General features: G+C 68.9%; 50 protein-coding genes (1 of these 50 running past the window's edge). 31 read left to right on the top strand and 19 right to left on the bottom strand.

Annotation, left to right across the window (positions count from 1 at the left end; genetic code table 11):
- Positions 1–123 precede the first annotated feature (123 nt).
- The 6 genes from D8S75_RS12130 to D8S75_RS12105 all read left to right on the top strand — a co-directional run bounded on the left by D8S75_RS12130 (position 124) and on the right by D8S75_RS12105 (position 5,048).
- On the top strand, positions 124–1,119 hold the full coding sequence (locus D8S75_RS12130) for a tripartite tricarboxylate transporter substrate binding protein (protein WP_119966592.1): 996 nt from the start codon (positions 124–126) through the stop codon (positions 1,117–1,119).
- Positions 1,120–1,340: 221 nt separating this feature from the next.
- Positions 1,341–1,892, top strand: coding sequence for a hemerythrin domain-containing protein (locus D8S75_RS12125; RefSeq protein WP_119966591.1), 552 nt, complete (start codon positions 1,341–1,343; stop codon positions 1,890–1,892).
- A 93-nt stretch (positions 1,893–1,985) separates the two neighbouring features.
- Positions 1,986–2,624: a LysE family transporter gene (locus D8S75_RS12120; protein ID WP_119966616.1), complete on the top strand. Its 639-nt coding sequence runs from the start codon at positions 1,986–1,988 to the stop codon at positions 2,622–2,624.
- Positions 2,625–2,739: 115 nt separating this feature from the next.
- Complete coding sequence (locus tag D8S75_RS12115) at positions 2,740–3,357, top strand: nucleotide-binding protein (RefSeq protein WP_119966590.1); 618 nt, start codon at positions 2,740–2,742, stop codon at positions 3,355–3,357.
- A gap of 60 nt (positions 3,358–3,417) precedes the next feature.
- Positions 3,418–3,882, top strand: a complete 465-nt coding sequence (locus D8S75_RS12110; protein ID WP_119966589.1) for a MaoC family dehydratase — start codon at positions 3,418–3,420, stop codon at positions 3,880–3,882.
- Between the two features lie 227 nt (positions 3,883–4,109).
- A complete protein-coding gene (locus D8S75_RS12105) occupies positions 4,110–5,048 on the top strand; it encodes a LysR family transcriptional regulator (RefSeq protein WP_119966588.1) in 939 nt (312 codons plus the stop codon).
- Between the two features lies 1 nt (position 5,049).
- Here the strand turns inward: D8S75_RS12105 and D8S75_RS12100 are convergent, their stop codons facing one another.
- Both D8S75_RS12100 and D8S75_RS12095 read right to left on the bottom strand, forming a co-directional pair.
- On the bottom strand, positions 5,050–5,544 hold the full coding sequence (locus D8S75_RS12100; protein WP_119966615.1) for a tRNA (cytidine(34)-2'-O)-methyltransferase: 495 nt from the start codon (positions 5,542–5,544) through the stop codon (positions 5,050–5,052).
- A 58-nt stretch (positions 5,545–5,602) separates the two neighbouring features.
- A complete protein-coding gene (locus tag D8S75_RS12095; RefSeq protein ID WP_119966614.1) occupies positions 5,603–6,328 on the bottom strand; it encodes a phosphoribosyltransferase family protein in 726 nt (241 codons plus the stop codon).
- A 49-nt stretch (positions 6,329–6,377) separates the two neighbouring features.
- Here D8S75_RS12095 and D8S75_RS12090 point away from each other — a divergent pair, with 49 nt between their 5' ends.
- The 7 genes from D8S75_RS12090 (at position 6,378) to D8S75_RS12065 (ending at position 12,408) form a co-directional block, all read left to right on the top strand.
- Positions 6,378–7,286, top strand: a complete 909-nt coding sequence (locus D8S75_RS12090; protein WP_119966587.1) for a methyltransferase domain-containing protein — start codon at positions 6,378–6,380, stop codon at positions 7,284–7,286.
- 379 nt (positions 7,287–7,665) lie between these two features.
- Positions 7,666–8,835, top strand: coding sequence for a cytochrome c oxidase subunit II (gene coxB, locus D8S75_RS12085; RefSeq protein WP_119966586.1), 1,170 nt, complete (start codon positions 7,666–7,668; stop codon positions 8,833–8,835).
- Between the two features lie 30 nt (positions 8,836–8,865).
- A complete protein-coding gene (ctaD, locus tag D8S75_RS12080) occupies positions 8,866–10,500 on the top strand; it encodes a cytochrome c oxidase subunit I (RefSeq protein ID WP_119966585.1) in 1,635 nt (544 codons plus the stop codon).
- Positions 10,501–10,512: 12 nt separating this feature from the next.
- Positions 10,513–10,623 carry a cytochrome oxidase small assembly protein gene (locus tag D8S75_RS17750; RefSeq protein ID WP_232829031.1) on the top strand — a complete coding sequence of 37 codons (111 nt, stop codon included), beginning with the start codon at positions 10,513–10,515 and terminating at the stop codon, positions 10,621–10,623.
- 13 nt (positions 10,624–10,636) lie between these two features.
- Positions 10,637–11,254 carry a cytochrome c oxidase assembly protein gene (locus tag D8S75_RS12075; RefSeq protein ID WP_119966584.1) on the top strand — a complete coding sequence of 206 codons (618 nt, stop codon included), beginning with the start codon at positions 10,637–10,639 and terminating at the stop codon, positions 11,252–11,254.
- The gene (locus D8S75_RS12070; protein WP_119966583.1) at positions 11,251–11,472 is read left to right on the top strand and encodes a DUF2970 domain-containing protein; all 222 of its coding nucleotides are present in this window, start codon (positions 11,251–11,253) and stop codon (positions 11,470–11,472) included. Before D8S75_RS12075 ends, D8S75_RS12070 begins: the two co-directional genes overlap by 4 nt.
- A 54-nt stretch (positions 11,473–11,526) precedes the next feature.
- Positions 11,527–12,408, top strand: coding sequence for a cytochrome c oxidase subunit 3 (locus D8S75_RS12065; RefSeq protein WP_119966582.1), 882 nt, complete (start codon positions 11,527–11,529; stop codon positions 12,406–12,408).
- A 71-nt stretch (positions 12,409–12,479) separates the two neighbouring features.
- Here D8S75_RS12065 and D8S75_RS12060 read toward each other — a convergent pair whose 3' ends face one another.
- Complete coding sequence (locus D8S75_RS12060) at positions 12,480–12,704, bottom strand: twin transmembrane helix small protein (RefSeq protein ID WP_370807636.1); 225 nt, start codon at positions 12,702–12,704, stop codon at positions 12,480–12,482.
- A 15-nt stretch (positions 12,705–12,719) separates the two neighbouring features.
- Here D8S75_RS12060 and D8S75_RS12055 point away from each other — a divergent pair, with 15 nt between their 5' ends.
- From D8S75_RS12055 to D8S75_RS12035, 5 genes are read left to right on the top strand one after another with little or no spacing between them, the layout of a single operon-like run.
- Positions 12,720–13,481: an SURF1 family protein gene (locus tag D8S75_RS12055; protein ID WP_119966580.1), complete on the top strand. Its 762-nt coding sequence runs from the start codon at positions 12,720–12,722 to the stop codon at positions 13,479–13,481.
- Positions 13,423–14,130: a redox-active disulfide-containing membrane protein gene (locus tag D8S75_RS12050; protein WP_119966579.1), complete on the top strand. Its 708-nt coding sequence runs from the start codon at positions 13,423–13,425 to the stop codon at positions 14,128–14,130. Before D8S75_RS12055 ends, D8S75_RS12050 begins: the two co-directional genes overlap by 59 nt.
- Positions 14,127–15,353, top strand: coding sequence for a COX15/CtaA family protein (locus D8S75_RS12045; protein ID WP_119966578.1), 1,227 nt, complete (start codon positions 14,127–14,129; stop codon positions 15,351–15,353). Before D8S75_RS12050 ends, D8S75_RS12045 begins: the two co-directional genes overlap by 4 nt.
- Positions 15,350–16,249 (top strand): heme o synthase, encoded by a 900-nt coding sequence (gene cyoE / locus D8S75_RS12040; RefSeq protein ID WP_119966577.1) that lies wholly within the window; start codon positions 15,350–15,352, stop codon positions 16,247–16,249. The genes D8S75_RS12045 and cyoE overlap by 4 nt, the downstream gene beginning before the upstream one ends.
- 48 nt (positions 16,250–16,297) lie before the next feature.
- Positions 16,298–16,867, top strand: coding sequence for an SCO family protein (locus D8S75_RS12035; RefSeq protein WP_119966576.1), 570 nt, complete (start codon positions 16,298–16,300; stop codon positions 16,865–16,867).
- Positions 16,868–16,905: 38 nt separating this feature from the next.
- Here D8S75_RS12035 and D8S75_RS12030 read toward each other — a convergent pair whose 3' ends face one another.
- Both D8S75_RS12030 and rpoH read right to left on the bottom strand, forming a co-directional pair.
- On the bottom strand, positions 16,906–17,895 hold the full coding sequence (locus tag D8S75_RS12030; RefSeq protein WP_119966575.1) for a Bug family tripartite tricarboxylate transporter substrate binding protein: 990 nt from the start codon (positions 17,893–17,895) through the stop codon (positions 16,906–16,908).
- Positions 17,896–17,977: 82 nt separating this feature from the next.
- The gene (rpoH, locus tag D8S75_RS12025) at positions 17,978–18,913 is read right to left on the bottom strand and encodes an RNA polymerase sigma factor RpoH (RefSeq protein ID WP_119966574.1); all 936 of its coding nucleotides are present in this window, start codon (positions 18,911–18,913) and stop codon (positions 17,978–17,980) included.
- A gap of 230 nt (positions 18,914–19,143) precedes the next feature.
- Here rpoH and cutA point away from each other — a divergent pair, with 230 nt between their 5' ends.
- Positions 19,144–19,476, top strand: coding sequence for a divalent-cation tolerance protein CutA (gene cutA, locus D8S75_RS12020; RefSeq protein ID WP_119966573.1), 333 nt, complete (start codon positions 19,144–19,146; stop codon positions 19,474–19,476).
- Between the two features lie 9 nt (positions 19,477–19,485).
- Here the strand turns inward: cutA and D8S75_RS12015 are convergent, their stop codons facing one another.
- The 3 genes from D8S75_RS12015 to ftsY all read right to left on the bottom strand — a co-directional run bounded on the left by D8S75_RS12015 (position 19,486) and on the right by ftsY (position 24,718).
- Positions 19,486–20,556, bottom strand: a complete 1,071-nt coding sequence (locus tag D8S75_RS12015) for an SPM autocatalytic domain-containing protein (RefSeq protein WP_119966572.1) — start codon at positions 20,554–20,556, stop codon at positions 19,486–19,488.
- Between the two features lie 62 nt (positions 20,557–20,618).
- The gene (locus tag D8S75_RS12010; protein ID WP_119966571.1) at positions 20,619–23,279 is read right to left on the bottom strand and encodes an EAL domain-containing protein; all 2,661 of its coding nucleotides are present in this window, start codon (positions 23,277–23,279) and stop codon (positions 20,619–20,621) included.
- Positions 23,280–23,353: 74 nt separating this feature from the next.
- Positions 23,354–24,718, bottom strand: a complete 1,365-nt coding sequence (gene ftsY, locus D8S75_RS12005; RefSeq protein ID WP_370807640.1) for a signal recognition particle-docking protein FtsY — start codon at positions 24,716–24,718, stop codon at positions 23,354–23,356.
- A 160-nt stretch (positions 24,719–24,878) separates the two neighbouring features.
- Here ftsY and D8S75_RS12000 point away from each other — a divergent pair, with 160 nt between their 5' ends.
- From D8S75_RS12000 to coaD, 4 genes are all read left to right on the top strand, one after another.
- On the top strand, positions 24,879–26,336 hold the full coding sequence (locus D8S75_RS12000; protein WP_119966570.1) for a M16 family metallopeptidase: 1,458 nt from the start codon (positions 24,879–24,881) through the stop codon (positions 26,334–26,336).
- 11 nt (positions 26,337–26,347) lie between these two features.
- Positions 26,348–27,697, top strand: coding sequence for a M16 family metallopeptidase (locus D8S75_RS11995; protein WP_119966569.1), 1,350 nt, complete (start codon positions 26,348–26,350; stop codon positions 27,695–27,697).
- A complete protein-coding gene (gene rsmD, locus D8S75_RS11990; protein WP_119966568.1) occupies positions 27,694–28,356 on the top strand; it encodes a 16S rRNA (guanine(966)-N(2))-methyltransferase RsmD in 663 nt (220 codons plus the stop codon). Before D8S75_RS11995 ends, rsmD begins: the two co-directional genes overlap by 4 nt.
- A gap of 74 nt (positions 28,357–28,430) precedes the next feature.
- Positions 28,431–28,919, top strand: a complete 489-nt coding sequence (gene coaD, locus D8S75_RS11985) for a pantetheine-phosphate adenylyltransferase (RefSeq protein WP_119966567.1) — start codon at positions 28,431–28,433, stop codon at positions 28,917–28,919.
- A 109-nt stretch (positions 28,920–29,028) separates the two neighbouring features.
- Here the strand turns inward: coaD and D8S75_RS11980 are convergent, their stop codons facing one another.
- The 3 genes from D8S75_RS11980 to D8S75_RS11970 form a co-directional block, all read right to left on the bottom strand.
- Positions 29,029–30,099 carry a zinc-binding metallopeptidase family protein gene (locus D8S75_RS11980; RefSeq protein WP_119966612.1) on the bottom strand — a complete coding sequence of 357 codons (1,071 nt, stop codon included), beginning with the start codon at positions 30,097–30,099 and terminating at the stop codon, positions 29,029–29,031.
- A gap of 70 nt (positions 30,100–30,169) precedes the next feature.
- Positions 30,170–30,484 carry a BON domain-containing protein gene (locus D8S75_RS11975; RefSeq protein WP_119966566.1) on the bottom strand — a complete coding sequence of 105 codons (315 nt, stop codon included), beginning with the start codon at positions 30,482–30,484 and terminating at the stop codon, positions 30,170–30,172.
- 98 nt (positions 30,485–30,582) lie between these two features.
- Positions 30,583–31,941 (bottom strand): sensor histidine kinase, encoded by a 1,359-nt coding sequence (locus D8S75_RS11970; protein ID WP_119966565.1) that lies wholly within the window; start codon positions 31,939–31,941, stop codon positions 30,583–30,585.
- A gap of 141 nt (positions 31,942–32,082) precedes the next feature.
- On the opposite strand from D8S75_RS11970, the gene D8S75_RS11965 reads away from it, so the two are divergent.
- The gene (locus tag D8S75_RS11965; RefSeq protein WP_119966564.1) at positions 32,083–32,715 is read left to right on the top strand and encodes a response regulator; all 633 of its coding nucleotides are present in this window, start codon (positions 32,083–32,085) and stop codon (positions 32,713–32,715) included.
- 22 nt (positions 32,716–32,737) lie between these two features.
- On the opposite strand, the gene D8S75_RS11960 is transcribed toward D8S75_RS11965, so the two are convergent.
- The 4 genes from D8S75_RS11960 to gpmA form a co-directional block, all read right to left on the bottom strand.
- Positions 32,738–33,130: a response regulator gene (locus D8S75_RS11960; protein ID WP_119966563.1), complete on the bottom strand. Its 393-nt coding sequence runs from the start codon at positions 33,128–33,130 to the stop codon at positions 32,738–32,740.
- A 109-nt stretch (positions 33,131–33,239) separates the two neighbouring features.
- Positions 33,240–34,007: a HesA/MoeB/ThiF family protein gene (locus D8S75_RS11955; protein WP_119966611.1), complete on the bottom strand. Its 768-nt coding sequence runs from the start codon at positions 34,005–34,007 to the stop codon at positions 33,240–33,242.
- 72 nt (positions 34,008–34,079) lie between these two features.
- Complete coding sequence (locus D8S75_RS11950; RefSeq protein WP_119966562.1) at positions 34,080–35,516, bottom strand: S41 family peptidase; 1,437 nt, start codon at positions 35,514–35,516, stop codon at positions 34,080–34,082.
- Between the two features lie 117 nt (positions 35,517–35,633).
- Positions 35,634–36,377 (bottom strand): 2,3-diphosphoglycerate-dependent phosphoglycerate mutase, encoded by a 744-nt coding sequence (gene gpmA / locus D8S75_RS11945; RefSeq protein ID WP_119966561.1) that lies wholly within the window; start codon positions 36,375–36,377, stop codon positions 35,634–35,636.
- Positions 36,378–36,447: 70 nt separating this feature from the next.
- Here gpmA and D8S75_RS11940 point away from each other — a divergent pair, with 70 nt between their 5' ends.
- From D8S75_RS11940 to D8S75_RS11925, 4 genes are all read left to right on the top strand, one after another.
- Complete coding sequence (locus tag D8S75_RS11940) at positions 36,448–36,855, top strand: rhodanese-like domain-containing protein (RefSeq protein ID WP_119966560.1); 408 nt, start codon at positions 36,448–36,450, stop codon at positions 36,853–36,855.
- A 27-nt stretch (positions 36,856–36,882) separates the two neighbouring features.
- Positions 36,883–37,143, top strand: coding sequence for a glutaredoxin 3 (grxC, locus tag D8S75_RS11935; RefSeq protein ID WP_119966559.1), 261 nt, complete (start codon positions 36,883–36,885; stop codon positions 37,141–37,143).
- A 99-nt stretch (positions 37,144–37,242) separates the two neighbouring features.
- A complete protein-coding gene (gene secB / locus D8S75_RS11930; protein ID WP_119966558.1) occupies positions 37,243–37,704 on the top strand; it encodes a protein-export chaperone SecB in 462 nt (153 codons plus the stop codon).
- 48 nt (positions 37,705–37,752) lie between these two features.
- Complete coding sequence (locus tag D8S75_RS11925; protein ID WP_119966557.1) at positions 37,753–38,760, top strand: NAD(P)H-dependent glycerol-3-phosphate dehydrogenase; 1,008 nt, start codon at positions 37,753–37,755, stop codon at positions 38,758–38,760.
- A 5-nt stretch (positions 38,761–38,765) separates the two neighbouring features.
- On the opposite strand, the gene D8S75_RS11920 is transcribed toward D8S75_RS11925, so the two are convergent.
- The 4 genes from D8S75_RS11920 to panB are packed head-to-tail and all read right to left on the bottom strand — an operon-like array spanning position 38,766 to position 41,818.
- On the bottom strand, positions 38,766–39,389 hold the full coding sequence (locus D8S75_RS11920; protein ID WP_119966556.1) for a pseudouridine synthase: 624 nt from the start codon (positions 39,387–39,389) through the stop codon (positions 38,766–38,768).
- Positions 39,390–39,403: 14 nt separating this feature from the next.
- Positions 39,404–40,009 carry a hypothetical protein gene (locus D8S75_RS11915; protein ID WP_119966555.1) on the bottom strand — a complete coding sequence of 202 codons (606 nt, stop codon included), beginning with the start codon at positions 40,007–40,009 and terminating at the stop codon, positions 39,404–39,406.
- 38 nt (positions 40,010–40,047) lie between these two features.
- Positions 40,048–40,896: a pantoate--beta-alanine ligase gene (panC, locus tag D8S75_RS11910; protein WP_119966554.1), complete on the bottom strand. Its 849-nt coding sequence runs from the start codon at positions 40,894–40,896 to the stop codon at positions 40,048–40,050.
- A 31-nt stretch (positions 40,897–40,927) separates the two neighbouring features.
- Positions 40,928–41,818: a 3-methyl-2-oxobutanoate hydroxymethyltransferase gene (panB, locus tag D8S75_RS11905; protein WP_119966553.1), complete on the bottom strand. Its 891-nt coding sequence runs from the start codon at positions 41,816–41,818 to the stop codon at positions 40,928–40,930.
- Positions 41,819–41,882: 64 nt separating this feature from the next.
- Between panB and nadC the strand changes: the two genes are divergently transcribed.
- The 3 genes from nadC to D8S75_RS11890 form a co-directional block, all read left to right on the top strand.
- Entirely contained in the window at positions 41,883–42,749 is an 867-nt protein-coding gene (gene nadC / locus D8S75_RS11900) for a carboxylating nicotinate-nucleotide diphosphorylase (RefSeq protein WP_119966552.1), read from the top strand.
- Entirely contained in the window at positions 42,746–43,864 is a 1,119-nt protein-coding gene (gene nadA, locus D8S75_RS11895) for a quinolinate synthase NadA (RefSeq protein ID WP_119966551.1), read from the top strand. The genes nadC and nadA overlap by 4 nt, the downstream gene beginning before the upstream one ends.
- Positions 43,865–43,940: 76 nt before the next feature.
- A protein-coding gene (locus tag D8S75_RS11890) for a chorismate-binding protein (protein ID WP_119966550.1) crosses the window boundary here: on the top strand, positions 43,941–44,031 show its start. The gene runs 1,685 nt beyond the window's last position; the window shows 91 of its 1,776 coding nt (coding positions 1–91); it begins with the start codon at positions 43,941–43,943; its stop codon lies beyond the right edge, outside the window.

The following is a 44,031-nucleotide window of genomic DNA, read 5'->3' as shown; positions in this document are numbered from 1 at the left end:
CGCTACGCGCTGTGCACGATGTGCATTGGCGTGGGGCAGGGCATCGCCGTCATCCTGGAGCGCGTGTGAGCGCTGCCGGTCTGAATACACCACCGACTTCCACCCTTGAACCCAGGAAACACCATGTCTGATTTCACCCGTACCACCCGCCGTTCTGTTTTGAGCACCATCGCCCTGGCGGCGGCTGCCGCCGCACTGCCTTTGGCCGCCAGCGCACAGAACTACCCCACCAAGCCCATCACCATCGTCGTCCCGTTCGCCGCAGGCGGCACCACCGACATCCTGGCGCGCCTGGTGGGGCAGTATCTGTCGACGGAGCTGGGCCAGCCCGTGGTGGTGGAGAACAAGGCCGGCGCGGGGGGCAACATCGGCGCCGCATTCGCGGCCAAGGCACCGGCCGACGGCCACACCCTGTTCATGGGCACGGTGGGCACGCATGCCATCAATGCCTCGCTCTACAAGAAGCTGCCCTACGATCCGATCAAGGACTTCGCCCCGCTCACGCGCGTGGCCATGGTGCCCAACCTGCTCGTGGCGCACCCCTCGCAGCCGTTCAAGACGGTGCAGGAAATGATCGCCTATGCCAAGGCCAACCCCGGCAAGATCAACTTCGGCTCGCCGGGCAACGGCGCGTCGCCCCACCTGTCGGGCGAGCTGTTCAAGAGCATGGCCAAGGTGGACATGGTGCATGTCCCCTACAAGGGCAGCGCGCCCGCCGTGAGCGACCTGCTGGGCGGCCAGATCTCGATCATGTTCGACAACCTGCCCTCGGTGATCCCGCATGTGCGCAGCGGCAAGCTGCGCGCCATCGCCATCTCCACCGCCAAGCGCTCGGCCGACCTGCCCGATGTGCCTACCATCGCCGAGGCGGGCGTTCCTGGTTACGAGGCCACGTCGTGGTTCGGCATGTTCGCCCCGGCGGCCACGCCTGCGCCGGTGCTGGCCAAGATCAGCGCGGCCCTGTCCAAGGTGCTGGCCAACGCCGAGGTGAAGAAGAAGATCGACGACCAGGGCGGCGAGCCGGCTAACGAGACGCCGGCCCAGTTCGCCGACTTCATCCAGAAGGAAACCCAGAAGTGGGGCAAGGTGGTCAAGGAATCGGGCGCCAGCCTCGACTGATCGGATTGCTATTGAAAACAGAGCTGCCAGCGCCCGTGGTATGGGCGCTGGCAGCTCTTTTTGCATCAAGCGGGAACTGCATGGAAGGACGCGCCCGGTGTGGCGCTTTGCCCATGCTGCACTGCAAATAACCACTTGATTGATATGGATTAAGGTCGCACCAGGCGCCCGGTCCTAAGGTCTGCCCTGCGGCCGATCCAGGGCCGCGCAATGGGGAGACCATGTATCTGTTCGATTGGCTTTTTGGCAAGAAGGAGCCCGCCCATGGCGGGGTTGTGGCACCGCCCAAGGCACCGGCGGCTCCGGAGAAGCCTCCCGTGGCGGCGACCGAGAATGTCGCGCCGGGCACGGCGATCCACTTTCACCCCGACCTTGTGGGCAAGCTGCAGCAGGACCACCAGGCCCTGCTGCGTCTCTATACCCAGACCCAGACCGCCGCGCGCCGCGGCGACGTCGTGCAGGCCGCGCGCCATCTGGAGGAATTTCGCATCCTCCTGCAGAGCCACCTGCTGACCGAGAACGTGCGCCTCTATGTCTATCTGGAACACGCGCTGGCCAAGGACGCATCCAGCCACCAGCTCATCCGCTCCTTCCGCCACGAGATGGACGACATCGGCAAGGCGGTGGTGGCGTTCCTGACCGACTACCGCGACCTGGCCCGCCACCCCGAATTCGCGCAGCAGTTCAGCGAGGCGCTCGAAGGCATCGGCAAGGTGCTGGCGGAGCGCATCCGCCGCGAGGAAGAAACCCTCTACCCGCTGTATTCCGCATAGCGGGCTGGCACACGGGGCTTTGCGGCGGCCGTGGCGCGGGCGCGGCCCGCGTTGCTAAGATGCCAGCCCCTTGTGTTTTTGGATGGTGTGTTCATGGACCTGCAGACCTGGCTGGCTTTTTTCGTGGCCTCGTGCCTGATCGCGGTGTCGCCCGGCTCGGGCGCGGTGCTGTCCATGAGCCACGGCCTCAACTACGGCGTGCGCAAGGCCGGCGCCACCATCCTGGGCCTGCAGCTGGGGCTGCTGCTGATCCTGTTCATCGCGGGCGCGGGCGTGGGCTCGCTGCTGCTGGCTTCCGAGCTGGCGTTCAGCGTGGTGAAGGTGCTGGGCGCCTGCTATCTGATCTACGTGGGCTTCTCGCAGTGGCGCGCGGGCGACGCCTCGCCGCTGCAGGGCGATGAGGAGTCCCCGGCCGGGCCGTGGCAGAAGCGCTGCCTGACCGGCTTCCTCACCAATGCCACCAACCCCAAGGGCATCATCTTCATGGTGGCCGTGCTGCCGCAGTTCATGACCGACACCCGTCCGCTGTGGACGCAGCTGCTGGTGATGGCCGCCACCACCGTGGCGGTGGATGTGGTGGTGATGCACGGCTACGCGGCGGGCGCCAGCGCGCTGCGCCGCCTGATGCGCAGCGCCCGCGCGGTGCGCGCCCAGAACCGCGTGTTCGGCGGCCTGCTGATGGCGGTCGGCGCCGGGCTGTTCTTCGTCAAGCGCGGCGGCCAGCACGCCTGAGCTTCCTGTACCTATTTTGAATGCTATCTATTTGATAGCTGCTTGCGCTTTACCATTGGGTGGTTGAGGCACTTTTCGCTTATGCTGCCGTGAAACCCGTTGTGAGGAGGTCGAGATGCCAGTGGTTGTAGTGGCCAATCCGAAGGGCGGCGTGGGCAAGTCCACGCTGGCGACGAACATCGCGGGCTACTGGGCGCGCCAGGGCCACGCGGTAGCGCTGGGCGACGTCGACCGGCAGCAGTCCGCGCGCCTGTGGCTGGGCCTGCGCCCGCCGGCCGCGCGCGCCATCGGCACCTGGGATGCCAGCGCCGACATGATCTCGCGCCCGCCCCGGGAGTGCCGCCATGCGGTGCTCGACACGCCCGCCGGCCTGCACGGCTGGCGCCTGGGCGATGTGCTCAAGCTGGCCGACAAGATCATCGTGCCGCTGCAGCCCAGCGTGTTCGACATCTTCGCCACGCGCGAATTCCTCGACCAGCTCGCCGCGCACCGCCGCGCCGGGCGCGCCGAGGTGGGCATCGTGGGCATGCGCGTGGACGAGCGCACGCGCGCGGCCGAGCAACTGCACCATTTCGTCGACAGCCTGGGATTTCCCGTGCTGGGCTATTTGCGCGACACGCAGAACTACCTCCACCTCGCTGCCCACGGCCTCACGCTGTTCGACGTGACGCCGGGCCGCGTGGCACGCGACCTGGAGCAATGGCAGGGCATTTGCGCATGGCTGGATTCGTGAGCGCGCGCCGCTGTCGCCGGCCAGACATCGCGCATGGGGAGGCGGCGCTACATTGGTGCCATGAAGATTTTCCATTCCTACTCCGAGATGAGCGCCTGCGTGGGCCAGGAGGTCGCCGTGACCGACTGGATCACCATCACGCAGGAACAGGTCAACCTGTTCGCCCAGGCCACGGGCGACCACCAGTGGATCCACGTGGACCCCGAGCGCGCCAAGGCCGGGCCCTTCGGCGCGCCGATCGCGCACGGCTTCCTCACGCTGTCGCTGATTCCGCGCTTCTTCGAGTTGGCGGTGCGCACCGAGGGCGCGCGCATGGGGGTGAACTACGGCCTGAACCGCGTGCGCTTCACCTCGCCGGTGCCCGTGGGCAGCCGTGTGCGTGCCCGCCTCACGTTGCAGGCCACCGAGCCGCTGCCGCCCGACGGCATGCAGATGACCTGGCTGGTCACGGTGGAACGCGAGGGCGGCGACAAGCCCGCCTGCGTGGCCGAATCGCTCTCGCGCAGCTACGGCGCGCCGGCATAAGGTGTCAACTCCCTGAGCGGCTGCGCCGCTTCCCCCTTCTCTCGCATGGCTGCGCCATGCGGGAAGGGGGACACCGCCAGCGCGGCGGGGCGGCCCTTGCGCGGCGGTCGCTGGTCTGGGCCGCGCCAGTTGCAAAGGCCGTGAAGGCTGCGCAGCGCGACGGAAGGCTGGCTTGCTTCCATGACCATTCTTCAGGCCCGGCGCGTGCTGGGCAAAGGGGCTGAACCATGGACCGTCTGCAAGCCATGAGGGTGTTCGCCCGCGTCGTCGACGAGGGCGGTTTTGCCGCCGCCGCGCGCGCCATGGACATGTCGCCGCCCGTGGTCACGCGCATGGTGGCCGAGCTGGAGCAGCACCTGGGCACGCGGCTGCTGCAGCGCACCACGCGCAAGCTCGCGCTTACCGATGCGGGAGAGGCCTACCTGCTGCGCGTGCGTGCCATCCTGCACGAGATCGAGGACGCCGAGGCCGCCGCGGCCGCGAGCACGCGCGACCTGCGCGGCACGGTGCATGTGCTTGTGCCGCCGGTGCTGGCCACCTATTTCCTGGCGCCGCTGGTGCCGCAGTGGCGCGCGCGCTATCCGCGCTTGCTGCTGGATGTCGCGACCGACAACTTCGCCTCGTCACGGGTGGATGGCTTCGATGTCACGCTGATGGTGCTGCCCGAAGGGGTGGACAGCAACATCGTCGCGCGCGCGCTGTTCCAGGGCGAGGCCATCGTCGTGGCGTCGCCCGCTTACCTCGAACGCATGGGCATGCCCGACGAGCCGGCGGACCTCGTGGCCCACCAGTACCTGCGCGACAACGGCGTGGCCGCCCGCGCCCACAACGGGCGCAAGCTGTGCCTGCGCCACCTGCGCGGCGAGGAGCCCGATGCCGAGGTGGACATGCCGGTGGCGCTGCAGTCGGTCAGCACCGACCTGCTGCTGCGCGCCACGCTCGACGGCGTGGGCGTGGCCGTGATGGCGCGGCTGCTGGTCCAGCCGCACCTGGACAGCGGCGCGCTCGTGCATGTGCTGCCCGACTGGATGTATGCGCGCTACACGGTCTATGCTGCGCTGCCGTCCCGCCGCATGCTGCCGGCGCGCGCCAAGGCCTTCCTGGATTTCGTGACCGAGCAGATACCCCAGGCCGTGGCGCTGCAGCAAGGCGGCGCGCCAGCCTGAATCAAACGGCGGGGGCGGCGCTGGGGGAGGGCGCGAGGGCGAAGCCGTTCTGCCGCCAGGCTTCGAACACCGTCACGGCCACCGCATTCGACAGGTTCAGGCTGCGCTGGCCCGGCACCATGGGCAGGCGCAGGCGCTGCGCGGGCGCGAAGGTCTCGCGCAGCTCCGGCGGCAGTCCCCGTGTCTCGGCGCCGAACACCAGCCAGTCGCCGGGCAGGAAGGCGTTGTCATGCACGGCGCGGGTGGCGTGCGTGGTGAGCGCGAACATGCGCGCCGGGTCGGGGTGCTGCGAACGCACGAAGGCCGTCCAGCCCGCATGGCGGAGCACGCGTGCGTATTCGTGGTAGTCCAGCCCGGCGCGGCGCATGAGCCGGTCCTCCATCGAGAAGCCCAGGGGCTCGATCAGGTGCAGCGTGCAGCCGGTGTTGGCGGCCAGGCGGATCACGTTGCCGGTGTTGGGGGGGATTTCGGGTTCGACCAGAACGACATGGAACATGGCGCGTATTGTGGGGTGGGTGGACGGGCCCTGGCCGCGGGCTTCGTAAAAATGGGTTTCATCCGGGCGCATCCGTGCGGGCCACCACCAGGGCGGAGACCTGCCGCGCACCCGCCTGGCGCAGGGCCGCCGCCGCCGCGTGCAGCGTGGCGCCGGTGGTCATCACGTCGTCCACCAGCACGACGCTCCGGCCCTGCACCCGTGCCGCGCGCAGCGGTTCCACGGCGAAGGCGCCGCGCAGGTTGCGCAGGCGCCGCGCCCGTGGCAGGCCATGCTGGGCGGGCGTGTCGTGCAGGCGCAGCAGCAGGTTCGCATCGGTCTTGCGCGGCGCGAGATGCCGGGCCAACAGCAGCGACTGGTTGAAGCCGCGCTCGCACAGGCGCTGGCGCGACAGCGGCACGGGCAGCACGGTGTCGGCGGCCTCCAGCAGCGGCTCTGCCCAGGGGGTGCTGCGCAGCAGCGTCACCAGGGTGCCGGCCCAGCCGGGATCGCCCCGGAACTTGAAATCCGCCAGGATGCCGGCCCAGGGATAGCCGTAGTCCACCGCCGCCACGCAGGCATCGAGGGGCGGAGGGTGGCGCAGACAGGCGCCGCAGCATGCCTGGCCCGCGGGCAGGGGCAGGGCGCAGCGGGTGCAACGCGCGCGTGGCTGGGCAAAGCGCGCGGCGCAGGCCTCGCACACGCGCTGCGCGGGCCAGGCGTGGCAGACGGCGCACTGGCTGGGCAGGCGCGCCGCCAGGGCCTGCAGGCCCGTGGATACCCCTGATGCAAGCCGTCCGAGCATGATGGTGTCCAATATATGCGCTTTTCCCTTTGTCCCGGACCCTTGCCCCATGCCGTCAGAGCGCCCTCCCACGATCGATCCCATTGCCGCCGCCCGCTGGCACACCGCCGCGCCCGCGCATTCCCCCTGGCTGCACGAGGAGGTGGCGCGGCGCATGGAAGGGCGTCTGCAATGGATCCGCGAGGCGCCGCTGTCCTGGTGCCACTGGGACGCGGTGCGCGGCGGCCTGCAGGCCCATGCACTGGTGCGCCAGCGCTACCCCGACGCCGCCTGCCATGTGGTCGAAACCTCGGCGCCTATGCGTCCGCGCGCGGCCAGCGCGCTCGCCGCGCCCTGGTGGAGCGCCGCGCGCTGGAAGGGCGGCGCCGTGCGCTTGGAGCCGCCCGGGCGCGGCGCGGTGCAGATGCTCTGGGCCAACATGGCGCTGCACATGGCGCCCGACCCGCAGGCGCTGATCGCGCAGTGGCACGACGCGCTGGCGGTGGATGGCTACCTGATGTTCTCGTGCCTGGGGCCCGATTCGCTGCGTGAACTGCGCGCCATGTACGAGGCGCTGGGCTGGCCCGCGCCCGGCCATGCCTTCACCGACATGCACGACTGGGGCGACATGCTGATCGAGGCGGGCTTCGCCGAGCCGGTGATGGACATGGAGCGCATCACGCTGACCTTCGCCACCGCCGAACGCCTGCTCCAGGAGCTGCGCGAGCTGGGCGCCAACCTGCATCCGCAGCGCTTTGCCGGTCTGCGCGGGCGGGGTTGGCATGGGCGGCTGTTGCGTGAACTGACCGAGCGCCTGGCCGACCCGCAGACTGGCCAGCTGGCGCTGACCTTCGAGATCGTCTACGGCCACGCCTTCAAGCCGGCGCCCCGCGTTCGCGTGGCGGAGCACGCGGCCGTCTCGCTGCAGGACATGCGCGCGATGCTGCGCGGCCCTGGGCGCAAGGATGGGGTTGACTAGATCGAAGCTGACAAATTTTGTCAATGATCTGTCGCAAATACACCGTATTGGTGTGAATGATTCGCGCATTTCCCTGATTTAAAACAAGCGGCGCTACAATCTTCCCGAATGCCATCAGGGGGATTTGTGGGGGAGCGCCGCCATCCGTTGCGGCCAGGCGGGGCCGGTCTTTCCAGCGGCGGAAAGGCAGGGCACCCGGACGACACCCGCCGGCGCGCCGGAAACACACGACAACCTGTTTGGTCACGCCATCCTGGCGCGGGCTGCTTCGGTGCTGCCGTCCGGTTTCCGGACTGTCGGCACGGAGCGATCCGGCCGCCCCAACCCGCCCGTGCGGGGACAGAGGTCTGGATTTATGAGGCTGAAACAAGTGAGAACCATGAAGAGCATTCCCCGCAAGCTGGCCTCCGCGCTGCTGCTGGCTGGTGCCTGGGTGGGCGGCGCGGCCCATGCCGTGGCGGACCTGCCGGGCGGCCCCGCCGTCAACCAGCTCAACCTGCACCCCCCCGTCACGCGCATCGCCGAGGAACAGCATTTCCTGCACTGGATGATGCTCATCATCTGCACGGTGATCTTCGTCGGCGTTTTCGCGGTGATGTTCTATGCCATCTGGAAGCACCGCAAATCGCAGGGCGCCCAGGCCGCCAACTTCCATGAGTCCGTGACCGTGGAGGTGGTCTGGACGGTGATCCCCTTCCTCATCGTCATCGGCATGGCGCTGCCCGCCACCAAGGTGCTGGTGGCGCAGAAGGACACCACCAACGCCGATCTCACCATCAAGACCACGGGCTACCAGTGGAAATGGGGCTACGACTACCTCAAGGGCGAGGGCGAGGGCCTGTCCTTCATCTCCACGCTCGACAGCAGCCACCGCGCCATGTCCAACAGCGGCAACGTGGCCAACGCGCCCGACAACTACCTGCTCAAGGTGGACCACCCGCTGGTGGTGCCGGTGGGCAAAAAGATCCGCATCATCACCACCGCCAACGACGTGATCCACGCCTTCATGGTGCCGGCCTTCGGCATCAAGCAGGACGCGATCCCCGGCTTCGTGCGCGACACCTGGTTCCGCGCCGAGAAGGTGGGTGATTACTACGGCCAGTGCGCCGAGCTGTGCGGCAAGGAGCATGCCTACATGCCCATCCATGTGAAGGTGCTCTCGGCCAGCGACTACAGCCAGTGGGTCCAGGCCGAGCAGAAGAAGGCCGCCGCCAAGCTCGACGATCCGGCCAAGGTCTGGGCGCTCGATGACCTGATGAAGCGCGGCGAGAAGGTCTACGCCGCCAACTGCGCGGCCTGCCACCAGCCCAGCGGCAAGGGCGCGGGGCCGATCAAGCCGCTCGATGGCTCGGCCATCGTCAAGGATGCCGACCCCGCGAAACAGCTCCAGGTGGTGCTCCAGGGCGCGGCCAATGGCGCCATGCCCGCCTGGAAGCAACTCAGCGACACCGACCTGGCGGCCGTGGTCAGCTACACCAAGAACGCCTGGTCCAACAAGACCGGCCAATTGGTGCAGCCCGCCGCCGTCGTGGCACAGCGCGGCAAGTGACCAGCGCCCGAAAGCATTGAGGAACCCCCTATGAGCGCAGTTCTCGATCACCCCGCACATGCTGGCGGCCATGCCCACGAAGATGCCCATGGCCACCATGGCCCCACCGGCTGGCGCCGCTGGCTGTACGCCACCAACCACAAGGACATCGGCACGCTGTACCTGCTGTTCGCGTTCACCATGCTGATGGTGGGCGGCGTGCTGGCGCTGCTGATCCGCGCCGAGCTGTTCCAGCCCGGCCTGCAGCTCGTGAACCCCGAGCTGTTCAACCAGCTCACCACCATGCATGGCCTCATCATGGTGTTCGGCGCCATCATGCCGGCCTTCGTGGGCTTCGCGAACTGGATGGTGCCGCTGCAGATCGGCGCCTCCGACATGGCCTTCGCGCGCATGAACAACTTCAGCTTCTGGCTGATGATCCCGGCCGCTCTGTTGCTGGTGGGCTCGTTCTTCATGCCCGGCGGCGCGCCGGCCGCGGGCTGGACGCTGTACGCGCCGCTGACGCTGCAGATGGGCCCCTCGATGGATGCCGGCATCTTCGCAATGCACATCCTCGGCGCCTCGTCCATCATGGGCTCGATCAACATCATCGTGACCATTCTGAACATGCGCGCGCCCGGCATGACGCTGATGAAGATGCCCATGTTCTGCTGGACCTGGCTCATCACCGCCTACCTGCTGATCGCCGTGATGCCCGTGCTGGCCGGCGCCATCACCATGACGCTGACCGACCGCCACTTCGGCACCAGCTTCTTCAACCCCGCTGGCGGCGGCGACCCGGTGATGTACCAGCACATCTTCTGGTTCTTCGGCCACCCCGAGGTCTACATCATGATCCTGCCGGCCTTCGGCATCATCAGCCAGATCGTGCCCGCGTTCGCGCGCAAGAAGCTGTTCGGCTACGCCTCCATGGTGTACGCCACCTCGTCCATCGCCATCCTGTCGTTCATCGTCTGGGCGCACCACATGTTCACCACGGGCATGCCGGTGACGGGCCAGCTCTTCTTCATGTACGCCACCATGCTGATCTCGGTGCCCACGGCCGTGAAGATCTTCAACTGGGTGGCCACGATGTGGCGCGGCTCGATGACCTTCGAGACGCCCATGCTGTTCGCGGTGGGTTTCATCTTCGTGTTCACCATCGGCGGCTTCACCGGCCTGATCCTGGCCATGGCGCCGATCGACATCCAGCTGCAGGACACCTACTACGTGGTGGCCCACTTCCACTACGTGCTGGTGGCGGGTTCATTGTTCGCGTTGTTCGCCGGCGTCTACTACTGGCTGCCCAAGTGGACCGGCGTGATGTATTCCGAGGTGCGCGGCAAGATCCATTTCTGGGTATCGCTGGTCTTCTTCAACATCACCTTCTTCCCCATGCACTTCCTGGGGCTGGCCGGCATGCCGCGCCGCTATGCCGACTACCCCATGCAGTTCGCCGACTTCAATGCGATCGCTTCCATCGGCGCGCTGGGCTTCGGTCTGGCGCAGGTGTATTTCTTCGTGGCCGTGGTCTGGCCCTGCATGCGCGGCCAGGGCGAGAAAGCGGCCCAGAAGCCTTGGGATGGCGCCGAAGGCCTGGAATGGGAAGTGCCCTCGCCGGCGCCCTTCCACACTTTCGAGAATCCGCCCAAGCTGGACGCGACCGCCACGCGCGTGATCGGCTGAAGGAGCCTTGCCATGACCTCCGAACAGAAAAAAGCCAACCTGCGCATGGCGCTGGTGCTGGCTTCCGTCGCAGCGGCCTTCTTTGCCGGCTTCATGGCCAAGATCATCCTGCTGAACCACTGAGCAGGCCCACACCATGAACCGACACCGCGCAAACGCCAGAATGGTGGGCAAGCTGGCCGTGATCACGGTCGGCATGTTCGCTTTCGGCTACGCGCTGATCCCGATCTACCGGACCATCTGCGAAATGACCGGCATCAACATCCTGGCGCTGTCCGAGCGCCAGGTGCCCGGCAACGGCGTGGCGGGGCGCGAGGCCAAGCTGCCGGCGAACACCCAGGTGGACAAGAGCCGCACCATCACGGTGGAGTTCGATGCCAATGCGCGCGGCCCCTGGCAGTTCAAGCCCGCCCAGCGCTCCATCCAGGTGCATCCGGGCGAACTGGCCACGGTCGTCTACGAATTCCAGAACGTGCAGGACCGGCGCATGGCGGCGCAGGCCATTCCGAGCTATGCGCCCAGCCAGGCGGCCGCGCATTTCAACAAGCTCGAATGCTTCTGCTTCAACCAGTACACCCTGGAACCGGGCGAGAAGCGCGAGTGGCCGGTGGCCTTCGTGATCGATCCGCGCCTGTCCAAGGATGTCACCACCATCACGCTGTCCTACACCTTCTTCGAGGTGGGCGGCAAGACGCCCGCGGCGCCGTCCACGGTGGCCGTGCCGACGCCGGGCGCGGCGGAGGCCGGAGCATGAGCCCGCACGCCGTGAACCCGGTGCCCGCCCACCGCCGCAAGGGGTCGGCGGTGCGTACCGTTAAGGCGGTGGCGTGGTCCTTCATCGGCCTGCGCAAGGGCAGCGAATACCGGGAGGACCTGGAGAGGGTCAACCCGCTGCACCTCATCGCGGTCGGGTTGGTTGCCATCTTTCTGCTGGTGGCCGCGCTGGTGGCGCTGGTCCACTGGATCGTCTGACCCGGCTGGGCGCATGGAACGAACGACAAAGATACAAAGAGTCAGGAGCCGCAAATGAGCACATCCACCCACGGTGCAACCCCGTACTACTACGTCCCCTCGGAGTCGCGCCACCCCATCATGGCGGCGGCCGGGCTGTTCTTCGTGATCTTGGGCGCGAGCCAGTGGATCAATGGGCACGACTGGGGACAGTATTCCCTGGCGCTGGGCCTCGTCTGGTGGCTGTTCGTGCTTTACCAGTGGTTCGGCGATGCCACGCGCGAGAGCGAGGGAGGCCTGTACAGCCGCAAGATCGACCTGTCTTTCCGCTGGAGCATGAGCTGGTTCATTTTCTCGGAAGTCATGTTCTTCGGTGCCTTCTTCACGGCGCTGTGGTGGGCGCGCGCGCACTCGGTGCCAGCGCTGGGCAGCCTGGAGAACGGCTTGCTCTGGCCCGATTTCAAGGCCGTCTGGCCCAGCGTGGCCGCTGGCGCCACGGCGTCGCCCGCTGGCATCGTCGAGCCGTTCAAGACCGTGGGCCCATTCTGGCTGCCGACCATCAACACCGCGCTGCTGCTGAGCTCGGGCGTGACGCTCACCATCGCGCACCATGCCCTGCGCGAGAACCAGCGCGGCAAGACCATCGCCTTCATGTGGATCACGGTGCTGCTGGGTTTCACCTTCCTGTGCGTGCAAGGGTACGAGTACTTCCACCTCTACACCGACCTGAACCTCAAGCTCAATTCGGGCATCTTTGGCTCCACCTTCTTCATGCTCACGGGCTTCCATGGTTTCCATGTGTTCCTGGGCATGCTGATGCTGCTGGTCATCACGCTGCGCCTGCACAAGGGCCATTTCAGCGCCGAGCGGCATTTCGGTTTCGAGGGCGCCGCCTGGTACTGGCACTTCGTCGACGTGGTCTGGCTCGGCCTGTACGTGCTGGTCTACTGGATGTGATGGAGCTGTTCCCCACATGCAAAAAGGCGCCTCGTGGCGCCTTTTTCGCTGGATCGGCCCTGGCCTGGGGGTCAGCGGGCGGCCGGCAGTCCGGTGGGCTGGATGTAACCCAGCTTCCAGGCCAGCAGCAGGCAAGCGAACAGCACCACCGACAGGCCCACGCGCCAGGCGAGGGCGCGCGCCATGCGCTTGCCTCGGGACGCGTCGTCGTGGCCGGTGCGCATCATGAAGAACAATGCGGAGCCGAGACTGGCCACAATGGCCAGGAAACCAAGCAGGAGCAGGATTTTCACCATGATGGGCATTATCCCGTGACGCCCCGACGCGTGCAGGCCGATTGGCGCTTCTGGCTGGTGACCGCCGCCGCTGTGGCCGGCGTGGCCGCCACGGCGGCCCTGGGGCGTTGGCAGCTCGACCGCGCGGCGCAAAAGCAGGCCCTGCAGGCGGCCATCGACGAGCGCCAGCGCCAGCCCGCGCTCGACGGGCGCGCCCTGTCCGGACAGGAAGCGCCGGAGGCGGTACTGCACCGGGCGGTGGCGCTGCGCGGGCACTGGCTGGGACAGCACACGGTCTTCCTCGACAACCGGCAGATGGGAGGGCGCCAGGGCTTCGTGGTCGTCACCCCGTTGCAGTTGGAGCACAGCCCCGTGGCGGTGGCCGTGCAGCGTGGCTGGGTGCCGCGCAATTTCCAGGACCGTGCCGCGCTGCCAGCGCTCGACACCCCCGTGGGGCTGGTGGATGTGGCCGGTCGCGTGGCGCCTGAGCCAGCCCGGTTGCTCGATCTGGAGGGTGGTGGGGTCAATCCGCCGGGGGCTTCGCGTATCCGGCAAAATCTCGACCTGGATGCGTTCCGCGCCGAAACCGGCGTGCCGCTGGCCGGGCTGACGGTACTGCAGACGGGTGCCGCGGGCGACGGGTTGCTGCGCCAGTGGCCCGTTTTCAGCGTCGGTGTTGAAAAACACCATGGCTACGCATTCCAATGGTTCGGGCTCAGTGGCCTGATTGCAATCCTTTATGTCTGGTTCCAACTTGTCCGACGCTTCCTCCGTCCCCGTGGCCACGCTGCCCCCTGATGCCTCCGCCACGGCGGCGCCGGGGCCGGCCAGCGCGCGCGGGGGCCGCCATGCGGGTTGGAAACTGCTGTTCCTGCTGGTGGTGTGCGTGTCGCCAGTGGTCGCGTCCTACTTCACCTACTACGTGGTGCGGCCCGAGGGGCGGCGCAACTTCGGCGAGCTGGTCGAGCCCCTGCGGCCCATGCCCGAACTGGCCACCGCCACGCTCGACGGACATGGCGGAAGCCTCCAGGCCCTGCGCGGCCAGTGGCTGCTGGTCAGCGCGGCTCCAGGCGCCTGCGATGCCGCCTGCCAGAACCACCTTTACCTCCAGCGCCAGATGCGCGAGAGCCTGGGCAAGGACAAGGACCGGCTGGACTGGGTCTGGCTCGTCACCGACACGGGATCGCCACCCGCCGAGATCCAGCCTGGATTGCGGCAGGCCACGGTGCTGCGCGTGGACGCAGAAGCGCTGTCGCGGTGGCTGGAACCGGCGCCAGGGCACGGAATCACCGAGCATCTGTATGTGGTGGACCCGATGGGCAACTGGATGATGCGCTTTCCTGCCGCCATGGATACTGCTGCCGCCGCGAAAGCCAAGAAGGACCTGGAGCGCCTGATGCGCGCCTCGGCCTCCTGGGACACCGCTGGCCGCATGGAAAAGAAATGACTGATACCCAAGCTTTGTACGATTTTGCGCCGCTGCTGCGCCTGATGCTGCTGGGCGCCGTGATCGCCCTCGGCCCATTGACCTGGGTCTGGTGGCGCAGCCGGGGCGCCACCCAGGGCCGGCGCATGCAGGCACTGACGGTGCTCACGCTGTTCCTCACCTTCGACCTGGTGATGTTCGGCGCCTTCACGCGCCTGACCGATTCCGGCCTGGGTTGCCCCGACTGGCCGGGCTGCTATGGCGAGGCCAGCCCGCTCGGCGCGCACGCCGAGATCAGCGAGGCCCAGGCCGCCATGCCCACCGGCCCGGTGACCCACGGCAAGGCCTGGGTCGAGATGATCCACCGCTACCTGGCCACGGGCGTGGGCGTGCTCATCATCGCGCTCACCGTGGCGGCCTGGCGCGAGCGCCGCCGCGCGCGCGGCGCGGTGCCGCCGGGCCACGAGCCCATCAACCCCTGGTGGCCCACCGCCACGCTGGTCTGGGTGTGCCTGCAGGGCGCGTTCGGCGCCTGGACGGTCACCATGAAGCTGTTCCCGGCCATCGTCACGCTGCACCTCATCGGCGGCGTGGTGCTGCTGGCGCTGCTGTGCGTGCAGGCCGTGCGCTACGCGCGCGCCACCACGGGCACCGGCCCGGTGCCGCTGGCCTCCGGCCTGCGCTGGCTGCTGGGCCTGGCCGCCGTGCTGGTGTCGGTGCAGGTGGTGCTGGGCGGCTGGGTGAGCACCAACTACGCGGTACTTGCCTGCACCACCTTCCCCACCTGCCAGGGCAGCTGGTGGCCCGAGATGGACTTCGCGCAGGGCTTCCAGATCTGGCGGCCGCTGGGCTTTCTCCAGGACGGCAGCCACATCGGTTTCGCCGCGCTGACGGCCATCCACTACGTGCACCGCCTGTTCGCCTACGCGGTGTTGCTGGTGCTGGTGCTGCTGGCCCTGCGCTTGCGCGGCGCGGCCGCCCAGGTGCGCGCCGCCGCGCCCGCGCATGCGCGCCAGCTGGGCGCGCAGGCGCGCTGGCTGCTGGGTCTGGCCGCGCTGCAGTTGGCCACGGGGCTGAGCAATGTCATCCTCGACTGGCCGCTGCTGGCGGCCGTGCTGCACACGGGGGGCGCCGCCGCGCTGGTGGTGGTGCTCACCTGGGCCCTGAGCGCCAGCGTGGCGCAAGGCCAGGGGGCGGGCGTGCCATCGCGGGCCTCGGCCGGCGCATCCGGGGTGGGCGCATGAGCGTGGCCGCCACCGCGTCCCTGCCGTCGCGCCTGGCGCAGTACTACGCGCTGACCAAGCCGCGCGTGGTGCAGCTCATCGTGTTCTGTGCCCTCATCGGCATGGTGCTGGCCGTGCCGGGTTGGCCCTCGGGCGGACAATTGCGCCGGATGCTGGTGGCCTGCCTGGGAATCTGGCTGGTGGCGGGCGCCGCGGCGGCGTTCAACTGCCTGGTCGAAAAGACCATCGACGCCAAGATGAAGCGCACCGCCTGGCGCCCCACGGCCAAGGGCGAGCTGTCCGACCTGCAGGCGCTGCTGTTCTCCGCCGTGCTGTGCCTGGCGGGATCGGCCATCCTCTACGCCTGGATCAACCCGATCACCATGTGGCTGACCTTCGCCACCTTCGTCGGCTACGCCATCATCTACACGCTGCTGCTCAAGCCGCGCACGCCGCAGAACATCGTGATCGGCGGCGCCTCGGGCGCCATGCCACCGGTGCTGGGCTGGGCCGCCATGACGGGCGACGTGGGCCCCGAGGCGCTGATCCTGTTCCTCATCATCTTCCTCTGGACGCCGCCGCATTTCTGGGCGCTCGCGCTCTACCGCGTCGAGGATTACCGCAAATCCGGCCTGCCCATGCTGCCGGTGACGCACGGCAACGCCTACACGCGCCTGCAGGTCTTCCTCTACACCCTGGTGCTGTTCGCCGGCTGCCTGATGCCCTTCGTCTACGGCATGAGTTCCTGGATCTACCTGGCCGCCGCCGTGCTGCTGAGCGGGGGCTTCTGCGCCTATGGCTACGCGCTGTGGCGCAACTACTCCGACGCGCTGGCGCGCAAGACCTTCCGCTTCTCCCTCATCCACCTGAGCCTGCTGTTCGCGGCGCTGCTGGTGGACCACTACGTTACCCTGTGAGACCCCATGCTGAAACGAAATGCTCTTAAAACGATAGCTGCTTGCGCAATGGTGGCGGGTGCTGGAGTGCTTTTGAGTGCCTGCTCCAAGGGCAAGCCGGAATTCCGTGGCGTGGACATCTCCGAAGTGGAGTACGCGCGCGACATCCAGCTGCCCGACCACAACGGCCAGCCGCGCAGCCTCAAGGACTTCCGTGGCAAGGTGGTGGTGGTGTTCTTCGGCTACACCCAGTGCCCCGACGTGTGTCCGACCACCATGCAGGAGATGGCCGAGGTCAAGAAGGCGCTGGGCAAGGACGGCGAGCGCCTGCAGCCGCTGTTCGTCACCGTGGACCCCGAGCGCGACACCGCCGAGATGCTCAAGGCCTACATGGCCAACTTCGACCCCAGCTTCCTGGCGTTGCGCGGCACGCTGGAGCAGACCACGGCCGTGGCCAAGGACTTCAAGATCTATTTCAAGAAGGTCGACGGCAAGACGCCCACCAGCTACACCATGGACCACTCGGCCGGCAGCTACATCTACGACACCAAGGGCCGTCTGCGCGTCTACTACCGCTATGGCAGCGGCGCCGAGGCCCTGGCGGCCGACGTGCGCACGCTGCTCAAGGAAGCCAGCTGAGCTGACACACGCGCCCTGCGGCAGGCGCGGCCGGGGGCTTATTCGGACTTGATGTCCAGCGCGCGGATCACGCCACCGAGCATGCGCGTGTCCGCCGCGATGCGGCGGGCCAACCCTTCGGGCGAGGTGCCGGCCACCTGCCAGCCCTGGGCGAACAGCCGGGCGCGCACCTCGGGGCTGCGCGCGATCCCGCTCAGCAGGGCGGAGAGGCGGGCCACCACCGGCGCGGGCATGGAGCGCGGCGCGGCGGCGGCGTTCCAGATCTCCAGGTGGAAATCCTTCACACCGACCTCGGCCAGGCTGGGGAATTCGGGCACCAGGGTGCTGCGTCCGCTGGAGGTCACGCCGATCACCCGCAGCTTGCCGGCGCGCGCCTGGGCCGCCGCCATGGCGGGCGGCAGCAGCGCCAGCTGCACCTGCCCCGCCATCAGCGCGTTGATGACCTGCGGATTGCCCGGGTAGGGCACATGCACGGGCCGCAGGCCGGTGCGGGTCTTGAACAGTTCCATGCCGATGTGCGCCACCGTGCCCACGCCCGGAGTGCCGTAGTTCCACCGGTCGCCATCGGCGCGGGCGGCGGCCAGGAATTCCGCCGCCGTGGCGCCCGGTGCGCCGGCCGGGGCCGTCAGCGCCAGCGGCGCCGTGCCGATGAGGCTGATCGGGGCCAGGTCCTTCAGCGGGTCGTAGCCGAGCGCGGGGTTGAGGATGCGAGCGATCGTCATGTTGCCGTTGATCATCACGCCGATGGTGTGGCCGTCCGTGGCGCTGGCCACGGCCTGGGCCGCGATGTTGCCGCCCGCGCCCACCTTGTTCTCCACCACCACCGGCTGGCCCAGGGCCTGGGCCAGCGGCTCGGCCAGCGTGCGCGCCACCAGGTCGGGCGACGAGCCGCCGGGGAAGCCGACGATGATCCGCAGCGGCTTGCTGGGCCAGCCCGGCGTGGCGGGCATCGCCTGGGCGAGGGCGCCACCGCACAGGGCGGCGAGCGCGAGGGCGAGCGTGGCGCGGCGAAGCGGGTGGACGGGCATGGGTTTTCCTCGGGCAGAAAAGAAAAAGCGCGCAACCGGGGCGGTTGCGCGCTGGGCATTATCCGGCGTGGCGCCGGGGCCGTCAGGCGTATTCGGCCAGCGACTTCTTCATCTTCTTCATGGCCGCCACCTCGATCTGGCGGATGCGCTCGGCGCTCACGCCGTACTCGGCGGCCAGCTCGTGCAGCGTCATGCCGCCCGAGCCGTCGTCGTTGACCTTGAGCCAGCGCTCCTCGACGATGCGGCGGCTGCGATCGTCCAGGCTGGAGAGCGCCGTGGCGATGCCGTCGGTGGCCAGCACATCGCGCTGGCGCGACTCGATCATGGCCGTGGGCTCGTGCGCGGCATCCGACAGGTAGGCGATGGGACCGAAGGCCTGCTCGCCGTCATCGGACGGCGCGGGGTCGAGCAGCACATCGCCGCCGGACATGCGCGTTTCCATCTCCACGACTTCCTCGCGCTTGACGTTGAGCTGCTCGGCCACCATGTCGATCTCATGGTCGGTCAGCGTGCTGCGGTGCGTGTCGTTGGATTCGGCGTCGGCCTTGAAGCCCTGCTTCATCGAGCGCAGGTTGAAGAACAGCTTGCGCTGGCCCTTGGTGGTGGCCACCTTGACCATGCGCCAGTTCTTCAGGATGTATTCGTGGATCTCGGCCTTGATCCAGTGCATGGCGTAGCTCACCAGGCGCACGCCCTGGTCCGGGTCGAAGCGCTTGACGGCCTTCATCAGGCCGACATTGCCTTCCTGGATCAGGTCGCCGTGCGGCAGGCCGTAGCCCAGGTACTGGCGGGAAATCGAGACGACCAGGCGCAGGTGCGACATCACGAGACGGCCGGCGGCGTCCAGGTCGTTGTGGTTCCGCAGGGCGCGCGCGGCCGTCTGCTCTTCTTCCGGGGTGAGCAGGGGCAGGCGGTTGACGGCCGAGATATAGGCGTCCAGATTGCCCAGCGGGGGCACCAGGGCCCACGGGTTGGCAGGAGCCAGGGCCGTCGTTGCGGATCCAGATTGAAGCGTCATTCCAGAAATCCTTTCCTCTTGAAACGCCATGTTAGCACTCTCTTGGAGGGACTGCTAATCCCGGAGTTCCCGTCGGGTTGTCGAAAATGACCGGCACGTATTTTTAAGCAAAAATAGCCATTCGCCCAATGAATACAAGCGCCATTAGCTATCAATAACATAGCATTCATGTGCCGCGCGGAAGGCAGGCCAAGCGTGGCAGACTGTGCGAGGCAAGGAGCGTACCCCCCATGGAACCCCAGGAAACCCTCATGGAACTGAGCGCCGTGACCACCACCGTGGCCACGGCCGATGAAGCCCGGCGCCTGGCGCGGGCGGTGCTGGAGCAGCGCCTGGCCGCCTGCGTGCAGGTCGAGCCCATCGCCTCGCATTACCGCTGGCAGGGCGCGCTGCACGAGGAGGTCGAGCAACGCCTGGTCTGCAAGACCACGGCCGGCGCCGTGCCGGCGCTGCTGGCCCTGCTGCGCGAGCAGCACCCCTACGAGCTGCCGCAGCTCGTGGTGCAGCCGCTGCAGGCCACGCCGGACTACGCCGGCTGGGTGCGGCAGGAAACCGTGCCCTGATGTGATGGTTCAGACCGCCAGGTCGATCTGCTGCACGGTGCCCGCGCCGCCATCCTCGCGCAGGTAGGCGCTGGTGGCGCGCACGGCGCCCAGCGGGCTGTTGTCGGCGGCGCGCAGCGCGAACGGGGTGTCCACCGCGCCCAGGTGGATGGCGCCCACGCCGGTCTCCTGCAGGGTGCGCAGGCTGCCGGTCCCGTCGGCCGACGGCACCCACACGCGCAACTGGCGGAAGACGGCGTCGCTCTCGTCGATCCAGCCATTGCCGTCGCCGTCGTGCGCGGCCAGCTCGGCGAAGCCGTCGCTGGTGGCCGGGCCGAACAGTTCCAGGCCGTTGTCGATGCGCTGGTTCTGGTTGCGGTCCAGTGCCAGGTAGCCGCGCCCGCCCGCCAGCAGGGGAACGGCTTCGCCCTGGCCGTCGCCATCGAGGTCGAAGGCGAAGCGCAGCTCCTGCAGTTGGGCCGCCGTGCCATCGAAATTGATGACCAGCGGGTCCACCGGCACGGCCGCGTCGCCCAGGCGCAGGCTGGTCCAGGATTCCTCGCGGTGGTGGCGCTGCATCTCCAGTTGCAGGGAAAAGCGGATCTCCTGTCCATCGCGGGTGCGCACCACGCCTTCGGCGCTGAACCGGGTCTGCTCGGACTCTTCCCGAACTTCGTGGACTTCATGGACCAGGCCGAAGCCGGCGCCGCCGGCCGGCGCGGCGGGGGCGCTGGCGGGGAGTGCCGCCCCATCGGTGGGCGCAGGCTGTCCGCTGGGCAGGACGGTCAACAGGGCCGGCACGCCGGTCAGGCGTTCGATCAGGTCGCGGACCATGGCCAGGCGGGGCGTGAGATGCGCGTCCTCCTCCGTCCGCCGAATCTCGCGCGCGCCCTGCGTCCGGGCGGGCGGCTGTGGCACCGAGGCCGCCTGGCGTGCCGCACCGGAGATACGGTGCTGCGGGGGCTGTTCCGGCTCGGCAGGCCGCGCCGGGCCGGCAGCCGGGCGCGGGCCCACCCACATTTCCAGCCGTTCCGAGCGCGCGTGCAGACGGCTGGCGCTGTGCTGGGCCTGCAGGTGCAGGGCCGAAGAAGCGATTTTCATGGGCAAGCCTCCATGGATGCCATGGAGGTATATCGGGCTGGCCGTGGGGAACTTGAGCCGTTTCAGCCGGGTGGTCGGGCGTCGCCCGTCAGCACACGGCGCTCGAAGTCCTCCAGCGGCTCGGGCCGGCCGAACAGGTAGCCCTGGAAGGCGCGGCAGCCGTGCTCCAGCAGGAAGCGGTGGTGTTCCGGGGTTTCCACGCCCTCGGCGATGACGCCCAGGCCCAGCATGTTGGCCAGGGCGATGATGGTGTGCGCGATGGCGGCGTCCTTGGGATCGAGCATCACGTCGTGCACGAAGCCCTGGTCGATCTTGATCTGGTCGAGCGGCAGGCGCTTGAGGTAGCTCAGGCTGGAGTAGCCCGTGCCGAAGTCGTCGAGCGAGAAGCCTAGGCCGTGCGCCTTGAGGACGCGCATGGTGGCGATGACGCCATCCACGTCCTGCAGCAGCAGGCTTTCGGTCAGTTCGAGCTTGATATGGGCCGGGTCGGCGCCGGTGGAGCCGATCAGGTCGAGCACCTGCGCCACGAAGTCGTCCTGGTGGAACTGGCGCGCGCTCACGTTGATGGCCAGGCTCAGGTGGGCCAGCCGGGGGTCGGCGCGCCAGCGTGCCTGCTGGCGCAGGGCGGTCTCCAGCGCCCAGTAGCCCAGCGGCAGGATGAGGCCGGTGTCCTCGGCCAGGGGGATGAAGAGGGCGGGCGAGACCATGCCCTTCGCCGGGTGCCGCCAGCGCAGCAGCACCTCGGCGCCGGTCACCTTGCCGGTGCTGTCCACCTGGGGCTGGTAGAGCAGCAGGAACTGGCCGTGGCGCAGGCCGTCGTGCAGCTCGGTTTCCAGCAGGGCGCGCTGGTTCACGACGGCCTGCATGTCCGGGTCGAAGAAGCGCAGGGTGTTGCGGCCCGCGTCCTTGGCGCGGTACATGGCCAGGTCGGCCTGCTTGAGCACCTCGTCGACCGAGGCCTGCTGGCGCAGCAGCGTGGCGCCGATGCTGGCCGTGAAGTGGTGCTCCTGCCCCGCCAGGCGGTAGCTCAGGCGCACCTGTTCCAGGATCAGCTCGCCGATCGTGCGTACTTGCGCGGCGGCCTCCGCGGCCTCCTGGCTGAGGTTTTGCAGCACCAGCACGAATTCGTCGCCGCCCAGACGGGCCACGGTGTCCTGTTCGCGCAGGCAGGCGCGCAGGCGCTGGCCCATTTCCACCAGCAGCAGGTCGCCCACCTCGTGGCCCCGGCTGTCGTTGAGGGTCTTGAAGTTGTCGATGTCCACGAACAGCACGGCCGCATGGTGGCCGGTGCGGCCGCTGCTGGCCATGACCTGCTGCAGCCGGTCCGTCAGCAGGCGCCGGTTGGGCAGGCCGGTGAGGGCGTCGTAGAAGGCCAGGTAGCGCGCCTTTTCCTCGGCCGCCTTGCGGGCGGAGATGTCGATGTCGATGCAGAACATCTCGGGCGCCTGGCCCGGCACCGCGATCTGGGTGTGGCTGGAAAACACGTCGACCAGCGATCCGTCCTTGCGCCGCAGGCGCAGCTCGCCCGCCGGGATGGGCTTGCCGGTGGCGAACATCGCGGCGATGTCCTTGCGCACCGGCTCGCGCATTTCGGCGGGAATGATCAGGTCCAGCAAGCTGCGGCCCAGTGCCTCCTGCTCGGTGTAGCCGTAGAGCTTCTCGGAGGCCTTGTTCCAGTAGGTGGTGGTGCCGTCGGCACGGTAGCCCTGCACCGAGATGGAGGGAATGTCGCGCAGCAGCGAGCGAAAGCGCAGCTCGGATTCGCGCAAGGCTTCCTCGGCCTGGGTGCGCTGGGTGATGTCCCGGGCGATGAAGACCACGGCGGCATGGCCCTGCACCCGGGTGCCCAGCGGGCGGGCTCGGCCTTCGAACTGGCGCACGCCCGAGAGCGTGCGCATCTCGTACTCGAAGCTGCGGGTCTCCCCCTGCTGCAGGGTGTGGCGGATCAGATCCAGGAAGCTGTCGGCCTGCTGCCGGGGCAGGACTTCGTGCAGCTTCTTGCCCAGCAAGGTGTGCGCGGGGGCCAGCAGGGCCTGCTCGTTGGAGGACAGCACCTCCACATAGCGCCCCTGGTCGTCGATGACCAGCAGCACATCGGGAATGGCGGCCGCGATGGCCCTCAGGCGCGCCGCGCTGTCGGCCAGCGCCTGCTCGGTCGTCAAACGGTCCTCCACGTCGCGCAGCAGCAGGCCCATGATGACCGTGGTCAGCATGAAGACCACCAGGAAGGGGAGGGTCAGTGTCTGGTTGATGCGTTGCGTCACTTCCGGGGGCAGCAACTGGAAAAGCCCGAGCACCGCCATGTGCAACACCAGACCGAATGCCAGCAGGGTGTAAGGCCGAACATCCAGCAGGCCCTTGGTGCGGGCTTGTCGGTAGGCCAGGCCCAGGAAGGTGCACAGCAGGATCACCATGACCCCGACCATGGCGCCGGTTCCGCCAATCAGCATGCGCCAGACCGTGGACATGCTGGCCGCGATGCCGGCAACGATCGGCCCGCCAAACAGGCCCGCCATGCTCAGCACCACGGAGCGCGCATCGAAGATGACGCCGGGCTCCTGCACCACCGGGCTGAGCATGCCGGTCACGCAGATGCCGCCGAACAGCAGGCCCGACATCACCTGGCTGGTCCGAGGCTGCTTGCGCCACAGGCGGATGTTGGCCCCGTGCAGGAAGCACAGTGCCAGCAGCAGGGCAGCATTCTTGACCAGTTCAATGAACATGGCGGCCTTAAATCCAGTGAAGCGCCATCATCCGGCACTTGCCACCGGGTGTAAACGGGGAAAGGCCGGGCCTTTCAGCCCAGCAGCGCCTGGGCGAACTCGCGCGCGTTGAAGGTTTCCAGGTCTTCGAGCTTCTCGCCCACGCCGATGAAATACACCGGAATGGGGCGCTCCTGCGCGATCGCGGCCAGCACGCCGCCCTTGGCCGTGCCGTCGAGCTTGGTGACCACCAGGCCGGTGAGCTGCAGCGCGTCGTCGAAGGCGCGCACCTGGGCCAGGGCGTTCTGGCCGGTGTTGCCGTCGATCACCAGCAGCACCTCGTGCGGTGCCGTGGAGTCGGCCTTGGTGACCACGCGGCGGATCTTTTTCAGCTCTTCCATCAGGTGCAATTGCGTGGGCAGGCGGCCGGCCGTGTCCACCAGCACCACGTCCTTGCCGCGCGCCTTGCCGGCGGTGACGGCGTCGAAGCTCACGGCGGCGGGGTCGCCCCCCTCCTGGCTGACGATCTCCACGGTGTTGCGGTCAGCCCACACTCCGAGCTGCTCGCGCGCCGCGGCGCGGAAGGTGTCGGCCGCGGCCAGCAGCACCGAGGCGCCTTCGTTGGCCAGGTGCTTGGTGAGCTTGCCGATGGAGGTGGTCTTGCCCGCGCCGTTCACGCCGGCCACCATGATGACGGTGGGCGTGAATTCGCCGATCACCAGCGGCTTCTCCAGCGGCCGCAGCAGCTCGGCCAGCGCGTCGGCCAGCAGGCCCTTGACGGCGGCGGGCTCGGTGGCCTTGGCCTCCTTCACGCGGCGCTTGAGGTCCGTCAGCAGCCACTGCGTGGCCTTCACGCCGGTGTCGGCCATCAACAGGGCCTCTTCCAGCTCGTCGTACAGCGCATCGTCGATGCGCGTGCCGGTGAACACGGTGGTGATGCTGGTGCCGGTCTTGCGCAGCCCGGACTTGAGGCGGTCCAGCCAGCCCTTGCGTTCCGCGGGGGCTTCGGCCGCTGCCGGGGCCGCCACGGGCAGCACGGCGGCTGGCTCTGGCTCTGGTACTGGTACTGGTACTGGTACTGGTACTGGTACTGGTACTGGTACTGGTACTGGTACTGGTGCTGGTACTGGTACTGGTACTGGTACTGGTGCTGGTACTGGTGCTGGTACTGGTACTGGTACTGGTGCTGGTGCTGGTGCTGGTGCTGGTGCTGGTGCTGGTGCCGTCACGGCCAGGCTGGGCTCCACCGGGGACGCTGGCGGGATGGCGGCGGCACCGTCGGTGTCCGTGGGGGGTGCGACCGTGACAGACGGCGCCACCGGGGCCGGCGTGGGCTTGGCCGCGAAAGGGTTGCGCAGCCAGCCAAACGCGCCGCCGCCCGCGTCGCCGGAGGCCGGTGCATCGGCGGGCGCGCCGGGAGCCGGGCTGGCAGGAGGGGGGGGCGCCGGAGTCCCGGCCACGGCGGGTGGCACGGGAGCGGGCGTGGAGGGAGCCGTGGGCTCGACCGGCTGGCCGGCCGCGGGTTGCGGCTCGGGCGTGGGCACCGTGGCGGGTGGCGTCGGTGCGGTCTTTTTCTTGAAAAAACTGAACATTGGCGGGTTCGTAGAATCACTGCATTCTATGAAACGCGCTACCACCCTCCTGGGCCTGATGGCCTGTCTGAGCGCCGGAGCCGCCCTGGCGTCGCCTCCGGCTCCTTCCCCTGCTTCCGCCGTCACCGCGAAAGGGGGCGCGCCGCAGGCGGCCACCGCCAGCGGCGCGCAGCAGTTCCAGCTCGCCAACGGCATGCAGCTCATCGTGCAGCCCGACCGGCGCGCGCCCACGGCCATGCACATGGTCTGGCTGCGCGTGGGCTCGATGGACGAGGTCGACGGCACCTCGGGCGTGGCCCATGTGCTGGAGCACATGATGTTCAAGGGCACGGCCAAGCTGCCGCCGGGCGAGTTCTCGCGCCGCGTGGCGGCGCTGGGCGGCACCGAGAACGCCTTCACCAGCCGCGACTACACCGGCTACTACCAGCAGATTCCGGCGCACCGCCTGGAAGACGTGATGCGCCTGGAGGCCGACCGCTTCGCCCACAACCAGTGGCCGGACGAGGAATTCCGCAAGGAGATCGAGGTCGTCAAGGAAGAGCGCCGCATGCGCACCGAGGACCAGCCGCGCGCCCTGCTGTGGGAGCAGCTCAGCGCGGCCGCCTTCACCGCCGCGCCCTACCGCCGCCCCATCGTGGGTTGGATGAGCGACCTGGATGCCATGACGCCCGAGGACGTGCGCCAGTTCCACCGCCAGTGGTATGTGCCCGGCAACGCCGCCATCGTGGTGGCGGGCGACGTGGACGTGGCCCAGGTGCGCGCCCTGGCCGAGAAATACTACGGCGGCATCCCCGCGCGCGCCGTGCCCGCGCGCAAGCCGCGCGCCGAGCCGCCGCAGCGCGGCCTGCGGCGCATCGCTGTGAAGGCGCCGGCCGAGCAGGCCTATGTGGCGCTGGCGTTCCGCGTGCCGCGCCTGGCGTCGGTGGACCAGCTCTCGCAGGACGACCGCGATGCGCTGGCGCTGATGGTGCTCTCGGCCGTGCTCAGCGGCTACGACGGCGCGCGCCTGGAGCGCGCGCTGGCCCAGGGGCCGCAGCGCGTGGCCGACAGCGCCGACAGCGGCGCCTCGGTGCTGGGGCGCGGCCCGGGGCAGTTCCTGCTGACCGGCGTGCCCGCCAAGGGCAAGACGGCGCAGCAGGTGGAGGACGCCCTGCGCGCCGAGGTGGCGCGCATCGGCCGCGAAGGTGTGAGCGTGGCCGAGTTGGAGCGCGTCAAGACACAGTGGGTGGCCAGCAAGGTCTATGGCCGCGATTCGCTGCACAGCCAGGCCAGCGAACTGGGCAGCAACTGGGTCCAGGGGCTGCCGCTCGACGCCGAGGACCGCCTGCTGGTGCATCTGCGCGCCATCACGCCCGAGCAGGTGCAGGCGGTGGCGCAGCGCTACTTTGGCGACGACCAGCTCACCGTGGCCACGCTGCTGCCGCAGCCGCCGGACCCGAGCGCCCGCCGCGCCCCGCCCGCCGCTGCCAGCGGTGCACGCCACTGATGATCGATTGTATGAAGATAACTATTAAAAACATAGCTGCTCGCGCAGTATTGGCGGGCGTTGGAGTGTTTTTTTGTGCTCAATCTGCTTGGGCCCTGCTGCCCATTCAGCACTGGCAGGAACCCAACGGTGCGCGCGTCTGGCTGGTCGAGAGCCCGGCGATCCCCATGGTGGACGTGCAGATCGACTTCGACGCCGGCAGCCGCCGCGACCCAGCCACGCAGGCGGGCCTGGCCCGCGCCGTGGCCGCCATGACGGCCAAGGGCGTGCGCGCGGGCGGCGGCTCGCCCGCGCTCGACGAGAACGCGCTGGGCGAGGCCTGGGCCGACCTGGGCGCGGCCTTCGAGGCCAGCGCCGGCGGCGACGCGCTGAGCTTCTCGCTGCGCTCGCTCACCGAGCCGGCCCTGCTCGACAAGGCCGTGCACCTGGCCGCGCGCCAGATGGCCGAGCCCGCCTGGCCGCAGGACGTGTGGGAGCGCGAGCGCGCGCGCTGGAGCGCCTCCTTGCGCGAGGCGGACACCCGCCCCGGCACCGTGGCGGGCAAGGCCTATGCCAGCGCCGTGTATGGCAGCCACCCCTACGGCCAGCGTCTCACCGAGGAGACGCTCGCGCGCATCCAGGTGGCCGACCTGCAGCAGTTCCACGCCCGCCACCTCGATGCCTGCCGCGCGCGCGTGCACATCGTCGGCGCCGTGGAGCGCGCGCAGGCGCGGCTGCTCGTGGCCGCCTTGCTGGCGCGCCTGCCGGCGTCGAGCACTTGCGCGCCGCTGCCCGCAGTGCCCGAGGTGGAGCCGCTCCCGGCCGCCGTGCAGAAGGCCATTCCCTTTGCCTCGGCGCAGGCCCATGTGCTGATCGGCCAGCCCGGCTTCAAGCGCAGCGACCCGGACTTCCTCGCGCTGCTGGTGGGCAACCACATCCTGGGCGGCGGCGGCTTTGTCTCGCGCCTGACCGAAGAGGTGCGCGAGAAGCGCGGCCTGAGCTACAGCGTGTACAGCGGCTTCGCCCCCAGCCTGCACGCGGGCGCCTTCACCATCGGCCTGCAGACCCGGCCCGACCAGGCCGCCCAGGCCGTGCAGGTGGTGCGCGACGTGGTGGCGCGCTTTGTCGCCGAAGGCCCGACCGAGGCCGAGCTGCGCGCCGCCAAGGACAACCTCGTGGGCGGCTTCGCGCTGCGCATCGACAGCAACAAGGAACTGCTGGGCCAGGTGGTCAACATCGCCACCAACGGCCTGCCGCTGGATTACCTCGAAGGCTGGACGAAGCGCGTCGAGGCGCTCACCGTGGCCGAGATCCGCGCCGCCATGGCGCGCAAGCTCCAGCCCGAGCGCATGGTCACCGTGGTGCTGGGGGCCCAGCCTTGAGCCGCCGCCTCACGCCGGCCCAGGCGGCCGCCGCCCTGCGCCAGCCACCGGCCCCCGCACCTGCCGCCGCGCCCAAGGCCGAGCGCAGGAAACCCGCGCCCGAAGGCGCGGGCGAGGTGCGCATCATCGGCGGCCAGTGGAAGCGCACGCGCCTGCCAGTGCCGCAACTACCCGGCCTGCGCCCCACGCCCGACCGCGTGCGCGAGACGCTGTTCAACTGGCTGGGCCAGGACCTGGCGGGCTGGCGCTGCCTCGATGCCTTCGCCGGCACCGGCGCGCTGGGGCTGGAGGCCGCGTCGCGCGGCGCCGCCAGCGTGCAGCTGGTGGAGCAGGACGCGGGGCTCGTGGCCCGCCTCCACCAGCTCTGCCAGCGCCTGCAGGCCAGCACCGTGCAGGTGCGGCGCGGCGACGGCCTGGCGGCGCTGCAGCACTGCGCGCCCGCCAGCCTGGACCTGGTGCTGCTCGACCCGCCGTTCGACAGCGCGCTGTTCCAGCCCGCGCTGCAGGCCGCCGCGCGCGCCGTGGCGCCGCAGGGCTTCGTCTACCTGGAGGCGCCGCTGGCCTGGAGCGGCGAGGCGCTGGCCGCGCTGGGCCTGGCGCCGCACCGCCACCTGCGCGCGGGCATGGTGCATGCGCACCTGCTGCGGCCCTTGCAATAGCTATTGGTTTCGTAGCTGCTAACGCTTGTGAATACTGGGCTTTAGCCGTTTTTTCTTTAAAGAAAGCATGCACCATGACCCAGAACGTCCTTGCCGTCTATCCTGGAACCTTCGATCCGATCACGCTGGGCCATGAAGACCTGGTGCGCCGCACGGCCCGGCTGTTCGACCGCGTGATCGTGGCGGTCGCCATTGCCCACCACAAGAAGACGATGTTCAGCCTGGACGAGCGCATGGAGATGGCGCGCGAGGCGCTGCGCGACTGTCCCCAGGTGACGGTGGAGCCCTTCGAGGGCCTGGTGACCGAGTTCACCGCCGCGCGCGGCGGCACGGCCATGGTGCGCGGCCTGCGCTCGGGCACCGATTTCGACTACGAATTCCAGCTCGCCGGCATGAACCGCGCGCTGGTGCCGCAGATCGAGACGGTGTTCCTCACGCCCAGCAGCCAGTACCAGTTCATCAGCAGCACGCTGGTGCGCGAGATCGCCACGCTGGGCGGCAACGTGGCGCAGTTCGTCTCGCCCGTGGTGCACGAGCGGCTGATGCGCAAGCTCGGGCGCTGAAAGGAAGCATCCCCCCTGTGGCGCCGCGCTGGTGGCGTCCCTTGCGCGGTGACCGCTGGCCTGGGCCGCGCCCGTTCTGGGTGCGTGCACGGGGGTCTGCGGATGGGCTTTAGCCGGCCGCGACGGTGTCGTGCACGAAGCGCAGCTTGCGCAGCGCGCCGGCCGACAGGGCGAACGGGTAGGCGTCCTGCTGGCCCAGGCTGCGGTTCAGGCTGTTGAGCAGCAGCGTCAGCGGCACCCATTGGCGCACCATGGTGTCGAAGTCCGGTGCGGGCGTGGCGAAGGGGTCGCGCACGGTTTCATGCACGGCAGGCGCCGTGCCGGGCACGTCCAGGCTGGTGGCGTAGGCGGCGGCGGTCTCCAGCAGGTCCACCATGTGCAGGTAGTGCGCCCAGGTCTCGGCCCAGTCCTCCCAGGGGTGGGCGGCGGCGTAGGCGCTCACATGCTGCGCGTGCCAGTCGGGCGCGGGGTGGGCTGCGTAGTGCGCCTGCAGCGCGGCGGCATAGTCCTCGCGCTCGTCGCCGAACAGGGCGCGGAACGCGTCGAGCCGGCCGGCGTCCCGCACCAGCCGGTCCCAGTAGTAATGGCCCGACTCATGGCGCAGGTGGCCGATGAGCGTGCGGTAGGGCTCGTGCAGCGCCAGGCGCCGGCGCGCGCGTTCGGCGTCGTCGGCCTCGGCCACGTTGAGGGTGATGGTGCCGCCCTGGTGGCCGGTGACGACGGCCGGTGCGCCGGGCTGGTCGGCCAGGAAGGCGTAGACCGGCCCGGCGCCGGGCTCCGGAGCGTCGGTCACGGACTGCAACCCCAGCCGCGCCAGGGTGTAGAACAGCTGGCGCTTGGCGGCCTCGATCTGGGTCCAGTGGCGCCGGTGGGCCGGGTCGGAGAGGTCGGGCAGCAGGCGCGTCTGCCGGCAGGCGACGCACAGCAGCTGGCTGCTGGAGGCGGGAACGGCGAAATTGCAGGCGCACCAGGTGGTCTGGTTGTAGCACTGGCGGTACAGCGCAGTGCCGGCCTGGGCGCCGTGCGGCCGCCACAGCCCGGGGCCCGCGTCCGGCGCGGGGGCCAGCGCCCCCATGCGCAGCTGGTCCGGCAGGAAGGCCAATGCGCTGCCGCAGTGCATGCACCGCACGCTATCGAAAAAGACGAGATGACCGCAGTGGTCGCAATGGAAGGCCCGCATGGCGCCGAGCATAGCCGCAGCGCGCAAAAAAATGGCCCGCGTATGCGGGCCATGGGTGGGAGCGCGGGATTTACGGGCGCACCACGATGCTGTTGCGTACCTCGCGCACATGGCGGGTGGTGCGGGCGATGGATTCGGCGCGGTCGCGCTCGGCCTGGGACTTGGCGAAGCCCGACAGCTGCACCGTGCCGTTGAGTGTTTCCACGCTGATGGCGGTGGCCGAGACGGTCTTGTCCTCGGCCATCTTGGCCTTCACGGCGGTGGTGATGGCGGCGTCGTCGACATAGGAGCCGACGGTTTGCTGGTTGCGCGCCACCGAGCAGCCGGTGGAGATGATGGTGGCGCCCGCGAGAGCGGCAAGGGCGAGGGCTCGGATCAATTGCATGGGATTCCTTTCCGTGTCATGAAGGCTGGTTCGCACTATAGGCGGCTTTCCCTGCGGCAGCGTGCCAGAGGTGGGCGTCCAGGCCCGTAGGAAGCGGCCTACCCCGGGCCGGGATCGGCCGGCCCCAGGGGCAGGCTGGCCGATACCACCGTGCCCTCGCCGGGACTGGATTGCACGCTCAGGCGCCCGCCGGCGGCCTCCACGCGCTGGCGCATGCCCGCCAGGCCGTGCCCCGTGCGTGCCGTGGCGGCAGCGTCGAAACCTGTCCCGTCGTCGCGGATCTGCACGGCCACATGGCTGGAATGCCGGTGCACCGTGACCAGCACCTTGCGCGCGCTGGCGTACTTGCCGATGTTGGTGAGCGATTCCTGCACCATGCGGTAGACCGTGAGCTGCGCGGCCTCGGGCAGGTCCACGCTCTCCAGGCTGGTCTGCACATCGATGCCGGCGCGCTCGGAGAATTCGCGGGCCAGGATCTCGATGGCCGCGGTCAGCCCCAGATTGGACAGCGACGAGGGGCGCAGGTCCTCGATGATGCGCCGCTTCAGGGCGATCACGCCATTGAGTGTTTCGCTCAGGTGCTGCAGGCGCTCGGTCACTTCGGGGGCCGGCGTGCCGATGCGCGATTTGAGCCGCGCCACGTCCAGCTTGGCCGCGGTCAGCAGGGCACCGAGTTCGTCGTGCAGCTCGCGTGCCAGGTGGCCGCGTTCGTCCTCGCGCACCTGCTGCAGGTGGTTGGCCAGCTCGGTCAGCGAGGCGGTGCGTTCGCGCACCAGGCCTTCGAGTCGCGCGCGCTCCTGCTCCAGGATTTCCTGTTCGCGCTCGGTGGCGCGTTGCAGCGCGCGGGTCTGGCGAAGGTACAGGTGGAAGGCCAGCAGGCCGATCACGGTCACCAGCGCGATGCCCAGGCGCGAGCGCAGCAGCGATTGGCCGATTTCCGCCTGGCTGTGGGCCACGCGGGCGGTGCTGCGCTCGATCAGTGCGCGGGCATGCTGGCGGATGGCATCCATGTTCTGCTTGCCCACGTCCGTGCTCATGACGAATTTCCAGGCATCCTCCTGGCCCTTGCGCCGCAGGTTCAGGCTCAGGTCCATTTCCGAGAGCTTGCGCGTCACCTGCTGCGCGAGCTGGGCGAAATCGCCCTGGTCCTGGGCCGATTCCAGGAACAGCCCGCGCAGTTCGTCGAGGTTGGCGTGCACCGTGGTGATGGCGTTGTCGTAGGGTTCGAGGTAGCTTTCCTCCCCCGAGAGAAGGTAGCCGCGCAGCCCGGTTTCGGCGTCCAGCATGCTTTGCAGCAGGCGGGTGACCGAGGCCCGGGCCTTCTGCGTATGGTCCAGCGCCTCCAGCGCCGCGTGCGAGCGCTGGTAGCCGGCCTCGTTGATGGCCACGACGGCCAGGGCAGCCATCAGGGCCAGCGGCAGGCTGATGGCGATCTTGTGCAGGGATGTCCAGCGCATGGGGGGTTCTTGTCGGGGCTTGTTCAGCGCGGAATGCGCAAATCGGGATAATGAAGCAGGCCTGCCGTGGAGCGTCCACGGCGGGGCAACCCCACACCCTGCAGGCGCCGCCCGGTGGGCCGCGCACGGAGAGTAGGCTCAATGATCAATATCGGCATCGTGGACGACCATGCGATTGTGCGCTCGGGACTGCGGCAGTTCCTGTCCGAGCACGTGGACCTGCGCGTGGTGGGCGAGGCCGCCAACGGGCGCGAGGCCATCGACCTGATCCGCAATGCCGAGGTGCATGTGCTGGTGATGGACCTGGCCATGCCCGGGCAGAGCGGCCTGGACGCGCTGGCCATGCTGCGCGCCAAGGCGCCCACCATGGGCATCCTCATCCTCAGCGGCTACCCCGAGGAGCATTACGCCATCAGCCTGATCCGCCAGGGCGCCAGCGGCTACCTGAACAAGGAATGCGACCCCGCCGAGATCGTGGAGGCCATCCGCACCATCGCGCTGGGCAAGCGCTACCTCACGCCCGCCGTGGCCGAGTTGCTGGCGCAGCAGCTGCACCGCAAGGACGATGCACCGGTGCATGAGCAGCTCTCGGAGCGGGAATTCCAGGTTTTCCTCAAGCTCGCGCGCGGCGAGACCGCGGGGGACATCGCCAAGTCGCTGTCGCTGAGCGTCAAGACCGTGAGTACCTACCGCACGCGGCTGATGGAAAAGATGGGGCTGTCGTCCAACAGCGACCTGACCTACTACGCCCTGAAGAACCGCCTGATCGATTGAGCGCCGTGGGTTCGCGCGCATGTCAGAGCGGCGCTTCGGGCAGAGCCTTGCCCTGGGCGATGCAGTAATCCACCAGTGCATCGATTTCATTCGATTTGTCGAACACCGCATCCACCCCCAGTTGGGCGCAGCGCATGCGCACATCGGGGGTGGCGTAGTTGCTCAGCACCACCACATGCTGGTGGGGCTGGCGCTCGCGGCAGGCCGCGAGCACGCCCAGGCCGCTACCCTGGCGCAGGAACAGGTCCACGATGGCCAGATCCCACTGCGCGGGGTGGGCGGCGAGCCAGGCCTTGCCTTCGTCCTCGGTATCGGCCGCGCCCACGGGGGTGATGGCGGCCAGCTCTTCGAGCGTGCCGATCAGGTTCTCCCGGATAGTGGCGTTGTCTTCGACGATGTAGGTCCTGAGTTTCACGATCGGGTCCGTTCCGCGGCCCGCAGAGCGCAGTGACCGTGGTTCCAATGTACGAGCGGCGTCCCGGAAATTGTGCCAGCGGCGGCAGGCGCCGGCCGTAGGCCGATTCCTACCCGGCGGCGCGGCCGTGCGGCTGGCCGCACACGGGGCAGGCGGGGTTGCGCGCGGTGCGCAGGGTGCTCCATTCCATGCCGCGCCCGTCGAGCATCAGCAGGCGTCCGGCCAGTGAGGGCCCCACGCCCGCGACCAGCTTGAGCGCCTCGGCCGCCTGCATGGCGCCCACCACGCCCACGAGAGGCGCGAACACGCCCATGGTGGAGCAGGCCACCTCCTCGAACTGTGCCTGCGGGTCGAAGATGCAGGCGTAGCACGGGGCCTGGGCGTCGCGCGGGTTGACCACGGTGATTTGTGCATCGAAGCGGATCACCGCGCCCGCCACGAGGGGCTTGCCGTGGCGCACGCAGGCGGCATTGACGGCCTGGCGCGTGGCGTAGTTGTCGCTGCAGTCGAGCACCACGGTGGCGTCCTGCACCAGCTTTTCGAGCAGGGCCGCGTCGGCGCGCTGCTGGATGCAGGTGACCCGTGCCTCGGGGTTGATGGCGCGCACGGCCTGCGCCGCCGAGGCCACCTTGGGCTGGCCCACGCGGTCCTGGGTGTGCGCGATCTGGCGCTGCAGGTTGGTCAGGTCCACCATGTCGTGGTCCACCAGCGTGAGCTGGCCCACGCCGGCCGAGCCCAGGTAAAGCGCGGCGGGCGAGCCCAGCCCCCCGGCCCCGATCACCAGCGCGTGCGCGGCCAGGATGCGCTCCTGCCCCTCGATACCCACCTCGTCGAGCAGGATGTGGCGGGAATAGCGCAGGAGCTGGTCGTCGGTCATGGTGCGGTGGGCCTGGGGCAGAAAAAAAGGGCCGGTATGCAACCGGCCCCGGTGGGCGAAGGCGGGAACGGCTTACTGTTCCTTCTTCTCTTCCTTGCGCTCGGTCTGGGTCTTGCTCACCAGCACGGGCTTGCCGCGCAGGTGGTTCAGTGCCTGGGCGAGCTGGAAGTCCTTGTCGGTGCCGAATTCGGGCAGCTTGCGGTCGGCGACGGGTTTTTTGGCCTCTTCTTCGAGGCGCTTGCGCGCTTCCTCGCGGGCTTTTTCGCGGGCGGGGTCCTTCTTTTCCTCGCCCTGGCCGTTGCCCAGATGCTTTTCGAGATCGGCCTCGCGCATGCGCAGGGCGGCGAACGGGCTGCCCTCGGCGGTTTCATCCACCATCACGTCGGGCACGATGCCGCGCGCCTGGATGGACTTGCCGCTGGGCGTGTAGTAGCGCGCGGTGGTCAGCTTGATGCCGGTATCGGGCCCCAGCGGGCGCACGGTCTGCACCGAGCCCTTGCCGAAGGTCTGGCTGCCCATGATGGTGGCGCGCTTGTGGTCCTGCAGGGCGCCGGCCACGATCTCGCTGGCCGAGGCCGAGCCTTCGTTCACCAGCACCACCAGCGGCACGCTCTTGAGAGCGGCCGGCAGGCGCTTGAGCGGGTCGCCGCTGCCACGGCGGGCGTAGAAGTCAGGCGAGGCCTTGAAGGTGGCCTTGCTTTCGGCGAGCTGGCCGTTGGTGGAGACCACGGTGACGTCCGGCGGCAGGAAGGCGGCGGAAATGGCGACCGCCGCATCCAGCAGGCCACCCGGGTCGTTGCGCAGATCCAGCACCAGGCCCTTGAGCTGGGGGTCCTGCTTGTAGAGTTCCTCGGCCTTGCGCACGAAATCGTCCACCGTGCGCTCCTGGAACTGGGACAGGCGGATCCAGCCGTAGCCGGGTTCGATCATCTTGCCCTTGACGGACTGCGTCTTGATCTCCTCGCGCGTGATGGTCACGGCGAAGGTGCGGCTCTCTTCCTTGCGGAAGATGGTGAGCGTGACCTTGGTGTTGGGCTCGCCGCGCATGCGCTTGACGGCATCGCCCAGGGTCAGGCCCTTGACGGCGGTTTCGTCGATCTTGGTGATGAGGTCGTTGGTCTTGAGGCCAGCGCGGAAGGCGGGGGAGCCCTCGATGGGAGAAACCACCTTGATGAGGCCGTCTTCCTGCGTGATCTCGATGCCCACGCCGACGAACTTGCCCGTGGTGCCCTCGCGGAATTCGCTGAACGACTTCTTGTCGAAATACTGCGAATGCGGGTCGAGGCTGGAGACCATGCCGGAGATGGCGTCGGTGATCAGCTTCTTGTCGTCCACCGGCTCCACGTAGTCGGTCTTCACCAGGCCGAAGACGGCCGAGAGCTGCTGGATCTCTTCCAGCGGCAAAGGTGTCATGGCGCCGCGCGCCACGGTCTGCAGCGACACCGTGGTCAGGGCGCCGGCAAGCGCGCCGACCGATACCCAACCTGCAATTTTCAGTTTCTGGCCCATACGAACACCTTTAGCCGACTCAATATACACCTTGGAAGGGCCCGGCCCGCGCGGGTTCCCGCGCAGGGCCTTGTTTTCGCGCCGCCGGGCCGGTTCGGGGGCGGCTTTACCGCGGCTTTACGCCTTGCCCTGCGACGCCACGGCGGCAGCGGCCTTGGCGGCGGCCTCGGCATCGCCCAGATAGTAGCGGCGGATGGGCTTGAGGTCGGCGTCCAGTTCGTATACCAGCGGAATGCCGTTGGGAATGTTCAGGCCAACGATCTCGTCGTCCGAGATGTTGTCGAGGTACTTGACCAGGGCGCGGATGGAGTTGCCGTGCGCCGCCAGCAGGATGCGCTGGCCCGAGCGGATGGCCGGGGCCATGGTGTCGTTCCAGAACGGCAGCACGCGCGCCACGGTGTCCTTCAGGCATTCGGTCAGGGGCACCTGGGCGGCATCGAGGCCGGCGTAGCGGCGGTCGCCACGCTCGCAGCGCGGGTCGGTGGCTTCCAGGGCCGGGGGCGGGGTGTCGTAGCTGCGGCGCCACACCAGCACCTGCTCATCGCCGTATTTCTTGGCGGTTTCGCCCTTGTTCAGGCCCTGCAGGGCGCCGTAGTGGCGCTCGTTCAGGCGCCAGCTTTTCTGCACGGGCAGCCAGGTGCGGTCCATCTCGTCCAGCGCGTACCACAGGGTGTGGATGGCGCGCTTGAGCACGCTGGTGTAGCACAGGTCGAACTCGTAGCCTTCGGCCTTGAGCAGCTTGCCGGCCGACATGGCCTGGGACACGCCGGTGGGGGTCAGGTCCACGTCGGTCCAGCCGGTGAAGCGGTTTTCCAGGTTCCAGGTGGATTCGCCGTGGCGGATCAGAACGAGTTTGTGCATGGTTTCCCTAGAGAAAGCGGGTCAAAACCATACATTCTAAAATTGCCCTGTTTGCAACCCAAGGAATAACGTGAAATTCTTCGCCGACAACTGGTATCTGTTCGTTCTCGCGCTCGCCTCGGGCTCCATGCTGCTGCTGCCGGCGCTGCGCGGCGCCTCCCTGGGCGGGCTGCCCGCGGCCAGCGTGGTGCAGCTGATCAACCGCGAGAAGGCCGTGCTGATCGATGTGTGCGGGGCCGATGAATATGCCGCCGGCCATGCCGGCGGCGCCAAGAACGTGCCGCTCGACGAACTGGAGGCGCGCCTGCCCAGCGTCGTCAAGAACAAGGCCGTGCCCGTGGTCATGGTGTGCGCCAGCGGTGGCCGGGCGGCCCGCGCCGCCGTCATCGCGCGCAAGCTGGGCTACGAGAAGGCCCAGGTGCTGGCGGGCGGCCTCAAGTCCTGGAAAGAAGCCGGACTGCCGGTCGAGAAGGCCTGAGCCCCGTGGGCCACTAGGAGCACTGCCATGCAAGCCGTGAAGATGTACACCACCGCCGTTTGTCCCTACTGCATCCGCGCCAAGCAGGTGCTCAAGGCCCGGGGCGTGGAGCAGGTCGAGGAAATCCGCATCGACACCGACCCCGCCGCGCGCGCGCACATGATGGAAATCACTGGCCGGCGCACCGTGCCGCAGATCTTCATCGGCGACACCCATGTGGGCGGCTGCGACGATCTGATGGCCCTCGACGCAAAGGGCGGTCTGATCCCCCTGCTGGGCGCTGCATAATCCTGCCCCATGTGCCCGCCGCGGGAACGGTTTCCGCAGCGGGTTTTTGTTTGATGGGCCCTGCGCCGTGCGGGGTCCGAACTGAAAGCCCTTCGTACCATGGCCGATCAAGACACCACCCCCGTTTTCCAGATCCAGCGCGTCTACCTCAAGGACCTGTCGCTTGAGCAGCCCAACTCGCCCGGCATCCTGCTGGAGGCCGAGCAGCCCAACGTGGACATCCAGATCGGCGTGGAGGCCGCGCCCGCCGCCGAAGGCATCTTCGAGATCTGCGTGACCGCCACCGTGCACACCAAGATCAAGGACAAGACCGTGTTCCTGATCGAGGCCAAGCAGGCCGGCATTTTCGAAATCCGCAACGTGCCCGAGGAGCAGATGAGCACCGTGATCGGCGTCGCCTGCCCGCAGATCGTCTACCCCTACCTGCGCGGCAACGTGGCCGACACCATCAACCGCGCCGGCTTCCCGCCCGTGCACCTGGCCGAGATCAACTTCCAGGCCATGTATGCACAACAACAGCAACAGGCCGCTGCGGCACCTTCGTCGCCTCTGCCCCAATAATTTCAGCCATTTTGGCCTCCGGCGCTTGCTGAGCAAGCGCCAATAGCTATGAAAATCATAGTGATCGGTGCCGGTGCCTGGGGAACGGCCATGGCCATCAGCGCCGCCGCGCACCCCGCCGGCCATGCCGTCACCCTATGGGCGCGCGATGCGGGTCAGGTGACCGAGATGCAGGCCGCGCGCAGCAACGCGCGCTACCTGCCCGGTATCGGGTTGCCGCCCTCCCTGGCCGTGGCCGGCGGCGACGTGGCCGCGCTGGCGCGCGCCGCCGATTTGGTCATCGTGGCCACGCCCATGGCGGGCCTGCGCGGCATGCTGGCGCGGTTGCGCGGTTGCACCGCGCCCGTGGCCTGGCTCTGCAAGGGCTTCGAGGCAGCGGAAAACAAAGAGTCTTTTGGCCTGCTGGCGCACGAGGTGCGCGCGCAGGTTGCTCCTGATTTGATCGCGGGCGTGCTCAGCGGTCCGAGTTTTGCGCAGGAGGTGGCACGCGCCCAGCCCACCGCCTTGGTGGCCGCCAGCGAGCACGCCAGCGTCCGCGAGGCCCTGGTGCGCGCCTTTCACAGCCCCAGCCTGCGTGTCTACGCCAACGACGACATCGTGGGCGTGGAGGTGGGCGGCGCCGTCAAGAACGTGCTGGCCATCGCCACCGGCCTGTGCGACGGCCTGCAACTGGGCCTGAACGCCCGCGCGGCCCTCATCACGCGTGGCCTGGCCGAGATCACCCGCCTGGGCCTGGCCCTGGGCGCGCGCGTGGACACCTTCATGGGGCTGTCGGGCCTGGGGGATCTGGTGCTCACCGCCACCGGCGATCTTTCGCGCAACCGCCGCGTGGGCCTGCTCCTGGCGCAGGGCCAGACGCTGGATCAGGCGGTGGCCTCGCTGGGCCATGTGGCCGAGGGCGTGTACTGCGCCCGCACCGTGGTGCAGCGCGCCCGCCACCTGGGCGTGGAGATGCCCATCAGCGAGGGCGTGGTGGCCTTGCTCGACGGCCGCCTGCGCCCCGCCGAGGCCGTGGCCGCCCTCATGGAGCGCGAGCCCAAGGGCGAAGGCGCCTGATCCGTTCAGTCCAGCGCCAACGGCACCTCGCGCCACTCTCCGGGCGCCAATCCTTCCAAACCCCAAGGCCCGATGCGCATGCGCACCAACCGCAGCGTGGGCAGGCCCACGGCGGCGGTCATGCGGCGCACCTGGCGGTTGCGGCCCTCGCGGATGGTCAGTTCCAGCCAGGCCGTGGGAATGCTCTGGCGAAAGCGCACCGGCGGGTGCCGCTCCCACAGCGCCGGGGGCTCCAGCAGGCGCGCCTGGGCGGGCAGGGTAGGGCCGTCCTTGAGCAGCACGCCTTCGCTCAAACGGCGTATCTGTTCTTTGCTGGGCGAGCCTTCCACCTGCACCCAGTAGGTTTTGGCGAGCTTGTGGCGCGGGTCGGCGATGCGGGCCTGCAGGGCGCCGTCGTTGGTCAGCAGCAGCAAGCCCTCGCTGTCGCGGTCCAGGCGGCCCGCCGGGTAGACGCCGGGCACGTCCACGTAGTCCTTGAGCGTGGCGCGGCCTTCGCCGTCGGGGCTGAACTGCGTCAGCACGTCGAAGGGCTTGTTCAGCAGCAACAGGCGCGGTGTGTCGGGGGGAGGCTTGGCCGCGCGGCGCGGCGCCGGGCGGCGGGGGCCAGCGGGAAGGGACAGGCGCGCCATGGGCGTGGTCGGGCTTAGCCGCGCAGCAGGGCCCGGTAGGCGTTGCGGGTCTCGGAGTCGACGCTGGCGAGCACCTGCTCGTAGGGGGTCTGGTGGCGTGCCAGCAGGCGCGCCGAGGCGATGGTCTTGGACTTGCAGAACCAGTGGCAGGTGTGCTGCATCAGGAACAGTTCGGCGGACAGCGTGAAGGCCTTGTCGCGCAGCGAGAGGCCTGCGTCGTTGCGCACCACGCGCTCGATGCCCTGGGCATGGATGGCCAGGGCCTTGCGCATGTCGAACGTGGCGCGGGGCAGCCACTGGTCGGCGAAGGGCAGGGCCAGCGCAAGCGTGCTCACGCGGGTCAGCTCCGGGTCCACGCGGGCGAACTCGGTGGCGAAGCGGGTGAATTGTTCGCTCAGCTGCAGTTCGGTGGTGCGCAGCAGACTCCAGACCTGTTCGCGCCGCTCGGGGTTGCTCTCGCCCAGGGCGCGCAGATAGCCCTCGGTGAGGTTCTCCATGAGCTTCTCGATCTGGTAGTTCCCCAGGAAGCCGGCCAGCAGCACGATGCGCTGGCGCTGCTGCTTCGCGTTCAGCACGAAGATGCCGGTAGCGATGAGGATGGCCAGGAAGAGGATGTCCATGGTGGCGAGTGCGTTCGGACCCCGCAGGTCGCTGGTCTTCAGACCTCGAAGTTGTCGATCAGCCGGGTCGTGCCCAGGCGAGCCGCGCCCAGCACCACCAGCGCGTCGCCCACCTGGGGCGGCTGCAGGTCGCTGCGGCGGCGCACGGTCAGGTAGTCCGGCTGCCAGCCGCGCGCGGCCAGGGCCTCCCGGGCGCGCTGCTCCAGCGCGGCCACCTGGTTCGGCAGGGCGTGGGCGGCGGAAACGGCCTCGCGGGCCAGCGCGCGCAGCGCCAGCGAGAGCTGGACGGCCTCCTGGCGCTCGGCCTCGCTGAGGTAGCCGTTGCGCGAGCTCAGCGCCAGGCCGTCCTCGGCGCGTTGCGTGGGACCGGCCACCAGTTCGATGGGCAGGGCGAACTGCTGCACCATGCGCCGCAGCACCATGAGCTGCTGGTAGTCCTTCTGGCCGAACACGGCCGTGCCCTGGGCCTTGCCGGCGAACACGGCGCAGAACAGCTTCATCACCACGGTGCACACGCCGGTGAAGAAGCCGGGGCGGAACTGGCCTTCCAGGATGTCGGCCAGCAGCGGGTCGGGCTGCACCTTGAAGGTCTGCGGCTCGGGGTAGAGATCCTGCTCGCGCGGCGCGAACAGCACGTCGCAGCCCGCGGCGCGCAGCTTCGCGGCGTCGGCTTCGAGCGTGCGGGGGTAGCTGTCGAAGTCCTCGTGCGGCAGGAACTGCAGGCGGTTGACGAAGATGCTGGCCACCAGCACATCGCCCAACGGCTTGGCCTGGCGCACCAGGGCCAGGTGCCCGTCGTGCAGGTTGCCCATGGTGGGCACGAAGGCGGGCCTGCCGTGGGCCGCCAGGGCCGAGCGCAGGTCGGGAAGGGTGTGGACGATGAGCATGGCTGAAAGTCAGAAAGGGAGGGGCCGGGTTTTACCAAGCGTGCACGGCATTGTCGGGGAAACGCCCCTGCTTGACCGCCTGCACATAGGCCTCCATGGCGCCGCGCACGCTGCCGGCGTCCTGCATGAAGTTGTGCACGAAGCGGGCCATCTTGCCCAGGTTCATGCCCAGCATGTCGTGCAGCACCAGCACCTGGCCGGCGGTGCCGTTGCCCGCGCCGATGCCGATGGTGTGGCAGTGCGGCAGTTCCAGGGTCAGTTCGGCCGAGAGCTGCGCGGGCACCATCTCCAGCACCAGCATCGAGGCGCCGGCGTCCTGCAGTTCGTGCGCCTGGCGGCGCATGGCCAGCGCGGCCTCGTCGGTCTTGCCCTGCACGCGGTAGCCTCCCAGGGCGTGCACGGTCTGCGGGGTCAGGCCCAGGTGGGCGCAGACGGGGATGCCGCGCTCGACCAGGAAGCGCACGGTCTCGGTGGTCCAGCCGCCGCCTTCGAGCTTGACCATGTGCGCGCCGGCGCGCATCAGGGCCGAGGCGCTGCGCAGCGCCTGCTCGCGCGACTCGTGGTAGCTGCCGAACGGCAGGTCGGCGATCAGCCAGGCCGTGCCCTGCACGCGGTAGAGCCCGCGCGCCACGCTTTCGGTGTGGTAGACCATGGTTTCCAGCGTCACGCCCACGGTGCTGGGCAGGCCTTGGCAGACCATGCCGAGAGAATCGCCCACCAGCAGGCATTCCACCCCGGCGGCATCGGCCACGGCGGCGAAGGTGGCGTCGTAGGCGGTCAGCATGGTGATTTTTTCGCCGGCATCGCGCATCTGCTGCAGGCGCGGCAGGCTCACGGGGCGGCGCTGGGGCAGGGGCGACGCGGGCGGCAGCGTGCCGTAGGGGGTGCCGGCGTTGGCGGAGGGCTTGGAGGTTTCGGTCATGGGGCCATCCTTGCAAAGTCCATGGGAGCCGCGAGTCTAGTCGAAGCCGCTATGCTTCGGTCCCATGACGTATTTTGCTGACCCTTCCAACGATTCCTTGCGTTCCCAGGTGCTGCTGGACGTGGCCCGTGCCCTGCAGGAAGACGTGGGCAGCGGCGACCTGACCGCCGGCCTGATCGATCCCGCGCGCCGCGCCCGCGCCCGCGTGCTCGCGCGCGAGAGCGCCGTTATCTGCGGCGCCCCCTGGGCCAACGCGGCGCTGCGCGCGCTCGACCCCGATGCGCGCATCTCCTGGCATGTGGCCGAGGGCCAGCGCTGCGCGCCCGACCAGGTGGTGCTGGAGGTGGAGGCCGGTGCCCGCGCGCTGCTGAGCGCCGAGCGCACCGCGTTGAACTTCCTGCAATTGCTCTCGGCCGTGGCCACCAAGACCGCCGTTTACGTGGAGGCCGTGCGCGGCACGCGCGCCCAGATCGTGGACACGCGCAAGACCCTGCCCGGCCTGCGCCTGGCGCAGAAGTACGCCGTGCGCACCGGCGGCGGCACCAACCACCGCATCGGCCTGCACGACGCGGTGCTCATCAAGGAAAACCACATCGCCGCTGCGGGGGGCGTCACCGCCGTGCTGCGCGCGGCCGAGGCAGTGGCCGCGCGCGCGCAGTTCATCGAGATCGAGGTGGAAACCCTCGCGCAATTGCAGGAGGCGCTGGACGCTGGAGCCAAGATGGTGCTGCTCGACAACATGCCCCTGCCCATGCTGCACGAGGCCGTGCGCCTCAACGCGGGCCGTGCCATCCTCGAAATCTCGGGCGGCGTGACCCTGGAGAGCGTGCGCGCCCTGGCGGAAACCGGCGTGGACCGCATTTCCATTGGAACCCTGACCAAGGACATCAAGGCCACCGACTTCTCGATGCGCCTGCAGGAGTTGCCATGAACACCACGATCACCCTGAAAGAAGTCGACTACGAGCAGCCCGAGGGCGGCTCGGTCTGTTCCACCAAGCACGCCTGGGCGCGCGTCCCCGCCGAGCCCTCGCCGGACGAGCGGGCCGCGCTCAAGGACAAGATCCGCCGCCTGCTCAAGGAAAAGAACGCGGTCATGGTGTCGCACTACTACGTGCACCCCGATCTGCAGGATCTGGCCGAGGAAACCGGCGGCATCGTCAGCGATTCGCTGGAGATGGCGCGCTTCGGCCGCGACCACGCGGCGCAGACGTTGGTGGTGAGCGGCGTGCGTTTCATGGGCGAGACGGCCAAGATCCTCTCGCCCGAAAAGACCATCCTCATGCCCGACCTCGACGCCACCTGCTCGCTCGACCTGGGCTGCCCGATCGAGGAATTCAGCGCCTTCTGCGACCAGCACCCCGACCGCACCGTGGTGGTTTACGCCAACACCAGCGCCGCCGTGAAGGCGCGCGCCGACTGGCTGGTGACGTCGAGCTGCGCGCTCGACATCGTGCGCGCGCTCAAGGACCAGGGCCACAAGATCCTCTGGGCGCCCGACCGCCACCTGGGCGACTACATCCGCCGCGAGACCGGCGCCGACATGGTGTTCTGGAACGGCGCCTGCATCGTGCACGACGAGTTCAAGGCCTTCGAGCTGGAGGCGCTCAAGAAGGAGCATCCGAACGCCAAGGTGCTGGTGCACCCGGAAAGCCCGGCCGACGTGATCGCCCTGGCCGACGCCGTGGGCTCCACCTCCGCCATCCTCAAGGCCGCGCAGACGATGGACGCCCAGGAGTTCATCGTCGCCACCGACAACGGCATGATGCACAAGCTGCGCGCGCTCAACCCCGGCAAGGTGTTCTACGAGGCGCCCACCGCCGGCAACAGCGCCACCTGCAAGAGCTGCGCCCACTGCCCCTGGATGGCCATGAACGGCCTGGCCGGCGTGGCGCAGGTGCTGGAGACGGGTGGCAACGCCATCGAGGTGGACCCGGCCATCATCCCGCGCGCCCGCCAGCCCATCGACCGCATGCTGGCCTTTACCGCCGCGCTCAAGAGCGGGCAGCCGGCGGTGGGGCTGGTGCCGCATATCGGCGCCGCCTGACCCCGAGGGGCATGGAAGAGGTTTGCTCTCTTTTTGATAGCTAACGGCGCTTTGCAGTAAAGCGCTGGAGGCCGATTTGACCATTGATGCACTGATCGATTTCAGCGACCCGCGCGACAGCACCGCGCCGCGCCTGCGCTGCGCCCTGGGCGCGCCGCTCCGGGTGC

Origin of the sequence: Simplicispira lacusdiani, assembly GCF_003604195.1 — a bacterium.
Classification (GTDB): domain Bacteria; phylum Pseudomonadota; class Gammaproteobacteria; order Burkholderiales; family Burkholderiaceae_C; genus Simplicispira; species Simplicispira lacusdiani.
This window is presented reverse-complemented; position numbering and strand designations above follow the sequence as displayed.

What these genes read in the sequence shown, in the direction of transcription:
- nadC (WP_119966552.1), top strand. Translation starts at nt 41,883, where the DNA reads ATGACGTATTTTGCTGACCCTTCCAACGATTCCTTGCGTTCCCAGGTG.
- panB (WP_119966553.1), bottom strand. Translation starts at nt 41,818, where the DNA reads ATGACCGAAACCTCCAAGCCCTCCGCCAACGCCGGCACCCCCTACGGC.
- D8S75_RS11975 (WP_119966566.1), bottom strand. Translation starts at nt 30,484, where the DNA reads ATGCAATTGATCCGAGCCCTCGCCCTTGCCGCTCTCGCGGGCGCCACC.
- gpmA (WP_119966561.1), bottom strand. Translation starts at nt 36,377, where the DNA reads ATGCACAAACTCGTTCTGATCCGCCACGGCGAATCCACCTGGAACCTG.
- rpoH (WP_119966574.1), bottom strand. Translation starts at nt 18,913, where the DNA reads ATGACGCTTCAATCTGGATCCGCAACGACGGCCCTGGCTCCTGCCAAC.
- D8S75_RS11955 (WP_119966611.1), bottom strand. Translation starts at nt 34,007, where the DNA reads ATGACCGACGACCAGCTCCTGCGCTATTCCCGCCACATCCTGCTCGAC.
- secB (WP_119966558.1), top strand. Translation starts at nt 37,243, where the DNA reads ATGGCCGATCAAGACACCACCCCCGTTTTCCAGATCCAGCGCGTCTAC.
- D8S75_RS12015 (WP_119966572.1), bottom strand. Translation starts at nt 20,556, where the DNA reads ATGAAAATCGCTTCTTCGGCCCTGCACCTGCAGGCCCAGCACAGCGCC.
- D8S75_RS12105 (WP_119966588.1), top strand. Translation starts at nt 4,110, where the DNA reads ATGGACCGTCTGCAAGCCATGAGGGTGTTCGCCCGCGTCGTCGACGAG.
- cutA (WP_119966573.1), top strand. Translation starts at nt 19,144, where the DNA reads ATGGAACCCCAGGAAACCCTCATGGAACTGAGCGCCGTGACCACCACC.
- coxB (WP_119966586.1), top strand. Translation starts at nt 7,666, where the DNA reads ATGAAGAGCATTCCCCGCAAGCTGGCCTCCGCGCTGCTGCTGGCTGGT.
- D8S75_RS11980 (WP_119966612.1), bottom strand. Translation starts at nt 30,099, where the DNA reads ATGCGGGCCTTCCATTGCGACCACTGCGGTCATCTCGTCTTTTTCGAT.
- D8S75_RS11925 (WP_119966557.1), top strand. Translation starts at nt 37,753, where the DNA reads ATGAAAATCATAGTGATCGGTGCCGGTGCCTGGGGAACGGCCATGGCC.
- nadA (WP_119966551.1), top strand. Translation starts at nt 42,746, where the DNA reads ATGAACACCACGATCACCCTGAAAGAAGTCGACTACGAGCAGCCCGAG.
- D8S75_RS12070 (WP_119966583.1), top strand. Translation starts at nt 11,251, where the DNA reads ATGAGCCCGCACGCCGTGAACCCGGTGCCCGCCCACCGCCGCAAGGGG.
- D8S75_RS12010 (WP_119966571.1), bottom strand. Translation starts at nt 23,279, where the DNA reads ATGTTCATTGAACTGGTCAAGAATGCTGCCCTGCTGCTGGCACTGTGC.
- D8S75_RS12050 (WP_119966579.1), top strand. Translation starts at nt 13,423, where the DNA reads ATGTCTGGTTCCAACTTGTCCGACGCTTCCTCCGTCCCCGTGGCCACG.
- cyoE (WP_119966577.1), top strand. Translation starts at nt 15,350, where the DNA reads ATGAGCGTGGCCGCCACCGCGTCCCTGCCGTCGCGCCTGGCGCAGTAC.
- D8S75_RS12000 (WP_119966570.1), top strand. Translation starts at nt 24,879, where the DNA reads ATGAAACGCGCTACCACCCTCCTGGGCCTGATGGCCTGTCTGAGCGCC.
- D8S75_RS11920 (WP_119966556.1), bottom strand. Translation starts at nt 39,389, where the DNA reads ATGGCGCGCCTGTCCCTTCCCGCTGGCCCCCGCCGCCCGGCGCCGCGC.
- D8S75_RS17750 (WP_232829031.1), top strand. Translation starts at nt 10,513, where the DNA reads ATGACCTCCGAACAGAAAAAAGCCAACCTGCGCATGGCGCTGGTGCTG.
- D8S75_RS12100 (WP_119966615.1), bottom strand. Translation starts at nt 5,544, where the DNA reads ATGTTCCATGTCGTTCTGGTCGAACCCGAAATCCCCCCCAACACCGGC.
- D8S75_RS12030 (WP_119966575.1), bottom strand. Translation starts at nt 17,895, where the DNA reads ATGCCCGTCCACCCGCTTCGCCGCGCCACGCTCGCCCTCGCGCTCGCC.
- D8S75_RS12045 (WP_119966578.1), top strand. Translation starts at nt 14,127, where the DNA reads ATGACTGATACCCAAGCTTTGTACGATTTTGCGCCGCTGCTGCGCCTG.
- coaD (WP_119966567.1), top strand. Translation starts at nt 28,431, where the DNA reads ATGACCCAGAACGTCCTTGCCGTCTATCCTGGAACCTTCGATCCGATC.
- ctaD (WP_119966585.1), top strand. Translation starts at nt 8,866, where the DNA reads ATGAGCGCAGTTCTCGATCACCCCGCACATGCTGGCGGCCATGCCCAC.
- D8S75_RS11970 (WP_119966565.1), bottom strand. Translation starts at nt 31,941, where the DNA reads ATGCGCTGGACATCCCTGCACAAGATCGCCATCAGCCTGCCGCTGGCC.
- D8S75_RS12115 (WP_119966590.1), top strand. Translation starts at nt 2,740, where the DNA reads ATGCCAGTGGTTGTAGTGGCCAATCCGAAGGGCGGCGTGGGCAAGTCC.
- panC (WP_119966554.1), bottom strand. Translation starts at nt 40,896, where the DNA reads ATGCTCATCGTCCACACCCTTCCCGACCTGCGCTCGGCCCTGGCGGCC.
- D8S75_RS11950 (WP_119966562.1), bottom strand. Translation starts at nt 35,516, where the DNA reads ATGGGCCAGAAACTGAAAATTGCAGGTTGGGTATCGGTCGGCGCGCTT.
- D8S75_RS12035 (WP_119966576.1), top strand. Translation starts at nt 16,298, where the DNA reads ATGGTGGCGGGTGCTGGAGTGCTTTTGAGTGCCTGCTCCAAGGGCAAG.
- D8S75_RS11915 (WP_119966555.1), bottom strand. Translation starts at nt 40,009, where the DNA reads ATGGACATCCTCTTCCTGGCCATCCTCATCGCTACCGGCATCTTCGTG.
- D8S75_RS12075 (WP_119966584.1), top strand. Translation starts at nt 10,637, where the DNA reads ATGAACCGACACCGCGCAAACGCCAGAATGGTGGGCAAGCTGGCCGTG.
- D8S75_RS12125 (WP_119966591.1), top strand. Translation starts at nt 1,341, where the DNA reads ATGTATCTGTTCGATTGGCTTTTTGGCAAGAAGGAGCCCGCCCATGGC.
- D8S75_RS12090 (WP_119966587.1), top strand. Translation starts at nt 6,378, where the DNA reads ATGCCGTCAGAGCGCCCTCCCACGATCGATCCCATTGCCGCCGCCCGC.
- grxC (WP_119966559.1), top strand. Translation starts at nt 36,883, where the DNA reads ATGCAAGCCGTGAAGATGTACACCACCGCCGTTTGTCCCTACTGCATC.
- D8S75_RS12060 (WP_370807636.1), bottom strand. Translation starts at nt 12,704, where the DNA reads ATGGTGAAAATCCTGCTCCTGCTTGGTTTCCTGGCCATTGTGGCCAGT.
- D8S75_RS11995 (WP_119966569.1), top strand. Translation starts at nt 26,348, where the DNA reads ATGAAGATAACTATTAAAAACATAGCTGCTCGCGCAGTATTGGCGGGC.
- D8S75_RS12095 (WP_119966614.1), bottom strand. Translation starts at nt 6,328, where the DNA reads ATGCTCGGACGGCTTGCATCAGGGGTATCCACGGGCCTGCAGGCCCTG.
- D8S75_RS12120 (WP_119966616.1), top strand. Translation starts at nt 1,986, where the DNA reads ATGGACCTGCAGACCTGGCTGGCTTTTTTCGTGGCCTCGTGCCTGATC.
- D8S75_RS12065 (WP_119966582.1), top strand. Translation starts at nt 11,527, where the DNA reads ATGAGCACATCCACCCACGGTGCAACCCCGTACTACTACGTCCCCTCG.
- D8S75_RS12110 (WP_119966589.1), top strand. Translation starts at nt 3,418, where the DNA reads ATGAAGATTTTCCATTCCTACTCCGAGATGAGCGCCTGCGTGGGCCAG.
- D8S75_RS12130 (WP_119966592.1), top strand. Translation starts at nt 124, where the DNA reads ATGTCTGATTTCACCCGTACCACCCGCCGTTCTGTTTTGAGCACCATC.
- D8S75_RS11965 (WP_119966564.1), top strand. Translation starts at nt 32,083, where the DNA reads ATGATCAATATCGGCATCGTGGACGACCATGCGATTGTGCGCTCGGGA.